Annotated in this window: 30 protein-coding genes and 2 pseudogenes; 20 read left to right on the top strand and 12 right to left on the bottom strand. The window is 70.0% G+C overall.

The window, feature by feature from the left end:
- Together ABB55_RS31305 and ABB55_RS30645 are read right to left on the bottom strand one after the other, a co-directional pair.
- A pseudogene (locus ABB55_RS31305) lies at nucleotides 1–103 on the bottom strand (nitrate ABC transporter permease); the annotation flags it as partial.
- Nucleotides 103–420, bottom strand: a pseudogene (locus ABB55_RS30645) (ABC transporter substrate-binding protein); the annotation flags it as partial. The pseudogenes ABB55_RS30645 and ABB55_RS31305, both read right to left, overlap by 1 nt.
- A 1,067-nt stretch (nucleotides 421–1,487) precedes the next feature.
- Here ABB55_RS30645 and ABB55_RS17775 point away from each other — a divergent pair.
- The 10 genes from ABB55_RS17775 to ABB55_RS17730 all read left to right on the top strand — a co-directional run bounded on the left by ABB55_RS17775 (nucleotide 1,488) and on the right by ABB55_RS17730 (nucleotide 17,904).
- Nucleotides 1,488–2,696 (top strand): NAD(P)/FAD-dependent oxidoreductase, encoded by a 1,209-nt coding sequence (locus ABB55_RS17775; RefSeq protein ID WP_054359991.1) that lies wholly within the window; start codon nucleotides 1,488–1,490, stop codon nucleotides 2,694–2,696.
- Complete coding sequence (locus ABB55_RS17770; RefSeq protein ID WP_244472069.1) at nucleotides 2,693–4,525, top strand: NirA family protein; 1,833 nt, start codon at nucleotides 2,693–2,695, stop codon at nucleotides 4,523–4,525. The genes ABB55_RS17775 and ABB55_RS17770 overlap by 4 nt, the downstream gene beginning before the upstream one ends.
- Nucleotides 4,522–6,153 (top strand): sulfite reductase subunit alpha, encoded by a 1,632-nt coding sequence (locus ABB55_RS17765; RefSeq protein ID WP_054359990.1) that lies wholly within the window; start codon nucleotides 4,522–4,524, stop codon nucleotides 6,151–6,153. The genes ABB55_RS17770 and ABB55_RS17765 overlap by 4 nt, the downstream gene beginning before the upstream one ends.
- 11 nt (nucleotides 6,154–6,164) lie before the next feature.
- Nucleotides 6,165–8,873, top strand: coding sequence for a nitrate reductase (locus ABB55_RS17760; RefSeq protein WP_054359989.1), 2,709 nt, complete (start codon nucleotides 6,165–6,167; stop codon nucleotides 8,871–8,873).
- Nucleotides 8,874–10,635: 1,762 nt separating this feature from the next.
- Nucleotides 10,636–11,556 (top strand): sugar kinase, encoded by a 921-nt coding sequence (locus ABB55_RS17755; protein WP_054359988.1) that lies wholly within the window; start codon nucleotides 10,636–10,638, stop codon nucleotides 11,554–11,556.
- A gap of 87 nt (nucleotides 11,557–11,643) precedes the next feature.
- Nucleotides 11,644–12,879, top strand: a complete 1,236-nt coding sequence (locus ABB55_RS17750) for an NAD(P)/FAD-dependent oxidoreductase (RefSeq protein ID WP_054359987.1) — start codon at nucleotides 11,644–11,646, stop codon at nucleotides 12,877–12,879.
- Nucleotides 12,880–13,132: 253 nt separating this feature from the next.
- Nucleotides 13,133–13,585 carry a c-type cytochrome gene (locus tag ABB55_RS17745; protein ID WP_054359986.1) on the top strand — a complete coding sequence of 151 codons (453 nt, stop codon included), beginning with the start codon at nucleotides 13,133–13,135 and terminating at the stop codon, nucleotides 13,583–13,585.
- Between the two features lie 130 nt (nucleotides 13,586–13,715).
- Nucleotides 13,716–15,071 carry a cbb3-type cytochrome c oxidase subunit I gene (locus ABB55_RS17740; protein ID WP_054359985.1) on the top strand — a complete coding sequence of 452 codons (1,356 nt, stop codon included), beginning with the start codon at nucleotides 13,716–13,718 and terminating at the stop codon, nucleotides 15,069–15,071.
- Between the two features lie 13 nt (nucleotides 15,072–15,084).
- A complete protein-coding gene (locus ABB55_RS17735) occupies nucleotides 15,085–15,939 on the top strand; it encodes a CbbQ/NirQ/NorQ/GpvN family protein (protein ID WP_083463712.1) in 855 nt (284 codons plus the stop codon).
- 24 nt (nucleotides 15,940–15,963) lie between these two features.
- Complete coding sequence (locus ABB55_RS17730) at nucleotides 15,964–17,904, top strand: nitric oxide reductase activation protein NorD (protein ID WP_054359984.1); 1,941 nt, start codon at nucleotides 15,964–15,966, stop codon at nucleotides 17,902–17,904.
- Nucleotides 17,905–17,994: 90 nt separating this feature from the next.
- Here ABB55_RS17730 and ABB55_RS17725 read toward each other — a convergent pair whose 3' ends face one another.
- The 3 genes from ABB55_RS17725 to ABB55_RS17715 all read right to left on the bottom strand — a co-directional run bounded on the left by ABB55_RS17725 (nucleotide 17,995) and on the right by ABB55_RS17715 (nucleotide 24,077).
- A complete protein-coding gene (locus tag ABB55_RS17725; RefSeq protein WP_054359983.1) occupies nucleotides 17,995–19,029 on the bottom strand; it encodes a hypothetical protein in 1,035 nt (344 codons plus the stop codon).
- Nucleotides 19,030–19,226: 197 nt separating this feature from the next.
- The gene (locus ABB55_RS17720; RefSeq protein ID WP_152982087.1) at nucleotides 19,227–23,177 is read right to left on the bottom strand and encodes a YncE family protein; all 3,951 of its coding nucleotides are present in this window, start codon (nucleotides 23,175–23,177) and stop codon (nucleotides 19,227–19,229) included.
- 333 nt (nucleotides 23,178–23,510) lie between these two features.
- Complete coding sequence (locus ABB55_RS17715; protein WP_244472068.1) at nucleotides 23,511–24,077, bottom strand: MarR family winged helix-turn-helix transcriptional regulator; 567 nt, start codon at nucleotides 24,075–24,077, stop codon at nucleotides 23,511–23,513.
- Nucleotides 24,078–24,287: 210 nt separating this feature from the next.
- Here ABB55_RS17715 and hmgA point away from each other — a divergent pair, with 210 nt between their 5' ends.
- From hmgA to ABB55_RS17680, 7 genes are all read left to right on the top strand, one after another.
- On the top strand, nucleotides 24,288–25,622 hold the full coding sequence (hmgA, locus tag ABB55_RS17710; RefSeq protein WP_054359981.1) for a homogentisate 1,2-dioxygenase: 1,335 nt from the start codon (nucleotides 24,288–24,290) through the stop codon (nucleotides 25,620–25,622).
- A gap of 4 nt (nucleotides 25,623–25,626) precedes the next feature.
- The gene (locus ABB55_RS17705) at nucleotides 25,627–26,670 is read left to right on the top strand and encodes a fumarylacetoacetate hydrolase family protein (protein ID WP_054359980.1); all 1,044 of its coding nucleotides are present in this window, start codon (nucleotides 25,627–25,629) and stop codon (nucleotides 26,668–26,670) included.
- Nucleotides 26,663–27,307: a maleylacetoacetate isomerase gene (maiA, locus tag ABB55_RS17700; RefSeq protein ID WP_054359979.1), complete on the top strand. Its 645-nt coding sequence runs from the start codon at nucleotides 26,663–26,665 to the stop codon at nucleotides 27,305–27,307. The genes ABB55_RS17705 and maiA overlap by 8 nt, the downstream gene beginning before the upstream one ends.
- Before the next feature lie 6 nt (nucleotides 27,308–27,313).
- Complete coding sequence (locus tag ABB55_RS17695) at nucleotides 27,314–28,267, top strand: MBL fold metallo-hydrolase (RefSeq protein ID WP_054359978.1); 954 nt, start codon at nucleotides 27,314–27,316, stop codon at nucleotides 28,265–28,267.
- A 131-nt stretch (nucleotides 28,268–28,398) separates the two neighbouring features.
- Nucleotides 28,399–30,012 carry an FAD-dependent oxidoreductase gene (locus ABB55_RS17690; protein ID WP_054359977.1) on the top strand — a complete coding sequence of 538 codons (1,614 nt, stop codon included), beginning with the start codon at nucleotides 28,399–28,401 and terminating at the stop codon, nucleotides 30,010–30,012.
- Nucleotides 30,012–30,212, top strand: coding sequence for a DUF2783 domain-containing protein (locus ABB55_RS17685; RefSeq protein WP_054359976.1), 201 nt, complete (start codon nucleotides 30,012–30,014; stop codon nucleotides 30,210–30,212). Before ABB55_RS17690 ends, ABB55_RS17685 begins: the two co-directional genes overlap by 1 nt.
- Before the next feature lie 20 nt (nucleotides 30,213–30,232).
- Nucleotides 30,233–30,775 carry a VOC family protein gene (locus ABB55_RS17680; RefSeq protein ID WP_054359975.1) on the top strand — a complete coding sequence of 181 codons (543 nt, stop codon included), beginning with the start codon at nucleotides 30,233–30,235 and terminating at the stop codon, nucleotides 30,773–30,775.
- Between the two features lie 78 nt (nucleotides 30,776–30,853).
- On the opposite strand, the gene ahbB (ABB55_RS17675) is transcribed toward ABB55_RS17680, so the two are convergent.
- The 7 genes from ahbB (ABB55_RS17675) to ABB55_RS17645 all read right to left on the bottom strand — a co-directional run bounded on the left by ahbB (ABB55_RS17675) (nucleotide 30,854) and on the right by ABB55_RS17645 (nucleotide 37,077).
- Complete coding sequence (gene ahbB / locus ABB55_RS17675; protein ID WP_244472067.1) at nucleotides 30,854–31,333, bottom strand: siroheme decarboxylase subunit beta; 480 nt, start codon at nucleotides 31,331–31,333, stop codon at nucleotides 30,854–30,856.
- A complete protein-coding gene (locus ABB55_RS17670; RefSeq protein WP_054359974.1) occupies nucleotides 31,330–31,785 on the bottom strand; it encodes an Lrp/AsnC family transcriptional regulator in 456 nt (151 codons plus the stop codon). The genes ahbB (ABB55_RS17675) and ABB55_RS17670 overlap by 4 nt, the downstream gene beginning before the upstream one ends.
- Nucleotides 31,782–32,804, bottom strand: a complete 1,023-nt coding sequence (ahbB, locus tag ABB55_RS17665; protein ID WP_054359973.1) for a siroheme decarboxylase subunit beta — start codon at nucleotides 32,802–32,804, stop codon at nucleotides 31,782–31,784. The genes ABB55_RS17670 and ahbB (ABB55_RS17665) overlap by 4 nt, the downstream gene beginning before the upstream one ends.
- Before the next feature lies 1 nt (nucleotide 32,805).
- Complete coding sequence (locus tag ABB55_RS17660) at nucleotides 32,806–34,020, bottom strand: cytochrome D1 domain-containing protein (protein ID WP_054359972.1); 1,215 nt, start codon at nucleotides 34,018–34,020, stop codon at nucleotides 32,806–32,808.
- Nucleotides 34,017–34,397 carry a c-type cytochrome gene (locus ABB55_RS17655; protein ID WP_083463711.1) on the bottom strand — a complete coding sequence of 127 codons (381 nt, stop codon included), beginning with the start codon at nucleotides 34,395–34,397 and terminating at the stop codon, nucleotides 34,017–34,019. Before ABB55_RS17655 ends, ABB55_RS17660 begins: the two co-directional genes overlap by 4 nt.
- Complete coding sequence (cobA, locus tag ABB55_RS17650; protein WP_054359971.1) at nucleotides 34,363–35,142, bottom strand: uroporphyrinogen-III C-methyltransferase; 780 nt, start codon at nucleotides 35,140–35,142, stop codon at nucleotides 34,363–34,365. The genes ABB55_RS17655 and cobA overlap by 35 nt, the downstream gene beginning before the upstream one ends.
- Before the next feature lie 168 nt (nucleotides 35,143–35,310).
- Nucleotides 35,311–37,077, bottom strand: coding sequence for a nitrite reductase (locus ABB55_RS17645; protein ID WP_083463710.1), 1,767 nt, complete (start codon nucleotides 37,075–37,077; stop codon nucleotides 35,311–35,313).
- A 185-nt stretch (nucleotides 37,078–37,262) separates the two neighbouring features.
- Between ABB55_RS17645 and nirJ the strand changes: the two genes are divergently transcribed.
- From nirJ to ABB55_RS17630, 3 genes are read left to right on the top strand one after another with little or no spacing between them, the layout of a single operon-like run.
- Entirely contained in the window at nucleotides 37,263–38,474 is a 1,212-nt protein-coding gene (gene nirJ, locus ABB55_RS17640; protein WP_054359970.1) for a heme d1 biosynthesis radical SAM protein NirJ, read from the top strand.
- Entirely contained in the window at nucleotides 38,449–40,053 is a 1,605-nt protein-coding gene (locus ABB55_RS17635; protein ID WP_054359969.1) for a nitrite reductase, read from the top strand. Before nirJ ends, ABB55_RS17635 begins: the two co-directional genes overlap by 26 nt.
- A 32-nt stretch (nucleotides 40,054–40,085) precedes the next feature.
- On the top strand, nucleotides 40,086–40,436 hold the full coding sequence (locus tag ABB55_RS17630) for a hypothetical protein (protein ID WP_054359968.1): 351 nt from the start codon (nucleotides 40,086–40,088) through the stop codon (nucleotides 40,434–40,436).
- The last annotated feature ends 85 nt before the right edge of the window (nucleotides 40,437–40,521 follow it).

Below are 40,521 nucleotides of genomic sequence, written 5' to 3'. Positions count from 1 at the left end.
TGCGGATGCCGACCGCCGTGTTGGGCATCACCGGCCAGACCGCCGTCACGGCGATGACGAAGATCGCCGCCGGCTGGCTCTCCCGGAAGGCGGCCAGAGCGATTCGAGATTGTCGCGCGTCGTGCCCCAGGAGGCCTGCTTGACCACCTCGACATCCGGCATGCCGTATTTGGCGAAGAAGCCCTTCTCCTTGGCGACGATCAGCGGGGCGGTGTCGGTCAGCGCGATATAGCCGAGGATCGCCTTGGTCACCTCGGGGCCGCCGGCCGCAGCATGCGCGCCGCCCGGAAAGCCCGCGCGGACCGCAGAAATCAGCCCCGCCCCGGCCAGGCTCGCGGCGGCGCTCTTCAGGAAGTGGCGGCGCGAGGAGCCGGCGGCATGCGGATTGCTGATTTCGGACTTCCGGGAAACGTCGCTCATGGCGTGTCGCCTTTCCGTTCAGGCAATAAAAAAAGCGCCCAGGGTCGGAGGATGAACTCCGTCAGACCCGTGGACGCCGTTGTGCGGGTATCGATGCAGCCGCCGTTGGCCGCGTGGGTGGGGCCTTCAACGGCCACCACGTTGGAACCCATCAAGCAAATCGGGTGCCAGTTTCGCCGATTCTCGCGTTTTCGAACGATTCCAATGATTTACGGAATCGGCGACCCGATCCCCTGCGCTGCATCGCTGCACGGATCGAGGCAGACCCTTGCATCAGATCGCGCATTCTGGTGATTTTTGCATCATACACGGTGATGGCTATGAATTGTGCAGCCCCATCGACCGGCTGCCGGAGCGGCCCCGCGGCGCGATCCGTCGCGCGGCTCGGTTACGGCGCCGCAGGATGCCGCGCCGTGGCCCGGCGCCCATCCGCATTGGCAGATTGCTGAAAACGCGTCGGACCGCGATCAGACGCGACCAGCTTCAACTCTGTCCTCCCCGGGCTTGTCCCGGGGATCCAGACTTTCCAAGGACTTGGCCATCGCAAGGGATCCCCGGGACAAGCCCGGGGATGACAGAATGGCGGGTTCGGAGCGATTTTCAGCAGCCTGTGAGGCCGTCGACGCCCTGGCCGACTGCCCCGGAAGCGGCCGTTGGCGCCGAAATTCGCGATTCTGGAACATTTCTTTAGCCGACTTATTTTCGCGTCACGACCAATAGACGGCACTGCGGTTCGATCGACGGAATCCGCTGCCCGACAGGATAGCATGTCGCGATTTTAGGCAGCCCGCCGGCATTGCCTGCGGAGATATCAGGCAAGCCCGCCGCGGTGGCGGCCGAGGAGCGGGGCGGGACCGTTGATTTCATGGCGGAATCGGATGATGCCGATTCTGGCATGCGGTTTGCGAACCCCATCTCGGTTCCTGCCGACGCAGGCGGGGCCATTGGCATAACGTCATTGCCCGAACCCAGCGACGCCGCTGATCAGCCTCCTCTTCCCAAGAGGACACTGATCAGCGGCGTTTTTCGTTTTGGGCCGGGTTTCGACCAGACGGGGAACCGACCCGATGCGCGACCGCATCGTCATCATCGGCAACGGCATGGCCGGCCTCAAGCTCGTCGAGGAGCTCGAGGCGATCGCGCCCGGCCGCCATGCGCTGACCGTGATCGGAGCCGAGCCTGTGCCGGCCTATAACCGTGTCCTGCTCTCCAGCGTTCTGGCCGGCGAGACGACGCGCGATGCAATCGCGCTCCGGCCGGCGGACTGGTACCGCGACCTCAACTGCGCTCTGCGCCTCGGCGATCCGGCCGTCGCGCTCGATCCGGCGACGCGGACCGTCAGCCTCGCCTCCGGCGCGACGCTCACCTTTGACCGGCTGGTCCTCGCCACCGGTTCGCTGCCGATCCGGCTGCCGCTCGCCGGCGCGGATCTGCCCGGCGTCGTCACCTTCCGCGACTTCGCCGATCTCGACGCGATCGAGGCCGCCGCGGCGACCGGCCGGGGCGCCGTGGTCATCGGCGGCGGCCTGCTCGGCATCGAGGCGGCCGTCGGGCTTGCCGGCCGCGGCGTGCCGGTGACGCTCGTCCATCTGATGGACCGGCTGATGGAACGCCAGCTCGACGCCCGCGGCGCCGCCCTGCTCGCCCGGGCTCTCGAAGCGCGCGGCATCACTCTGCGGCTCGGCGCGCAATCGGCCGGAATCGAAGGCGACAGGCACGTCACCGGCCTCCGTCTCGCCGGCGGCGAGGTGCTGCCCGCCGGCCTTCTGTGCATGGCGGTCGGCATCCGACCGGAGACGCGCCTCGCGGCCGCGGCCGGCCTCGCCGTCGGCCGCGGCATCCTGGTCGACGACCGGATGCAGACCTCGGTGCCGGGCATCCTGGCGATCGGCGAATGCGCCGAGCATCGCGGCACCGTCTACGGCCTGGTCGAGCCGGCCTATGCGCAGGCCCGCACGGCGGCCGCAACGCTGGCCGGCCGCGATGCCGCCTATCAGGGCAGCATCCTCGCCACCAACCTCAAGGTCTCCGGCCTGCCGGTCTTCTCGGCCGGCGACTTCCTCGGCGAGCCGGGCACCGAGGCGATCGTGTTCGAGGATCGCCCGCTCGGCCACTACCGCAAGCTCGTCATCCGCGACGGGCGCCTCGTCGGTGCGGTTCTGGTCGGCGATGCCGGCGACGGCCTCTGGTATCTCGACCTGATCCGCGACGGCCGGCCGATTTCCTCCATCCGCCGGGACATGGTCTTCGGCCGATCCTTCTGCGAGGCGGCATGATGTCGGACACCGGTTTCACCGAAGACCAGAAACGCTGGCTGCAGGGCTTCGTCTCCGGCGCCAACGCCGCCCGCACCGCGCGCGGCCTGCCGGGCATCGGCGGCCCCGCGCCCGGGGCCGCGGCCTCGTCCGCCCCGGCCGCCACCGGACCCGCACGCGGGCCGGACGCGCTCCATCACGCCGCCATGGCGCGTTTCGAGGCGGCCGGGCGCAAGCTCTCGCCGCAGGAGATCGCCAAGCGCGACGAGCATCCCCACGACGCCTATGCGCGGCTCAAGGCGGAGGCCCGCACGGGGCGCTTCCCGAAGCCGATGGACGATTTCCGCTGGCGCTTCCACGGCCTCTATTTCGTCGGCCCGGCGCAGAACGCCTTCATGTGCCGGCTGCGCATCCCGAACGGCATCCTGTCGCACTGGCAGTTCCGTGCCGTGGCGGCGATCGCCGACCGCTGGGGCGGCGGCTACGCCCACGCGACGACCCGCTCCAATCTCCAGATCCGCGAGATCGCCGCGGAGCACGGGCCGGCGCTGATCGAGGCGCTGGCGATGGCCGGCCTGACGCCGAAGGGCTCCGGCGCCGACAACATCCGCAACGTGACCGGCTCGCCGACCGCCGGCATCGACCCGGACGAGCTGATCGACACCCGCCCGCACGCGCTCGACTGGCACATGCATGTCCTGGAGAGCCGCACGCTGCACGGCCTGCCGCGCAAGTTCAACGTCGCCTTCGACGGCGGCGGCCGGGTCGCGGTGCTGGAGGAGACCAACGACATCGCCTTCCAGGCGGTCGCGGTCCGCGACGGCTTCGGGGTCGAACCCGGCATCTGGTACCGGCTCGCGCTCGGCGGCATCACCGGCCACAAGGATTTCGCGCGCGATACCGGCGTGGTGGTCCGCCCCGAGGACGCCACCGCGGTCGCCGACGCGATCGTGCGCGTGTTCATCGAGCATGGCGACCGCACCGACCGGACGAAGGCGCGGTTCAAATATGTCCTCGACGCCTTCGGCTTCGACCGCACGCTGCAGCTGGTCGAGGCGGCGCTCGGCCGTCCGCTGACCCGCGTGCCCGCCGAGGCGATCGGGCCACGCCGGCCGATCGACCGCTTCGCCCATGTCGGCGTGCACCGGCAGGCGCAGCCGGGCCTGAACTGGCTCGGCGTGGTGCTGCCGGTCGGGCGCATGACGACCGCCCAGATGCACGGCCTCGCCGACATCGCCGCCACCTTCGGCGACGGCGACATCCGGCTGACGGTCTGGCAGAACCTGCTCGTCTCCGGCATTCCGGACGCCATGGTGGCGGCCGCCACCGCCCGCCTCGCCGCCCTCGGCCTGACCCACGAGGCCTCCTCGATCCGCGCCGGCCTCGTCGCCTGCACGGGCAGCCGCGGCTGCAAGTTCGCAGCCGCCGACACCAAGGGCGACGCCCTGGCGATCGCCGAGGCGCTCGACGGCCGCATCGCGCTCGACCAGCCGGTCAACATCCACCTGACCGGCTGCCACCATTCCTGCGCCCAACATTTCATCGGCGATATCGGCCTGATCGCCACCCGCGTCGCGCTGGATGCGACCGGCGAGGACACCGTCGACGGCTACCACATCCATGTCGGCGGCGGCTTCGCCGAGCGGGCCGCGATCGCCCGCGAGATCTTCCCGGCGACGCCCTCCTCCGAGGCCCCGGCCCGGATCGAAAGCCTGCTCATCGCCTGGCTCGGCCACCGCACGAGTGCCGACGAGAGCTTCCAGGCCTTCGTGCAGCGCCACACCATCGAGATCCTGCGCGGCCTCTGCGACGCCGCCACGCCCCAGCCGACCCGCGAGGCCGCCGAATGACCGCCCCGACCCGTCCGCCCGTCGCCTATCCGCTGATCCCCGAGACCGCACCCTTCGATGCGGCGCAGCGCGCCTGGCTGAACGGCTTCTTCGCCGGCCTGATCGGCTTCGATGCCGGCACCGCGCCGGTCGATCCCCGCGCAGCCGCAGCGGATGCTTCCGCGCCACCCGCAACGGCGGACGACGGCGCCCCCTGGCACGATCCGGCGATGCCGATGGACGAACGGATGGGCCTCGCCGAAGGCCGCCCGCTGCCGCGCCGGCTGATGGCCGCGATGGCGCAGCAGGATTGCGGCCAGTGCGGCTATCTGTGCGAGAGCTACGCCGAAGCCCTGGCCGCCGGCACCGAGACCAAGCCCAATCTGTGCCAGCCGGGCGGCAAGGACACGCTGCGCATGGTCAAGCGGCTGATGGAGGAGGCCGCGAGCGCCCCGCCTTCCGCCGGCGCGTCGCCAGCCCCTGCGCCGTCGCCAGCCGCGTCCGCCCTCCCGTCCGGCGCCGACACGCCGGCCGCCCGGCCCGGCTATGCCCGCGACTGCCCGGTCGAGGCGACCTTCGTCTCGGCGACGCGCCTGAACGGCCGCGGCTCAGCCAAGGAGACGCTGCATGTCGTCTGGCGCCTGCCCGAAGGCCTCGACTACCGGCCCGGCGACAGCTTCGGCGTCTTCCCGCGGAACGATCCGGCGCTGGCCGACGCGATCCTCGACCGGCTCGGCCTGCCGGCCGATTTCCCCGTCGCCGGCAAGAGCCTGCGGGCGGCGCTGATCGAGGACTACGCGCTCGCCCCGGCGCCCGACATGCTGTTCCAGCTGATCTCCTACATCACCGGCGGCGACAAGCGCGCCAACGCCAAGGCGCTCGCCGCCGGCGGCGATCCCTTCGGCGACGCCGAAAGCCTCGACGTGCTCGCCGCGCTCGACCATTTCCCCGGCATCCGGCCGGACCCGGAAGCCCTGCTCGAATGCCTGGAGCCCTTGCAGCCGCGGCTCTACTCGATCTCGTCGAGCCCCAACGCGGCGCCGGGCGAACTGACCCTGACGGTCGACGTGGTCCGCTACGCCATCGGCGAGCGCACCCGGCTCGGCGTCGCCTCGACCGGCATCGCCGACCGGCTCGCCCCCGGCGACACCGTCAAGGTCTTCGTCTCGCGCGCCCACGGCTTCGCCCTCCCGGCGGACGGCGCCACGCCGATCGTCATGATCGGCCCGGGCACCGGCATCGCGCCGTTCCGCGCCTTCCTGCAGGAACGGCTCGCTACCCGCGCGACCGGCCCGGCCTGGCTGTTCTACGGCCACCAGAAGGAGACTTGCGACTTCTTCTATCGCGAGGAATTCGAGGGGCTGCTGGCGCAAGGCACCCTGACCCGGCTCTCGACCGCCTGGTCGCGCGACGCGGGACCCAAGACCTACGTCCAGGACCGCATGCGCGAGGCCGGCGCCGAGCTGTGGTCGTGGCTGGAGCGCGGCGCGCATGTCTATGTCTGCGGCGACGCCAAGCGCATGGCGGCCGATGTCGACAAGGCGCTGGTCGAGATCGCCGCCACCCATGGCGGGCTCGATCCGGCCGCCGCCAAGGCCCGGGTGGCGGCGCTCGCCGCGGCCGGCCGCTACCAGCGCGACGTCTATTGAGGGGATTGACCATGGCGGACGGATCGACCCCGGACATGCAGGTCAGGACGACCTGCCCTTATTGCGGCGTCGGCTGCGGCGTCGTCATGAAGCCCGATCCGGCCGCCCCGCACGGCTGGCGCGCCCAGGGCGACCCCGCCCATCCGGCCAATTTCGGCCGGCTCTGCTCCAAGGGCTCGGCGCTCGGCGAGACGATCGGGCCGGACGGCCGCCTGTTGCATCCGACGATCGACGGCCGGCGCGCGACCTGGGACGCCGCACTCGATCGCATCGCCGCCGGCTTCCGCGACACCATCGCCCAATACGGGCCTGATGCGGTCGCCTTCTATCTCTCCGGCCAGATCCTGACCGAGGACTATTACGTCGCCAACAAGCTCGCCAAGGGCTTCCTCGGCACCGCCAATGTCGACACCAATTCGCGCCTGTGCATGGCCTCTTCGGTCGCCGGCCACAAGCGCGCCTTCGGCAGCGACACGGTGCCGGGAGCCTACGAGGATCTCGACGAGGCCGATCTCCTGGTCCTGGTCGGCTCCAACGCCGCCTGGTGCCACCCGATCCTGTGGCAGCGCATGCAGGCCAACCGCCAGCGGCGCGGGGCCAGGATCGTGGTGATCGATCCGCGCGCCACCGCCACCACCGACGGCATCGACCTGCATCTCGCCATCGCGCCGGGCACCGACGCGCTCCTGTTCGAGGGGCTGCTGGTCCATCTGGCCGAGGCCGGCCGGCACGACCGCGCCTTCGTCGAGGCTCACACGACCGGCCTCGCCGATGCCTTCGCGGCGGCTTTCGCGCGCGCCGGCACGATCGAGACCGTCGCCGCCGGAACCGGCCTCCGGGCCGCCGACGTCGCCGCCTTCTTCCATCTCGTCGCCGAGACCGAGCGCACCGTCACGCTCTACAGCCAGGGCGTCAACCAGAGCCACCAGGGCGTCGACAAGGTCGCGGCGATCCTCAACGTCCACCTCGCCACCGGCCGGATCGGCCGGCCCGGCATGGGTCCCTTCTCGCTCACCGGCCAGCCCAACGCCATGGGCGGGCGCGAGGTCGGCGGCCTTGCCAACCAGCTCGCCGCCCATATGGATTTCACCCCCGAGGCGATCGACCGGGTCGGCCGCTTCTGGGGGGCGGCCGCGATGGCCGGCAAGCCGGGCCTCAAGGCGGTCGACCTGTTCCAGGCGGTCGAGGCCGGCGCGGTCCGGGCGCTCTGGATCATGGGCACCAATCCGGCGGTCAGCCTGCCGGAGGCCGACCGCGTGCGCGCCGCCCTCGGCCGGCTCGATCTGCTGATCGTCTCCGAGGTGATCGGCTCCAACGATACCCTGGGCGCCAGCCTCGCAGGCCCGGTCCATGTCCGCCTGCCGGCCGCCGCCTGGGGCGAGAAGAACGGCACGGTGACCAATTCGGAGCGGCGCATCTCGCGCCAGCGCCCGTTCCGACCGCTGCCCGGCGAGGCGCGACCGGACTGGTGGGCGCTGGCCGAGGTCGGCCGCCGGCTCGGCCACCACCAGGCCTTCGCCTTCGCCGACGCGGCCGCGGTCTACCGCGAACATGCCGCGCTGTCGGCCTTCGAGAATGGCGGCGCGCGCGATTTCGACCTCGGCGCCCACGCGCATCTGGACCGCGCCGGCTACGACGCGCTCGAACCGGTACAATGGCCGCTGCCGGCCGGCGCCCGGCGCGGTCGCACCCGCCTGTTCGACGACGGCCGCTTCTTCACCCCGGACGGCCGCGCCCGCTTCCATGTGCCGGGCGAGGCCGCCCTCGCCGCCCGCCCGGACGCCGACACGCCGCTCCTCCTCAACACCGGCCGCATCCGCGACCAGTGGCACACCATGACCCGCACCGGCCTCAGCCCGACGCTCGGCCGGCACCTGCCGGAGCCCTTCGTCGAGGTCCACCCGGCCGATGCGGCCTGGTTCGGCCTGACCGACGGCGGGCTGGCCCGGCTCTCCAACCGCCACGGCGCCGCGGTCCTCAGGGTCGTGGTCGCACCCGGCCAGCGGCGCGGCTCGGTCTTCGCGCCGATCCACTGGTCGGACGAGAATGCCGGACAGGCGCGCGTCGGCGCGCTGGTCGCCGCCGTCACCGACCCGATCTCCGGCCAGCCGGAATCCAAGGCCACCCCGGTCGCCATCGCAGCCGTCGCGGTCGCCTTCGAGGCCGTCATCGTCGGCCGCGCCCTGCCGGACCGGCGTGCCCTGGAGACGGCCGGCGCGCTCGCCTGGGCGCGAACGACCATCGAGGACGGCCACGCCGTCCTGGCCGCCTTTCCGGCGCTCGACCCCGCTGGCTGGCCGGCCTTCGCGTCCGGCCTGATCGGCTGTGGAGCCGACGACCTCACCGACGCCGGCGACCCGGCCGAGGGCCTCTACCGCGCCGCGCATGTCCGCGACGGCCGCCTGATCGCCGCCATCGCGATGACGGCCGCACCGGAGCGGCCCGGCTGGGCGCATCTGAACCCCCTGCTCGGCGCCGCGCCGCTCGAAGGCCGCGCCCGCCGCGCACCGCTCGCCAGCCGCGCCGCCGGCGGCGGCCCCGATCCCGGCCCGACCGTCTGCGCCTGCTTCGGCGTCGGCCGCACCCCGATCGAAGCCGCCATCCGCGCCGGCTGCCGCACGACCGACGCCCTCGGCGCCACCCTCAAAGCCGGCACCAATTGCGGCTCCTGCCTGCCCGAGATCCGCAAATTGCTGGCAGCGGAGACGGCACCGGCTTGAAGGGGAGAGGGCGGAAGGGCGGCGGGCGGTGTGAGGTGGAGATGGGCGGCGGGCGACGAACAGCGCACCGGATGTCGTCATAGCTCCGGTTCCCCCGCCCGATCTCTCCACGCATCCATCGAGTGACCGGCCCCGCTCACACCGTACCTTCGCCCCGATTCCCCCCCAAACCGCAATCCCGGACAAGGCGCGTCAGCGCCGCCGATCCGGGACCCACTATGATCGAAGCAGCTATGGATTTTCGTTTTTATTCAATACTTTGACGCCGCAGCCATGCGAGTAGGCCCCGGATCGGCGGCCCTGACGGGCCTTGTCCGGGGATGCAGCCGCGGGGTCGGCACCAAGTGGGACGTCCGCTGGCCTGAAATCCGCAAAACGCTGGCCGCGGAACGGCGCCGGCTTGAAGGAGAGAGGGCGGAAGGGCGGAAGGGGTACCGGGGAGGCTGCGCGGGGCGCACGACGCGCGGCGGTCTGCGGGCGGCAGGCGGCAGGCCGCAGGCTGCGCACGGCGGGCTGCGGGCTGCGAGCGGCGAGCGGCGAGCGGCGAGCGGTAGATTGCCGCCGTTTCGGTTCCTCCACCCGATCTCTCCACGTAAGCCTCGAGCGATCGGATTCCGATCACGATATCCCGCCGCCCCGCTTCCCCCCAAACCGCAATCCCGGACAAGGCGCGCCAGCGCCGCCGATCCGGGACCCACTATGATCGAAGCAGCTATGGGTTTTTGTTTTAATTCAATATCTTAATGCCGCAGCCACGCGAGTAGGCCCCGGATCGGCGGCCCTGACGGGCCTTGTCCGGGGATGCGACCGCGGGTTCGGCACCAAATCGGACGTCCGCTGGCCTGAAATCCGCAAAACGCTGGCGGCAGTGGCGGTGCGGGCTTTAAGGGGAGAGAGCAGGCGTAATGGTGCCACCGCTTCGGTTCCTCCACCCGATCACGATATTCCACCACCCCGCCTCCCCCAAACCGCAATCCCGGACAAGGCGCGCCAGCGCCGCCGATCCGGGACCCACTATGATCGAAGCAGTTATGGATTTTCGTTTCTATTCAATATCTTGATGCCGCTACCACGCGAGTATGCCCCGGATCGGCGGCCCTGACGGGCCTTGTCCGGGGATGCGACCGCGGGTTCGGCACCAAATCGGACGTCCGCTGGCCTGAAATCCGCAAAACGCTGGCGGCGGAGACGGTGCCGGCTTGAAGGGGAGAGGGCGGAAGTGGTACCGGGGAGGCTTCGCGGGACGCACGACGCTCGGCGCGCGGCGGTCTGCGGGCAGCGAGCGGTAGATTGCCACCGCTTCGGTTCCTCCACCCGATCTCTCCACGCAAGCGTCGAGCGATCGGGTGCCGATCGCAATATCCCGTCGCCCCGCTTCCCCCAAACCGCAATCCCGGACAAGGCGCGCCAGCGCCGCCGATCCGGGACCCACTATGATCGAAGCAGCTATGGGTTTTTGTTTTAATTCAATATCTTGACGTCGCAGAGGGGCGAGTAGGCCCCGGATCGGCGGCCCTGACGGGCCTTGTCCGGGGATGCGACCGCGGGGTGGTGCCGCTGAGGCCTTCCGCTCCTCAAGCGTGATGTCGTTCCCCGCCTCGGGGCAGGCGCGGCGTGTCGCGATGGGGACGTCGGAACCCATCCGGGTCCCCTCCTGCCGGGCCGGCAGCGCCCTGCACGGCTCCGTCCCGCATCGAGCGGCTTGACCCGGTCGGCGGCGCGCTGCATGGCTCTCGCCGGCCCGATCTCCGGAGACAGCACGATGAGCGCCACGTCCCTCGACATTCTCGCCTTCGGCGAGCCCATGTTCGAGTTCAACCATACCGGCGAGGGCCGTCAATGGCTCGGCGGTTTCGGCGGGGACACCTCCAATGCGGCGATCGCGGCGGCGCGGCTCGGGGCGCGGGTCGGCTATTTCACCGGGCTCGGCGACGATGCCTTCGGCAAGGATTTCCTGGCCTTGTGGGCGCGCGAGGGGGTCGATGCGAGCCGGGTGAAGATCGACCCGGCCGCCCATACGGCGGTCTATTTCGTCACCCACGGGCCGGACGGGCACGCCTTCTCTTACTTGCGCGCCGGCTCGGCGGCGAGCCGGATCGGCCCGGCCGACGTGCCGGCGGACCTCGTCGGCGCCGCCCGGGTGCTGCATGTCTCGGCGATCAGCCAGGCCATCTCGGCCTCGGCCTGCGACGCCGTCTTCGCCGCGATCCGCACCGCGCGCGAGGCCGGCCGGCTGGTCTCCTACGACACCAACCTGCGCCTGAGGCTGTGGCCGCTCGACCGCGCCCGCGCGGTGATCGAGGCGACCGCGCGGCTCTCCGACATCCTGCTGCCCGGCCTCGACGACGCCAAACTCCTGACTGGGCTCGACGATGCCGACGCCATCTGCGACCACTACCTGGCGCTCGGCGTCAGAATCGTCGGCCTGACGCTCGGCGCCGAGGGCTCGCTGGTCGCCACGGCCGAGCGGCGCGAGCGCATCCCGTCGATCGCCTGCCGGCCGGTCGACGCCACCGGGGCGGGCGACGCCTATGACGGCGCCTTCCTGACCGAATATCTCGCCCATGGCGATCCGTTCCGCGCCGGCCGCTTCGCCAATGTCGCCGCCGGCATGTCGACAGAGGGCTACGGCGCGGTCGACCCGCTGCCGACCCGCGCCGCCGTCCTGGCCCGGCTCGGCTGAGCCCTCGCTCGGCTCGGCCAAGTCCTCGCTTGGCTCGGCCGAGCCCTCGCTCGAAACCAGATGTCTGCGTCCCGTCAGGAGCCTCCGATGAGCGCCGCCCCCTTCGTCATCGTCGGCGCCGGCCAGGCCGGCCTGCAACTGGCCGCCTCGCTGCGTCAGAACGGCTACGACGAGCCGATCCTGCTGGTCGGCGACGAGGGCCACCTGCCCTATCAGCGCCCGCCGCTGTCCAAGGCCTATCTGAGCGACGGCAAGACGCCCGACAGCCTGTTCCTGCGCCCGGAAGCCTTCCTGGTCCAGAACCGGATCGACTTCCTCGGCGATCGCCCGGTCGCCGGGCTGGATCTCGCCGGCGGCCGGGTGACCTTCGCGGATGGCGGCAGCCTGGCCTTCTCGCGGCTGGCGCTGGCGACCGGCACGCGCAACCGGCCGCTGCCGGTGCCCGGCGCCGATCTCGACGGCGTCACGGGGCTCCGGACCATCGCCGACGCCCATGCGCTGCGCGACGCGCTCGCCGCGGCCGAGGATGTCGTCGTGATCGGGGCCGGCTTCATCGGCCTGGAGGTCGCCGCCACCGCCGCCAAGCGCGGCCACCGGGTGACCGTGATCGAGGCCGCCGGCCGGGTCATGCAGCGCGCCGTGTCGCCGGAGGTCTCCGCCTTCTTCCAGGCGAGCCATGAGGCCGCCGGGGTCCGCTTTCTTATGCCGGCCGGGGTGGCGCGGATCGTCGGCGAGGCCGGGCGGGTCGTGGCGGTCGAGACGGTCGCCGGCGAGCGCATCCCGGCCAGCCTCGTGGTGGTCGGCATCGGGGTCATCCCGAATGCCGAACTGGCCGCGGCGGCGGGGCTGGCGGTCGGCAACGGCATCGTGGTCGACCGGCATCTCGCCACCGCCGACCCGCGCGTCTTTGCGCTTGGCGACGCCGCATTGCATCCAAGTCGCTGGGCAATGGCACCGGTTCGCATTGAATCCGTACAAAATGCCACCGACCAGGCCAAGAGCCTCGCCGCCTGGGTCGCCGGCGGCGATCCGGTGCCCTACGAGGCCGTGCCGTGGTTCTGGAGCGACCAGGGTCCGCTCAAGCTGCAGATCGCCGGGCTCGGTCTCGGCATCGACCGGACCGTGGTCCGCGGCACGCCCGAGGCCGGCGCCTTCTCGGTGTTCGGCTTCCGCGACGGTCGCCTCGTGGCCGTGGAATCGGTGTCGAAGCCGGCCGACCACATGATCGGCCGCCGCCTGCTCGATGCCGGCGCCGCGCTCAGCCCCGAGGAGGCGGCGGACCCGGAATTCGACCTCAAGGCCCGTGCGGCCGCCGCACGATGAACCCTCCGGGACCTGCCGCTTGATCCCGATCAAGGGCCGGTCCGGCGAATCGTGGGATCAGAAAGCGCTTGGTCTTCCTCCCCGAGCCGCCTTGAAAAGGCCTGCCGCAGTTCCCCAGCGGAACTGATTCCGGCGGGCCTTTTTGTTTTCGGCCCTGACGTCCGGCCGTTCGCACTGTCTTACCAAAAATCAAGGTGGCCGAACCGCCCCGGGTCGATACCCGTCGGAGCCGATTGCTCATGACGGGGGTCCCATGTTCGACGCCTTCACCAAATCGGCCGCACGCAATATCTTCTATGGGGGATCGCTGGTCTTCCTGGTGATATTCGGCGGCCTGACCGCCCACAGTCACTACTACATGGTGACCAAATCGACGGCCTCGGCGCCGCTGACCGAAGCGGTCGCCCGCGGCAAGCGGGTGTGGGAAAGGAACGCCTGCATCGACTGCCACACGATCCTCGGCGAGGGCGCCTATTTCGCGCCCGAACTCGGCAACGTCTTCATCCGCTACGGCGGCGACAAGGACCCTGCCGGCGCCCGGGAGACGATCAAATCGTGGATGCAGGCGCAGCCGACCGGCGTGCCCGGCCGGCGCCAGATGCCGCAATTCAACCTGACCGACCGGGAGCTGGACGATCTGGCCGCCTTCCTGGAATGGACCGCCAAGATCGACACCCAAGGCTGGCCGCCGAACGTCTCCGGCTGACAGGCCCCGCCCGCCGGCCGGGCGCCGTCCGGCCGTTCCGTTCCCGACCTCTCGGTCAATGACGCCGTGGTTCCGACATCCGGGACGGATGCCGGCCTTCCCGTGTCGACCGAACCACCAGGAGGGTCCCATGAAGTATCAAACCCAGCGGGTGGCCCTGGCCTATTTCGCCGTTGCCCTCGCGCTCTTCGCCATCCAGGTCACAGCCGGTCTTCTGGCCGGCTGGATCTATGTCGTGCCGGATACACTGTCCGTGCTGCTGCCGTTCAACATCGTGCGCATGCTGCACACCAATGCGCTGATCGTCTGGCTGCTGCTCGGCTTCTTCGGAGCCGCCTACTATCTCATCCCGGAGGAGAGCGAGACCGAGATCTACTCGACCCGACTCGCCTATTTGCAGCTGGTCATCCTGGTGGTCGGCACGCTCGGCGCCGTCGTCGGCTATCTGTTCCGCATCCACGAGGGCCGCGAGTTCCTCGAGCAGCCGCTCTGGGTCAAGCTCGGCATCGTCGTCGCGGCGCTGATCTTCCTGTTCAACGTCACCGTCACGGTGCTGAAGGGCCGCAAGACCGCCATCACCAACGTGCTTCTGCTCGGTCTTTGGGGCATCGCGGTCTTCTTCCTGTTCGCCCTCTACAATCCCGACAACCTCGGCGTCGACAAGCTCTATTGGTGGTATGTCGTCCACATCTGGGTCGAGGGCGTCTGGGAACTGGTCATGGCGGCCATCCTGGCCTTCCTGATGCTCAAGATGACCGGCGTCGACCGCGAGGTGATCGAGAAGTGGCTCTACGCCATCGTCGCGCTGTCCCTGTTCACCGGCCTGCTCGGCACCGGGCACCACTATTACTGGATCGGCGCGCCCGGCTACTGGCAGTGGGTCGGCTCGATCTTCTCCAGCCTGGAGATCCTGCCCTTCTTCGCCATGGTCCTGTTCACCTTCGCGATGGTCTGGAAGCGCCGGCGCGAGCATCCCAACAACGCCGCGCTTCTGTGGAGCCTCGGCTGTGCGGTGCTGGCCTTCTTCGGCGGCGGCATCTGGGGCTTCATGCACACCCTGCATGGCGTCAACTACTATACCCACGGCACCCAGGTCACCGCCGCGCATGGTCATCTCGCCTTCTTCGGTGCCTATGTCTGCCTGAACCTGGCGATCATCACCTATGCGATGCCGCATCTGCTCGGCCGGGCGCCCTACAATCAGGTGCTCAACATGATCTCCTTCTGGATCATGGCCGGTGCCATGTCGTTCATGACCTTCACGCTGACCTTCGCGGGCGTGGTGCAGGTCCATCTGCAGCGCGTGCTCGGACAGGGCTTCATGGAGGTGCAGGACCAGTTGGCGCTGTTCTACCAGATGCGCTTCGGCTCGGGCGTCGCGGTGGTGATCGGCGCCATCCTGTTCCTCTACTCCGTGCTCGTCCCGCGCCGGGCCGAGGTGATCGGCCGGGGTCCCGAGGCGCCTGCCGCCAGCCCGGCCGAATAAGGAGGCACCCGCCATGAACGCGCCCCTCCTGTTCCAGAACGCGAAGGCGGCCCCTGCGGGGGCCGCCACGGACCCCGCAGGGGGCGAGACCCCGACGATCCCCTACTACCGGCCGATCGGAACGGAATGCGCGCTGTTCGAACGCGCCTTCCGGCTGCGGCTGCCGCTCCTCATGAAGGGGCCGACCGGCTGCGGCAAGACCCGCTTCGTCGCCCATATGGCGGCCCGGCTGGGCCTGCCGCTCGACACCGTCGCCTGCCACGACGATCTGAGCGCCGCCGATCTGACCGGACGCTTCCTGCTCAAGGGTGGCGAGACGGTGTGGACCGACGGACCGCTGACCCGCGCGGTGCGCCGCGGCGGCATCGCCTATCTCGACGAGATCGTCGAGGTGCGCAAGGACGTGACCGTCGTGCTGCATCCGCTGACCGACGACCGCCGCCTCCTCCCGCTGGAGCGGACCGGCGAGACGCTGGCCGCGCCGGACGACTTCATGCTCGTCGTCTCGTACAATCCGGGCTACCAGAACCTCTTGAAATCGCTCAAGCCCTCGACCCGGCAGCGGTTCCTGTCGATCGCCTTCGACTATCCGCCACCCGCGGCGGAGGCCGAGATCGTGGCCGCGGAATCCGGCCTCGACCTCGACCGCTGCCGCCGCCTGGTCGCCCTCGGCGGTCGGCTCCGCGCCCTCAAGGGCCAGGATCTCGAGGAGGGCTGCTCGACGCGCCTGCTGGTCTATTGCGCCATGTTGGTGCGCGATGGCGCCCGCCTGGAGGATGCGATCGAGGCGGCGCTGATCGAGCCGCTCAGCGACGACGAGGATGTCAAGCAGGGCCTGCGCGACCTGGTCGTCGCGGTCTTCGGCTGACGGACGGATCGGAGAGGCACCGCGATGGACTGGCACGCACTGCTCGAGCCGGAAGAGACGGTCGGCAAGCTCTGGCATCGGTTCTTCGCGGGCCGCGCGACGCTGCCGGCCTTCGAGGCCGAAGCGGTGGCCTTCGAGGCCGTCAGGGGCGCGATCGGTCCGCTCTTTCGCGGGCTCGGCGGGCCGCATGCGGTCGAGATCAAGGCGGCCGAGGATCGCACCTCGCACCATCGGCTGACGCTCGCCCAGCGGCTCGGCCGCGACGACGAGCGTCTCGCCGGCGCGCGCCTGACCGGCGACGCGCTGCTGCTCCCGGCCCGCATCGCCCAGTTCCCAGACCGCGCGCTGAACCGGCAGACCTATCTGTGGCTCGCCGGCTATGCGGTCGCCGGGGCCGCGATCGAACGGGGTCGAGACCCCGATCCGCTGCGCGACGACATCCTGGCGCTGCGCCACGCCGTCGCGGTGACGGCCGCCGTCGAGGCGCGCTTTCCGGGCCTCGCCGCCATCGGCCGGCGCCTCGCCGCAGCGACCCTGGCGCTGCGTCCGGAGCGCCGCCTGCCACCCTGCGAGATGGCGATCGAAACCGCCATCAGCCACGCCCTCGGCCGAACCGCGCCGCCGCTCGACACCGCCATCGTCGGCTGCGTCTTCGCGCCCGACCGCGGGTTCGGGGATCTGAAAGCACCCGTCGGATACCGCCCCTTTCTCCCGATCATCCTCTGGGGCGAGATCATGCCGGATGCCCTTCGGCCTCCCGGACCCGCGGACCCTTCCGACCCTGAGGAGACGCCCGGAACCGGCCGGGCGCCCGAGGGCGCCGCCAAGCAGGCGAAGCGCCGTCGGCACGATCAGGTCGACCGGCCGGACCCGTTCGTCGCCCACCGCTTCGAGAAGATCCTGACCTGGGCGGAGTTCATGAACATCCACCGCGACGTGGAGGATGACGACGAGGACAGCGCCCGCAAGGCGGCCGAGGATCACGACCATCTCGCCCTCGCGCGCCTCAGCAAGAAGGCGTCGACCCGGCTCGCCTTCGACCTCGATCTGGCGCCGGAGGACATCGCCCATGGGCGGCTCGCCGGCACGCATCTCTATCCGGAATGGGATTGCCGGCGCGCCGTCTACCGGCCGGACCATGTCCGCGTCCTCGCCGGACCGGCCGCGGCGGCCGCCGACGGCAGCTGGGCGATCGATGCCGCGACCGCCCGGCGCATCCGGGCGGTGCGCCGCCGCTTCGAGGCCCTGGCCGGCGGACGCGAACGGCTGAGAGGCCGGCTCGACGGGCAGGAACTCGACATGGACGCGCTGGTGCGCTCGCTCGCCGACCTCAAGGCGACCGGTGCGGGTTCCGATCGCGTCTACGAATCCGTCCGCAACACCGCCCGGGATCTCGCCGTCACGGTGCTGGTCGACGTATCGCGCTCGACCGAGGCCTATGCGGACGGATTGCCGGTGATCGAGGTCGCCCGGCAGGCGCTGGTCGCCTTCACGGAGGGGCTGACGGCGGTCGGCGACGCGCACCAGCTGCTTGCCTTCTCGTCGCTGCGACGCGACCGGGTGCGGGTCGACCGGATCAAGGATTTCGACGAGACGCTGGGGGCCGCCGTTCGGGCGCGCATCGGCGGGCTGAAGCCGGGCCACTATACCCGCCTCGGCGCCGCGCTGCGCCATGCCACGGCGGGACTGTCCGCACGCGGCGAGCGCCGCCGGCTGCTGATCGTGCTGACCGACGGCAAGCCCAACGATCTCGACCGCTATGAGGGCCGCTACGGCATCGAGGATACCCGCAAGGCGGTCGACGAGGCGCGCGCCAAGGGCATTGCGGTGTTCGGCATCACCATCGACCGGGAGGCGAGGAGCTATTTCCCGCGCATCTTCGGCGCCAATGCCTTCGCGGTCGTCGGCCGGCCGGGCAAGCTGATCGATGCCCTGCCGCTCCTCTACCGGCACATGGCCGGGTGACGGCCGACCCGAAGGATCGACACCGATCCGAGGGATCGGCCCGAAGGATCGGCCCGTGCCCCCTCACACGCCCCCTCGCACGGCGGCGCGCTACTGCCGCTCGATCACGAAGCAGCCGTACCAGCGCTCGCCCTTGATCTTCGGATCGGCGGCGCAGCGCTTGACGACGGCGAGATCCTCCTCGGTCCGCCACTGCATGTAGGGGCCGATCAGAAAGCGCTCCTTGCCGCCCGGCGAATTGCCGAAGCGGTCGATCTTGCCCTTCAGGCCGGGCTCGAGCGCCAGGATGGCGTCATGCAACGTGTCATCCTTGATGAAGTTGTCCGGCAGCTGGTCGAACGGGCCGTCGTAGTAGTTGTTCACCGCGGCGTTGGAGGCGTAGATGCCGATCAGGATCTTGCGGTCGCGGTAGCGGTCCCGATAGAGCGCGAAGCCGGTCCGGTTGCCGATCAGGATGCGGGGCGAGACGCGGGAGGCCCGCCAGGCCTCGGCGGCGGGGGCCTGTTCGTTCAGGATATAGTGGAAGAGCTTCTGGTCCTTGTTCCAGACCAGATAGAAGGGCAGCCCGGAATCGTCGAGCACCGGCCCGACATAGACCTCGGTCGGGCGCAGGAAGCCTTCCGGCGGACGGGTCTCGGAGAGATCGTTGAGCGCGAATTCGACCGCGGTTCCCCGGAAGGTCACCCGATAGACGAGCGGCGCCAACTTCTCGACCGTGACGCCGTCATCGGCTCCGAGCAGGCGATGGTTGACTTTGCTCTCCGCCGCCCATTCCGTGTAGTCCTCGAAATAGGCGAAGTTGATCAGGCCGCGATCGCGCTCTTGAGGATCGAGCCGCAGGTTTCCGGCCCATTTGACGTGGTCGTGCCAGAACCAGAAGTAATAGTAGTTCTCGGTCGGATAGACCTTGACCCGCGCCGGCAGGCTCTTCAGCACGTAGCCGAGCACCGCGAGCGGGTCCTTGGTATCGATCGACGGCGCCCGCGAGGCATCCTCGATCATCTCCTGATTGGTGTGGAGCTTCGGCCAGTCGGAACGCGGCTCGGCGGCGGCGGTCGTACCGACGTGAAGCTGAAGCGCGAGCAGACCGGCGGTCCCGGTGCGGATCAGGCGGGAAAGCGACATGGGCTGGAACCATCGCGGGGGCGTCGGCGCCGTGCGGGCCGGACGCCGGATTGGAAACGGGGACCCGCACCCGGACGGTCCGGGGCCCCTTTGGTCAGGTGGGAGAAACGAAGCCCCGGGGCCGTGACCGGCTCCGGGGACGTTTCGAATGGCAGGAGGACGGCGCCGGATCGTGACCGGTCCGGCACCGGGATCGCTCAGAACAGCTTGCCCTTGCTGGCGGGCTTGCTGTGGCCGCCGCCTCCGCCGCCGAAGCCGCCGAAGCTACCGCCACCGGACTTCTGCGGCTTGGAATAGCCGCCGAAGCCGCCGAAGCTGCCGCCGCCGGACTTCTGCGGCTTGGAGAAGCCGCCGAAGCCGGAGGGCGCCGTGTGGCTGTGGCCGCCGCCGAACGAGCCCTTGCTCGCCTGCTTGGCATGCCCGCCGCCGCCGAACGGCACCGCACCGCCGCCGCTGCTGCCGCCGAAGGAGCCCTTGCTGGCCTTCTTGGCATGGCCGCCACCGCCGCCGAAGGGCGACGGACCGATGCTGCCCCCGCCGGACGAGCCCTTGCTGGCCTTCTTCGAATGGACCGGGCCGGCATCGTGGCTGTGACCACCGGGCTGCGGACCGATCACGCCGCGGCTGGCCGCCTTGGAATGACCGCCCGAGCCGCCCCGGCTCGCGGACTTCGAGTGCACGATGGTAGGGCCGTGGTCATGCCCCGGGTCGATCACCGGACCGCGGCTGGCGGCCTTGGTGTGGACGATCGGGCCGCGGCTCGCCGCCTTGGAGTGCACGATGACCGGGCCGGTCAGCGCGGCGCTTTCGGCCGTGCTGTGGCCGCCGCCCCGGCTCGCCGCCTTGGAATGGCCGGACGGCGTGCCGCGGCTGGCCGCGACGGTGTGGACGATGGTCGGTCCGGTGGTCGCCGCCGCGCTGGCCGCGGTCGAATGCTGCGATCCGCCGCGCGACTGGACCACCGTGTGACCCTTCGGCCCCTTGTCGTCGCCGGTCCGCTGGCTCTGGCTCAGGAGCCGGTTGTGGCGGATGTCGCCGCCCTGGCCGGATTGCCCCTGACCGCCCTGACCTGACTGATCGTCGTGGCCGTCCTTGTCCTTGCCTTTCCCCTTGTCCTTGTCCTTGCCGAGGAAGCCGAGGCTGGCGCGCTTGTCGTGGAACGGGTTGCCGGACGGATCGTGACCCGCAGACGCCGCCTTGAAATGCGACTGCGCGCGGGTGTGATGCTGATCGCCGAAGCCGCCCGCCGCCAGAGACTCGCGCCGTCCATGGGTCGATCCGGCCTTGGCATGGGACCGGTCGAGCGCATGCAGCGACTGCGCCTTGGTGTGGGACAGCGAACGGGCATGGATCGAGCCGTCGCGACGGTGCGTCTCGCGCCGATCGTGCAGCGAGCCCCAGCGGTCATGCGACTCCTTCTTGCCGTGGATCGAGCTGAACCGGTAGTGCGAGCGCTCGACCTTGTGGATCGAACTGCCGCGATAGTGCGACATGGCCAGCGAGTGGAACGAGTCGAACCGGTCGTGCGACAGACGCAGGTCGTGCTGGGGCGGGAAGGAACCGTCCCGGCGATGGGTCCGGACCCGGCTGTGCCAGACCGAGCCCCAGCGGGCATGGGTTTCGGCACGGTTGTGCAGGTCGATCGGCGGCAGGACCACCGACCCCCAGCGCAGATGGCTCTGCCAGGGATTGTGGGCCGGGCTGTCCCAGCGCCGATGCGTCTGCCACCGGCTGTGCTCGATCGATCCGAACCGGCGATGGGTATCGCGGCGCGAATGGCCGTCGAGGACCGGCGGCCGCGGCGGAACGCGGAACGGCACGCAGGCCAGATCGTTCTGCGGATCATTGTCGCCGATCATGCGGGCGAGGCCGCCGAACAGCGCGTCGGTCAGGCGCGGCCCGATCCGGCCGGTCTGCGGCAGCCGCATGTCGCGCTCGAAACGCTGGATGGCGGGTTCGATCGCGACCTCGGTGCGCTGCAGATAGCCCATCAGGATCAGCACGTTGCGGGTCGCGAGCTGGATCGCCGGGCCGTCGTCGGGATCGGCGAAGGGCCATTCCAGCGCGATGCAGTTCTGCAGGTCGAGCGGCGCCCTGACCAGGATCGCTTCCGGCATGCGGATGCGGATGCGCAGCACGATGTCCTCGCCGGGCTGCAGCGTCACGGTCGGACGGAAGCAGAAGAGCGCGTCGATCACGTCGCACATCCACGGATCCGCCGGGGTGAACGACACCAGTTCGGCGCCCTCGGGGATGAAGTCGCGGATGAAGATCGGCGCCACCCAGGTGCCCTCGCCGATCGCCGAGATGGTGACGGTGAAGCTGCAGATGCCGTCGAAATCGCACTCCTCGAAGCCGGACTTGCGGATCCAGAGATCGACCGGTCCGCGCACGATCTCGGCCGGCGGCGGAGGCGGCGGCACGGCGGCGGCCTGGCCCTCGCAGGGCTGCCAGATGGCGATGTCGCCGATCATGGTGGCGTCGTTGCGGGCGAGTTCGGACGGGTTGGGCTTGCCGTCGGCGTCGACATTCACGTCGGCGTCGATCATGTAGGACTGGGCCGGGCCGTCCGGATTGGAGACCCGCCCCTTGACCGGATAGACCCGGAAGGCCCCGTTCGGCGCCAGTTCGGCGAAGGCCGGTTCCGGCGTGCCCTGAATGCCGTGCACCTGGCTGTCGTCGTCGAAGGCGCCGCTGCCGGGATTGAAGCAGGGCCCCTCGGGCGAACAGAGATGATCGCCGGCCATCCACAGGCTCTGGTTCGGACGGGTCGGGTCGATCGCGCCCTTCTCGTCATAGCCATAGCCGAAGGCGGCGGCCCCGGACGCGCCGGCGCGCAGGAAGGGCTGCACCGCCGGCGGCCTGCGTTCGGAGAAGCCGACATCGTAGCGGCCGACGGCCTTCCAGGCGCCGTCCTCGCCCATCTCGTAGCGCAGCACGCGCGATTCCCGCGGCGTGGCGAAGGGCTCCTCGGCGTCGAGGCCGAGATTGCGCAGGCCGCCGCGCTCGGACAGGATCATGATGCCCTGGTCGATGCAGTCCGGAAAGGCGATATCGGCGACCGGCCAGCTCGGACCGGCGCGGCGGAAATCGTCCTGGCCGACGAAGAATTCCGGCACTTCCAGTTCGCGCCGCACGCTCGAGCGGTCGAAGCCGCCGTCCGGGCCGAGGCGGACCGACCAGACCGTGCCGGTCTTCTCGCTCTCAGGGATCTCGGCGAAGCCGGGCGTGCCGAGCGGAAGGCCGCTCCAGACCGCATAGTAGAGCCGGGTCTCGCGCTGCGTGCTGTCGGTGCGCACGGCGAGCCCCCAGATGCGGCGGCGCGGATCGGCGATGTTCCAGCAGGCGGGCGTCTCGGTGAAGCGGCCCTCGGCGCAATCGTCGATGCGGGCGCGGCTGTTGGGATCGAAGGCGACGGGCGGCAGGGCGGCATTGCGGCCTGCGGGCACGTCGAAATAGGCCGCGCGGCCCTCGACGCCATGATCGAAGCGGCCGAGGTCGCGCCCGTCGAGCGACAGACGGTGGATCATGCCGGTCTCCAGGTCGGAAACCAGCAATTGCCGATGCGCCTTGTCGAAGGTGATGTTGCCGAGCGCGGCGGCGCTGTTCGGCCGGCCGTCGAGCGTCACGGTCGCGAGCAACTGCGGCGCATAGTTGCGGCGGGCATCGAGCTTCCAGATCGCGCCAGGGCCGGCAGCGCCCGGTCCCCACTGGCCCGGCAGCCAGTCGCGGCCGTCCTCGGTCCGGTGCAGGCCGAAGGCGGCAGTCGCCGTCAGATAGACGTTGGGCGGCGACTGGTCGTCCAGGGCGACGCCATAGACCTGCCCGACATCGCGCGCGGTGACCGGCAGCCGCTGCGGCTCGTCGATCCAGTGCTGTCCCTGCGCCGGAAAGCCCGGATTGCGCAGATCGACGATGCTGCCGACGGTGCCGTCGAGATCGATGATGGCACGGCCGCCGGCACCGGCCGCCGTTCCGGAAAACCGGGTCAGGAAGGCTTCGCCGGGGCGCATCGGCGTGGTGTCGCCGCCCTGCGCCAGGGCCGGACCGGCAAGGACGGCAAGGCCGACGGCAAAGGCTAGCAATCTGAGGCGGGCGCGACGCGTCGGCCGCTCCGCTCGTGCCTGTTCGGCGCGGATCGTAGGCATGGCGGGTCATTTCCTCGGTTCGCCGCGTACCCGCAGGGTCGGGCAGGCGGCATGTCCTTGTCGGCCGCATTGTTGCGGCCGGGCTTCTTGTCATGCGTCCGACACCACGCGCGCCATTCTCGACCGGCCATAACGCGCGCCGTCCGTACTGACGTCCCGGACGGAATGCCGACCTCCGTGAATGTGATAATTTTTGAATATTATGTAATCTCGCAGAAGCCCCGATCGGGGACCTCCCATCCGCAGTTCCGCGGAGGGCCATCGCGTTGCGACCGGCCCGGGATCGCCATCGGAGGCCGGCCGGCCGGAGATCGATGGGGCCGGTCGGCCAGTTCAATCGCCGGCATCGCTCCCGCCGGGCGCCGGCACGACCGGCCCTTCGCCGAGCAGCTTGGTCATGACGCGTTCGAAGACGCGACGTTCCTCGGCGTCCAGGGCGGCGAACAGATCCGCCTCGAAGGCCAGGGCGAGCGGGGCGATCTCGGCGAACAGCGCTAGGCCGCGGGCGGTCAGCCGGAGATCGACCAGACGGCGGTCGCCGGCATGTTCCCGCTTCTCGATCAAGGCCAGGCTTTCGAGCCGCGCGGCGGCCCGGCTGACCTTGGACTTGTCCATGTCGACGCGCTCGTGGATCTCGCGCACCGAGACGTCCCGATTCTGCGCCAGATGGGCCAGCACCCGCCATTCGGGGATGGAGATGCCGAATTTCTGCTCGTACTGGCGCGCGAGATCGCGGCTGACCCGGCTGGCCAGGACATTCAGGCGATAGGGCAGGAACCGCTCCAGATCGAAGCCGGCGGAGCGGGCCGCCATCCCGGCGGACGCCTCCGTCGGCGCGGCGACCGGCCGGTCTGCGGGCGGGATGGTGGCGGGCAGGGTGGTGGCGGGCGGTTCGGCCATGGTTGACAGCCGTTTCATTTCACATGATATGATCTTCGCGCGAGTATGCTGTGCGTTTCCGCCGGTTGCAAGCATCGCCGGCGGTGCCGGCGATTCCGGATCGGGAGACGAACGGACCCGATCGGGCCGAAGCGCGGGGTCCGCCGATGACGGCGGCCGGATCCCTCAAAAAGCGCAGGCCGGAGGACGCGAGTGAGAGGAGGCACGACGATGACGCTTGGCTACATGCCCGGCTTCGGCAACGATTTCGAGACCGAAGCGGCTCCCGGCGCCCTGCCGCAGGGCCAGAATTCCCCGCAGCGCTGCGCCTACGGGCTCTATGCCGAACAATTGTCCGGCTCGCCCTTCACGGCCCCGCGCGGCACCAACGAGCGGTCCTGGCTCTACCGCATCCGCCCCTCGGTCCGGCACACCAGCCGCTTCCGCCGGGTCGAGGTGCCGTTCTGGAAGACCGCGCCGCATGTCGTCGATCACGGCCTGCCGCTCGGACCGCTGCGCTGGGATCCGGTGCCGATGCCGAACGAGGCGCTGACCTTCGTCACCGGCCTCAGGACCATGACCACGGCCGGCGACGTCTATACCCAGGTCGGCATGGCGGCCCATGTCATGCTGGTCACGGCCTCCATGGTCGACGACTATTTCTACAATGCCGACGGCGAACTGATGGTCGTGCCGCAGTCGGGCGAACTGCTCTTCTTCACCGAACTCGGCCGGATCAAGGTCGGTCCGGGCGAGATCGCCGTCATCCCGCGCGGCATGAAGTTCAAGGTCGAACTGGTCGACGGGCCGGTGCGCGGCTATGTCTGCGAAAACTACGGCGCCAAGTTCACGCTGCCCGAGCGCGGCCCGATCGGCGCCAACTGCCTCGCCAACCCGCGCGACTTCAAGACGCCCGTGGCCGCCTTCGAGGAGAAGGAGACGGCCTGTCGGCTGACGGTCAAATGGTGCGGCAGCTTCAACACCTGCGAGATCGGCCATTCGCCGCTGGACGTGGTCGCCTGGCACGGCAACTACACGCCGTACAAATACGACCTGCGGACCTTCTCGCCGGTCGGCGCGCTGCTGTTCGACCATCCCGATCCGTCGATCTTCACCGTCCTGACCGCGCCCTCCGGCGAGGCCGGCACGGCCAATATCGACTTCGTCATCTTCCCCGAGCGCTGGATGGTGGCGGAACATTCCTTCCGCCCGCCCTGGTACCACATGAACATCATGAGCGAGTTCATGGGGCTGATCTACGGCCAGTACGACGCCAAGGAGACCGGCTTCGTGCCCGGCGGCATGAGCCTGCACAATTGCATGCTGCCGCACGGCCCGGACAAGCCAGCCTTCGACAAGGCGAGTTTCTCCGAATTGAAGCCGGTCAAGCTCACGGGCACGATGGCCTTCATGTTCGAGACGCGCTTCCCGCAGCAGCTGACCGAGTTCGCCGCCCGGCTGCCCGGCCTCCAGGACGACTATCCGGAGTGCTGGAACGGGCTCGACCGCAATTTCGATCCGGCACGGCCGGAATGGCCGGCGCCGGGCGCCCGGGCCGGGGAGTGATCTCATGAAACTCGCAACCCTCAAGGACCGCACCCGCGACGGCATGCTGGTCGTCGTCTCGCGCGACCTGACCCGCTGCGTCTCGGCCCGGCCGATCGCCGCGACGCTGCAGGCCGCGCTCGACGACTGGACCCATGTCGGGCCCCGGCTCGCTGATCTCGCCCACGACCTGGAACTCGGCGCCCTGCCGAGCGAGCGTTTCCACGAGCACGACGCGCTCTCGCCGCTGCCGCGCGCCTACCAGTGGCTGGACGGCTCGGCCTATGTGAACCATGTCGAGCTGGTGCGGAAATCGCGCGGCGTCGCCATGCCGGAAAGCTTCTGGACCGACCCGCTGATGTACCAGGGCGGCTCCGACAGCTTCCTCGCCCCGCGTGCCCCGATCCGCATGCCGACCGAGGATTGGGGCATCGACCTGGAAGGCGAGATCGCCGTGATCGTCGACGACGTGCCGCTCGGCGCGACCCGGGACGAGGCCGCGGCTGCGATCCGGCTGATCATGCTGGTCAACGACGTGTCGCTGCGCAACTTGGTGATGCCGGAACTCGCCAAGGGCTTCGGCTTCCTGCACGCCAAGCCGTCGAGCGCCTTCTCGCCGGTCGCCGTGACGCCCGACGAACTCGGCCCGGCCTGGGACGGCGGCAAGGTCAGCCTGCCGCTGCTCGTCACCGTCAACGGCCAACCCTTCGGCAAGGCCGATGCCGGTGTCGACATGACCTTCGACTTCCCGGCCCTCGTCGCCCATGCGGCCAAGAGCCGGCCGCTCGCCGCCGGCACGATCGTTGGCTCCGGCACGGTCTCCAACCGCGATCCGGACGGCAGCCCCGGCCGGCCGGTCGCCGAGGGCGGCGTCGGCTATTCCTGCATCGCAGAGATCCGCACGGTGGAGACGATCCGCACCGGCAAGCCGTCGACCCCGTTCCTGCGCTACGGCGATACGGTCCGCATTTCGATGAAGGACGCCAAGGGTCATTCGATCTTCGGGGCGATCGAGCAGACCGTTTCGCCGATGACGGACGGCGGCGACTCCGGGGCCGGCAATGGCTGACGCGCCGCTGCTGGTCGGCTACTGGCGCTCCTCGGCGGCCTACCGGGTGCGCATCGCCGTCAACCTGAAGGGCCTGACCCCGCGCCACGCCGCCGTGCATCTGCGCAAGGGCGAACAGCGCGGGGCCGACCATCTCGGCCTCAACCCGTCCGGGCTGGTGCCGGTCTGGCAGGAGGAGGGCTTCTCGCTCGCCCAGTCGCTCGCCATCATCGAGTATCTGGACGAGACCTGGCCGGAGCCGCCGATCCTGCCGGCCGCCCCGCGCGACCGGGCGGTGGCGCGCGAGATCGCCCTGACGGTCGCCTGCGACATCCACCCGCTCGGCAATCTGCGCGTCCTCGACAAGCTGACCGCCGACTGGGGTGCGGGCGCGCCGGCGCGCGCCGCCTGGAACCGGCACTGGATCGGGATCGGCTTTGCGGCGATCGAGGCGCGTCTCGCGCATTCGGCCGGGCGCTACGCGGTCGGCGACGCGCCGAGCCTCGCCGACATCTGCCTCGTGCCGCAGGTCTATAACGCCCGCCGCTTCGAGCTCGACCTGACGCCCTATCCGCTGATCCGCGCCGTGGACGAAGCCGCCCGCGCGCATCCGGCCTTCGCGGCCGCCGCCCCCGAAGCCCAAGCCGACGCCGAGTAGGATCCCATGACAGCCAAGGCCTTCGCCTCCACGGGCGACATGAGCGAGAAGAAGACCTCCTTCACCGAGATCGGCCGGGATCTCTACGCCTTCACGGCCGAGGGCGATCCGAATACCGGCGTCATCATCGGCGACGACAGCGTCATGGTGGTCGACGCCCAGGCGACGCCCGCCATGGCCGGCAAGGTGATCGAGCAGATCCGCACGGTCACCGACAAGCCGATCAAATATGTCGTGCTGTCGCACTACCACGCCGTGCGCGTGCTCGGCGCCTCGGCCTACGGCGCCTCCGAGATCATCGCCTCTGAGACCTGCCGGGCGATGATCCAGGAGCGCGGCCAGGAGGACTGGGACTCCGAGTTCGGCCGCTTCCCGCGCCTGTTCCGGGGGCATGAGTCGATCCCCGGCCTGACCTGGCCGACCCTAACCTTCGAGCGCCGGATGACGCTGCATCTCGGCCGGCGCCGGGTCGATCTGGTCTGGCTCGGCCGCGCCCACACGGCCGGCGACATCGTCGCCTGGGTCCCCGACCAGGGCGTGATGTTCTCCGGCGACATCGTCGAATACCACTCCGCCTGCTATTGCGGCGACGGTCATTTCGGCGACTGGCCGGCGACCCTCGACGCCATCGCGGCCTATCGACCGCGCGCGCTCTCGCCCGGCCGCGGCGACGCGCTGATCGGCGAGGCCAAGGTGCAGGAGGCACTGGCGCTGACGCGCGATTTCGTCACCTCGACCTACCGGCCGGTCGCCGAGGTCGCGCTCGGCGGCGGCACGCTGAAGGAGGCGATGGCCGCCTGCCGGGCGGTGTGCGACCCGAAATTTTCAAGCTACGCCATCTACGAGCACTGCCTGCCCTTCAACGTCGCCCGCGCCTATGACGAGGCGCTCGGCCTCGACCATCCGCGCATCTGGACCGCCGACCGCGACCGCGCCATGTGGGCGGCCCTGCAGGGGTGAGACGATGGGAAGATCATAACTTCGAAGCGCTGGATCGGCTGCCGGCTTGAGTTGCGGAGGAGAGCCGCGCCAGGACGATCGGAACCGGCGCGACAAGCCGGAGCGACGCGAAACCCGGGAGGGTGACCAGGATGTCCAGGATCTTCGAGACGCCGCTCTATCCCTATGCCCGGTCGCCCGACCAGGACGCCAAGGGACCGGTCCGGCGGCCGGTGGCGGTGGTCGGGGCCGGACCGGTCGGGCTCGCGGCGGCAATCGACCTCGTCCAGCACGGCGTGCCCGTCGTGGTCCTCGACGAGAACGACAAGGTCAGCTGGGGCTCGCGCGCCATCTGCTTCGCCAAGCGGCCGCTCGAAATCCTCGACCGGCTCGGCTGCGGCGATCCGATGGTCGACAAGGGCGTGGTCTGGAACCAGGGCAAAGTCTTCTTCCGCGACCGGCAGGTCTATGCCTTCGACCTCCTGCCGGAGAGCGGGCACAAGCGGCCGGCCTTCATCAACCTGCAGCAATATCATTTCGAGAAATTTCTGGTCGACCGGGTCCGCGCCCTGCAGGCCGAGGGGCGGCCGATCGAACTGCGCGGCGGCAGCAAGGTGGTGGTGATCCGGCGGCAGGACGACGGCGTGCAACTGACCGTCGACACGCCCGACGGCCCCTACCGGCTCGACTGCGACTGGCTGATCGCCTGCGACGGCGCCGGCTCGCCGATCCGCACCATGCTGGGGCTCGACTTCGTCGGCCGCATCTTCGAGGACAATTTTCTGATCGCCGACGTGGTCATGGAGGACAGCCCGGATTTCCCCGTCGAGCGCCGCTTCTGGTTCGACCCGCCGTTCAATCCCGGCCAGTCGGCACTCCTGCACAAGCAGCCCGACCATGTCTGGCGCATCGACCTGCAGCTCGGCTGGGACATCGACAAGCGCGAGGAAGCCAAGCCCGAAAAGGTCATCCCGCGACTGAAGGCCTTCCTGGGCGAGGACGCGAAATTCGAGATCGAATGGATCTCGATCTACACCTTCCAGTGCCGGCGCATGCCGAAGTTCCGGCACGGCCGGGTGATCTTCGCCGGCGACGCGGCCCATCAGGTCTCGCCCTTCGGCGCGCGCGGCGCCAATTCGGGGCTGCAGGATACCGACAACCTGGCCTGGAAGCTCGCCCTGGTCCTATCCGGCCGGGCGCCCGACAGCCTGCTCGACAGCTACGACGCCGAGCGCATCCACGGCGCCGACGAGAACATCCTCAACTCGACCCGCTCGACCGATTTCATCACGCCGAAATCGGAGGCGAGCCGGCTGTTCCGCGACGCGGTGCTGGATCTCTCCGAACATTTCCCGGCCTTCCGGCCGATGGTCAATTCCGGCCGCCTGTCGGTGCCCTGCACCTATGACGGCTCGCCCCTGAACGGCCCCGACCATCCCGCCATGCCGGCGCGCACCCGGCCCGGCGCCCCGGCCGTCGATGCCCCGATCCCGGGCGGCTGGCTGATCGACCGGCTCGGCGGCGGGTTCCAGCTCCTGACCGTCGATGCCGACGCACCCGACAGGCTCGATGCCGACGGCATCCCGGTGACGCGGCTGGCGCTGTCGACGGCGGCAGACGACGGCCTGCTGGCCGAACGCTGGCTCGGCGCGGCCCGGTCCGCCGTCTATCTGATCCGGCCGGACCAGCATGTCGCCGCGCGCTGGGAGCGCTACGACGAAGGCGAAGTGCTGGCCGCCGTCGCCAAGGCCACCGGGAGGGCATGATGGCCGACCTCGTCACGACACCCAACATCGCCGGCGCGGACGATTTCTACGCCGACCTGATCGCCGCCCATCAGGGCCTGACCAAGGCGGAGAGCGACGCCCTCAACGCCCGCCTGATCCTGATCCTCGCCAACCATGTCGGCGACCGCACGGCGCTCGCGCAGGCGATCGTGGCGGCCAAGAACGCCGGTCGCAACTGAAGAACCAAGGGGAAACGGCCATGAAGATCGAACAGATCCACCACGTCGCCTATCGGTGCAAGGACGCCAAGGAGACGGTCAACTGGTATGTCGACAATCTCGGCATGGATTTCGTGCTCGCCATCGCGGAGGACCGGGTGCCCTCGACGCACGAGCCCGATCCCTACATGCATGTCTTCCTGGATGCCGGCAACGGTAACGTGCTCGCCTTCTTCGAACTGCCGACCAAGCCCGAGATGGGCCGCGATCCGAACACGCCGGTCTGGGTCCAGCACATCGCCTTCAAGGTCAAGGACCGCGAGACGCTGCTCGCCTACAAGGAGCGGCTGGAGAAGAACGGCATCCCGGTGCTCGGCGTCACCGACCACTCGATCTTCCACTCGATCTATTTCTTCGATCCGAACGGTCACAGGATCGAACTGGCCTGCCCGGATCCGGAAGAGGACGCCATGCTGGCGAAGCTCGACACGGTGAAATGGGACATGCTGGAGGAATGGTCGCGCACCAAGCGGGCGCCGAAGCATGCCGAGTGGCTGCACAAGCGCGAATTCGAAAAGGCGTGACCTCGCGCCCGGCCGGGTCCCGTCGCCAGGGGCCGGGCCGTCGCAGGCGAGGCCGTCGCCCGGGTGGGTCTCGCGCCGTCACGCGCCGATCCGCAGGCCGGTCTTCTTGAGGATGCGGGTCGACGGCAGCATGTCGGAGGCGCGGCATGCGTCGCCGATGAGGCGCGCGATGGCGGCACGCTTGTCGTCGATCTCGTCGGCCGTGCGGCCATGCACCATGGCGAAGAGATTGTAGGGCCAGAGCGGCAGGGCGCGCGGCCGGCGATAGCAGTGGGTGACGAAGTCGAGCGCCCCGACGGCGGCGCCGAGCCGATCGACCTCAGCATCGGCCACGTCCCAGACGGTCATGCCGTTGTGGATGAGGCCGAGCCGGTAGTGGTTCGGCACTGCGCCGATGCGGCGGACCGCCCCGGAGGCCAGCAGCCGTTCGAGCCGCGCCATCACGTCGGCCGCGTCGAGACCGAGACGCTCCGCCACCGCCCGATAGGGCTCGCGCACCAGCGGCAGGCCGGCCTGGACGGCTGCGAGCAGCCTGCGATCCGTGTCGTCCGGCATCATGCCTCGACCCTCATGCCGATGAAATATTCCCGTTCCTTCGGGAACCGCGCCACCGTCAGACCGGTCGCCGCCTCGACGGCGCGGGCAGCGGCTTCGATGCCAGCCGGCGTCTCGGTCGCCAGCACGAACCACATATTGAGCGCATGCCGGCGCTCGTAATTGTGGGCGACCGCCGGAAGGTCGGCGAGGATTGCGGCGACCGCTTCGAACCGCTCCGCCGGCACCGCGAGCGCGCAGAGGCAGACGGCGCCGCCGAGCCGCTCGGCATCCAGCATCGGCCCGAAGCGCGACAGGATGCCGACCTCGACCAGATGGGCGATGCGGCCGATCACCTCGTCCTCGTCCAGCCCGAGGGCGTCGGCCACCGCCGCGAAGGGTCGCGGGACGATCGGAAAGCCGCCCTGCAGGGCGTTGATCAGGCGCCGGTCTAAGGCGTCGGGCGTCGCGGTCACAATACGGGCTCCGGCAGGCGCGAGAAGCGGGCGCCGGTCTGCTTGAAGCAGCGGCTGGAGAACAGGATCTCGTGGCCGAGCGGACGGCCGGCGCGCGCCACCAAGCGCCCGATCACGCCCTCGACCGCGCCGCGATCGCGGCCGTGGATCATCGCATAGAGCCGGTAGGGCCAGAGCGGCGGCGCCGGCCGGCGCCGGTACAGCAGCGTCACGGCCGGCTCGTCGAGAAAGAGGCCGGCCAGATCGTCGATGGCGTCCGCGGGGGCATCGAACACCACCATCGCGTTGGCGCGCCAGCCGAGCGGGCGATGCCGCACGATGATGCCGAAGCGCTTGATCGCCCCGCCCGCCACCATCGCGGTGAGACGCGCGAGCACCGCCGTCTCGTCGAGGCCGAGCCGTTCGGCAACCGTCCGGTAGGGCCGTTCGACCAGCGGCAGCCCGTCTTCGATGGCGGCCAGAAGCGCGCGGTCGTCGGCCGAGACCGTGGCGGTCGCGACCGGTGCCGCGGGCGGTTGGGAGCCGGCGCGATGCGGGCCCGCCGCGGCGAGGCTGGCCGCGCCGAGCGCGAAGCCGAGATCGATGCGGTATTCCCGTTCCAGCGGCAGGGCCAGAACCGGACGCCCGGTTGTAGTCCCGATGCGCTCGAGCGTGGCGGCGACCGCCGGTTCGTCGGCGCCGGCGACCACGAACCACAGCGGCAGGCGCGCATGTTCGCGCTCGTAATTGTGGTTGACGCCCGGTTCGGCGGAGACCAGCGGGCCGAGGTCCGACACCTCGGCCGGCGCGCAGACCAGCGCCGCCAGGGTGCTGGCACCGGCCGTATTGGGGCGGACGACGGCGCCGAGCCGTGCGGCGAGGCCGGTCTCGATCAGATTGGCGACCGCCGCCCGGGCGGCCGCCGGACTGGTGCCCGCGGCGGCGGCGACCTCCGGCCAGGGTTCGGCGACCAGCGGGAAGTCGCGCTGCCAGCAGTCGATGAGGCGCGCCTCAACCGGCGTCAGCAGCGGCGCGTGCATGCTAGACCCCGATCCGATGCGCGCGCGGGGTGAAGAAGATGCCGGACGGCTTGCGTGCGGCCAGTTCGCCGATCTTGCCGAAGCTGCGCGTCTCATGGATGTCGACCCGGTCGGCATCGCGCACCGAGATCCAGACCTCGTGACCGCGCGGGGTGAATTCGAGATGCAGCACGGCGGGGCCGGGCGTGAAGCCGTGCACCACCTGGAGCGAGGGGATGTCGATCACCTGGACGGTATCGTTGAGCGGATGGGCGAAGTTGACCCAGGCCTGTCGGCCGTCGGGCCGCGCGACGATGAAGACCGGCTGGCCGTGCACCGGGATGGCGGCGACCGGCGCGAAGCGCTCGCGATCGACCACCAGGACCTCGTGGCGGCCGACCGCCGGCAGAAGCAGGCGGTCGCCGACCGCCGCCCAGCCCTCCAGATGCGGCATCTTGTAGACCGGCAGCGGCGCCTCGCCCTTGCCGTAGCCGGCCAGCACCCGCTCGGGCTTCAGGCTGTCGGCCCAAAGATCGACCCGGATCAGCGCATCCTCGCCGAACAGGCCGGCGACATAGTGCCGGCCGTCCGCGGTGACGACGCCGTCATAGGGCAGCCGGCCGATATCGAAGATGCGGGTGAGCTTGGGGCTGTTGCCGCGGTTCCAGAAATCCGCGACCCAGATCTCGCCGCCCTCATAGAGCGACCAGGCGAAGCCGCGGAACGGGATGTCAACCAGCCCGACCGTCTTGGAGCGGTTGCCGCGGCTGTCGACCGCGGGAATGTCGGCGACCGGCGCCAGCGTTGCGGCGTCGAAGACGCGCACGCCGCCCGGCTCGTAGTTGGAGACCGCCACCAGCGTGCCGTCGTCCGAGATCGCCCCGCCGATCGCATTGCCGGCCTGGACGATGCGCCGGTCGATGCGGGCGGCGAGCAGGTCGATCTTGGTCAGGCCGCCGTCGCGCCCGAACAGATAGGCGTAGCGTTCGTCGCGCGAGAAGCAGACCGAGGCATGGGACAGATCGCCGAGCCCGTCGATGCGGGCGATCCGGCTGCGGCCGGTGGTCTCGACCAGCAGCACGGCGCCGTCGGCCCGTTCGACGACGAGGCCGAGATCGCCGGTGCCACGCAGGACCGGCGCTTCGCCGGCCCGGACGATACCGGGGACGGCCGGGGCCGCGAGAGCACCGGCGAGGCCGGCGAGGAGGGCGCGGCGGGATGCGGCAGGAGCGGTCATGGGGCGAGGCCCTTCTTGAGCATGGCGGCGATGCGGCGCGCCTCCCCGTCGTCGAGGAGGCCGCGCCAGGGCGGCATGGGGGTTCCGGGAATGCCGTCGAGGATGACCTCGGCGAGGGCCTCGGCGGGCTTGCCGTCGAGCGCGGCCGGCAGCAGCGGCGGACCGAGCCCGCCCTTCAGCGTCAGGCCATGGCAGGAGCCGCAATCCTGGCGGACCAGATCCTCCAGCGGCCGGGCCATGCCGACGGCGGCGGCCCGCTGTTCGGCGGCGCGCGGCAGAACGGGTCCGAGGGCGAGGATGGCCAGGAAGACCGCCGACGCCGCAGCCGGGACCGTCGCCGCTCTACTGCGCCGCGACGGCGAAGGCGGCAGCGGCATCGCCGAGCCTCCCCTGCACCAGGGAGAGGCCCGCGACCCGTCCGATCACGAACAGGGTCGGACCCTCGAAACCGAGCGCCTGCGTCTCGGCGGCGACGCGGCCGAGCGCGCTCAGATGGTGGCGCTCGCCGGACGTGGTCGCCCGTTCGACCACCAGAACCGGCGTTTCGGCGTCGAGACCGTTGTCGATCAGGCGCGCGGCCATCTCGCCGATGGTGGCCAGGCCCATATATACGACGAGGGTGCCGTTCGGGTCGGCCAGCTTGGCGAAGTCGAAATCGAGCGGCGTGTCGGCACGGCAATGGCCGGTCAGATAGGTGACGTGCTCGGCGACGCCACGGTGGGTCAGCGGCACGCCCAGGCTCGCGGCCGCGCCCTGCGCCGCGGTGATGCCGGGCACCACCTCGCAGGCGATGCCGGCTGCGGCCAGATCCATGGCCTCCTCGCCGCCGCGGCCGAACACGAAGGGGTCGCCGCCCTTGAGGCGGACCACCATCCGCCCGGCGCGGGCCTGTTCGATCAGGAGCCGGTTGATCGCCTCCTGCGGCAGGGTGTGGCGCTTCGGCCGCTTGCCGACATCGATCAGCACGGCGCGCGGATTGGCGAGGCTCAGGACCGCGTCGGAGACCAGCCGGTCGTGCACGATCACGTCGGCATGGGCGATCAGGCGCAGGGCCTTCAGGGTCAGAAGGTCGGGATCGCCGGGTCCGGCGCCGACCAGATGGACTGTTCCGGTGGAGGGCATGAGGTCGTCTCCCGTTCGACCTTGCGGGGAATAGGGCCCGGCCGGCGCACAAGGCTCCGGCCGGGCAGGTCCGGCGCGACGGGGCGGCAGCGCCGGTCGGGTTCGGGGGACCGGCTCTCCCCCCGCGCGTTCCGCCACGCGGGAGGAGACCGATCGCAAGCCGGCGGGTCAGTAGATGTCGTCGCGGGTGTTGAGGACGTTGAACTTGCCCGTCGGGGTGATCATGTTCTTGTCCTTGATCACCTTCTTGAGGGTCAGCGTCTTGTCGTCGACCACCACGATGGCCGATTCCTGCGCCTTGCCGTTCCAGACCGAGAACCAGACCTCGGTGCCGTCCTTGTTGAACTCGCCCTGCACGACGCGGCGCTGCCCTTCCTTGATGCCGGACCATTCGCCGATCGGCAGGACCTTGTATTTGGGCTTGTCCTGCCCGAGCTGGTCGATGTCGAACACCGCCACCGAGGAGGAGATCTCGGGCTCGGGATTGAGCGTCGTGTCGACATAGAGATAGTGCGATTTCGGGTGGGTCTTGATGAACAGCGACCCGCCGCCCTGCCCGGCCAGCGTCTGGACCACCGTCCAGGCCTCCTTCGGGTGCTTCTCCGGATCGGTGCCGATCAGCGACACGGTCTCGTCGCCGAGATGGCTGGTCGCCCAGACCGGGCCGAATTTCGGGTGGACGAAATTGGCGCCGCGGCCCGGATGCGGCTTGTCGCCCTTGGTCTCGATCACCTTGACCAGCTTGGATTCCTTCATGTCGACGACCGCGACCTTGTTGCGGGCATTGGCGGCGACGATGAAGTAGCGCTTGGTCGAATCGAAGCCGCCGTCATGCAGGAAGCGTTCGGCTTCGATCTCGGTCTCGCGCAGGTTCTTGATGTCGGAATAGTCGACCAGCCTGATCTTGCCGGTCTCCTTGATGTTGACCAGGAATTCCGGCTTGAAATGCGAAGCCACGATCGAGGCGACGCGCGGCTCGGGATGATAGGTCTGCTCGTCGTAGACCATGCCGCGGGTCGAGACGATCTTCAGCGGCTCGAGCGTGGCGCCGTCCATGATCACGTATTGCGGCGGCCAATAGGACCCCGCGATCGCATACTTGTCTTCGAAACCCTTGTATTTCGAGGTTTCCACCGACCGTGCCTCGTTGCCGACCTTGAGTTCGGCAACCGTGGCGGGGGTCTCCAGCCAGAGGTCGATCAGGTTGATCTTGGCGTCGCGGCCGATCACGAACAGGTAGCGCCCGGAGGCGGAAATGCGCGAGATGTGGACCGCGTAGCCGGTCTTGATCCGGGTCACGATCTGCTTCGACGCGCCGTCGATCAGGGCGACCTCGCCGGTATCGCGCAGCGTGACCGAGAAGATGTTGTCGAGGTCGAGCTTGTTCATCTGCCTGGTCGGCCGCTTGTCGACCGGGAGGACGACCTTCCAGGTCGCCTTCATCTCGGTCATGCCGAATTCCGGCGGCTGGGCCGGCTCGTTCAGCAGGTAGCGGGCCATCAGATCGATGTCGGCCTTGGACAGCTCGTTCGACGTGCCCCAGTTGGGCATGCCGGCCGGCGAGCCGTAGGTAATGAAGTCGCGCAGATAGTCGTAGCCGTTCTGGCGCGTGATGTCGGTCGTCAGCGGCTTGCCGGTCGCGCCCTTGCGCAGCACGCCGTGGCAGCCGGCGCAGCGCTCGAAGTAGATCTGGTTGGCGCGGGTGAATTCCTCCTTGGTCAGGACCGGATCGCCGGGGCGGGTGCCGGGCTGGGCGAGCGAGGCGGCATCGATGCCCTGCAGGCTCGGCTGGTATTGGCCGGCCGGCGAGGAATCGTGCTTCTTGGCATCGGGCGCGGCTTCCGCGGCGATGGCCGTTTGGGCGAAGGCAAGTCCGATCAGCATGGCGGCACTGCCGATGAGGCGGGCCCTGGACCGGTCGATATGGCGTGGCATGTCGCGACCCTCTTGTCGTCGAGAACGGGCGGAAGGTCCGCTCGGCACCGGCCGGTCGCCTTGACGTTTGATAAGGGTCCGGAAAGCCACGGGGGTACGGCGCCGGGCGCCCGGCGCTTCTCATTCGTCAAGTCGCGCGTCGTCGCCGGCCGCTAGTCTCCGTCGCGATGATCGGAGACTTCGCGATGTTTCGCCTGACCCATTTCCTGCGCGACCTGCACCGGCCCGGCCCCCTCGGTCCGCCGCGACCCGCCACCGGCCCGGTCGTGATCTGGAACCTGATCCGCCGCTGCAACCTGCTCTGCCGGCACTGCTATTCGGTCTCGGGCGACGTCCATTTCCCCGGCGAGATGACCACCGCCGAGGTCAAGGCCGTGATGGCCGACCTGAAGGCCGCCGGCGTGCCGGCGATCATCCTGTCCGGCGGCGAGCCGCTGATGCGGCCGGACCTGTTCGAGATCGCCCGGCACGGCAAGGACATGGGCTTCGCCATGTCGCTCTCCTCCAACGGCGCTCTGATCGATGCCGCCGCGGCCGGACGGATCGCCGCCGCCGGCTTCGACTATGTCGGCGTCAGCCTGGACGGGATCGGCGCGGTGCACGACCGCTTCCGCGGACAGGAAGGCGCCTTCGCGGCCTCCCTCGCCGGCATCCGGCACCTCTCCGACCATGGCGTCCGCGTCGGGCTGCGCTACACCATGACGGCCGACAATGCGGCCAGCTTCCCGGACCTGCTCGACCTGATGAAGGCGGAAGCCTGCACCAAGTTCTATCTGTCGCATCTCGTCTATGCCGGGCGCGGCAACAAGAACCGTGCCGAGGACGCCGCCCACCGCGCCACCCGCGCCGCCGTGACGACACTGATCGAGACCGCCTGGGCGGATGTCCAGGCCGGTGCCGACCGCGAATATGTCACCGGCAACAACGATGCCGACGGCGTGCTGCTGCTGATGTGGGCGCGCGAGCGGATGCCCGAGCGGGCCGACCGTCTGGAAGCGCGGCTGGCCGCCTGGGGCGGCAATGCGTCGGGCGTCGGCGTCGCCAATATCGACAATCTCGGCCAGGTCCACCCGGACACCTTCTGGTGGGACTACAGCCTCGGCAACGTCAAGGACCGTCCCTTCGGGGCGATCTGGGCGGACATCTCCGATCCGCTGATGCGCGGCCTGAAGCAGCGCCCGCGCCGGATTTCCGGGCGCTGCGGCCAATGCCGCCACTTCCATCTCTGCGGCGGCAATACCCGGGTGCGCGCCTGGCGGCTGACCGGCGACCCCTTCGCCGAGGATCCGGCCTGCTATCTGGACGACCGCGAGATCGGCCTCGACGCCGCCCACGACCGCGTCACCGTCACGCCCTATCGGGGACAGCGCCATGAAGCGCCTTCGCTCATCGCCTGAGCGGGCGGCCGCCGCCACCCTCTGGCTCGCGCTCGCCACGGCCGTGGCCGGCGCCGCCGAACCGGCCACCGGGGCATCGGACGGCCCCATGCCGGACGCCGCCGCGCTCTACGCCACCCACTGCGCCGCCTGCCATGGCGAAACGCGCCTCGGCGGCCAGGGTCCGGCGCTGCTGCCGGTCTCGCTCGGCCGCCTCAAGCCCGCCGACATCGCCCGCACCATAGCCAACGGGCGCGCCGCGACCCAGATGCCGGCCTTCGCCGACAGCCTGGACAAGGGCGAGATCGCCGCACTCGCGGCCTTCGTCGGCAAGCCGCCGGCCGTGACGCCGGCCTGGACGGAAGCCGACATCCGGGCCAGCCGGATCCTCCATCCGGCGCCGGCGGCGACGGAGCCGGTCTTCGACGCCGATCCGCTCAATCTCTTCGTCGTCGTCGAGGCCGGCGACCACCACGTCTCGATCCTGGACGGCGACCGCTTCACGACGCTTGCCCGCTTCCCGTCGCGCTACGCGCTGCACGGCGGCCCGAAATTCACCCCGGACGGCCGCTTCGTCTTCTTCGGTTCGCGCGACGGCTGGATCAGCAAATACGATCTGTGGACCCTGACCACGGTCGCCGAGGTGCGCGCCGGCATCAACATGCGCAACATCGCGCTATCGGCCGATGGCCGCTGGATCGCCGCCGCCAACTACCTGCCCGGCACGCTGGTCCTGCTGTCGGCGGAGACGCTGGAGCCGGTCCGCATCTTCGAGGCCGGCGACGCCCGCAAGGCGCCGTCGCGGGTCTCGGCCGTCTATCAGGCGCCCGACCGCAACAGCTTCATCGCCGCCCTGAAGGACGTGCCCGAGATCTGGGAGATCGCCACCGATCCGGCCGCCGCACCGGTCTTCACCGGGCTGGTGCACAATTACGAGAAGGGCATGGCCGAGGCCCTGCCCGCCTCGGCGGGCCTGTTCGCATTGCGCCGGATCGCCGTCGAGGAGCCGGTCGACGACTTCTTCTTCGACCGTGGCTATCGCCACCTGCTCGGCGCGGCGCGCGACGGCGGCCGCGCCCTGGTCGTCAACCTGAATGTCGGCCGGACCGTCGCGACCGTGCCGATGCCCGGCATGCCGCATCTCGGCGCCGGCATCGGCTTCACCTGGCAGGAGCGCCGGGTGATCGCGGCGCCGCATCTGAGCGAGGGGCGGATCTCGATCATCGATACCGCCGACTGGTCGGTCGTCAAGACGATCGAGACGGCGGGTCCCGGCTTCTTCCTGCGCAGCCATGAGGACACGCCCTATATCTGGGCCGACGCCATGATGAGCAAGGCCTCGGACGGCATGCAGATCATCGACAAGCGCACGCTGGAGGTGGTTCGCGTCCTGAAACCCGCGCCCGGCAAGATCGCCGCCCATACCGAATTCGATCGAAGCGGCCGTCACGCCCTGGTTTCGGTCTGGGACGCCGACGGCGCGCTGGTCGTCTACGATGCGGCGACGCTCGAGGAACGCACCAGGCTGCCGATGCGCAAGCCGGTCGGGAAGTACAACGTCTTCAACAAGATCCGCTTCTCCGAGGGAACCAGCCATTGAGTTCCCGCCATGGGTCCAGGAGCCCGCGTCGCATGCCCGTCGCCCCCGCACTGCCCGAATCCGCCGCGCCGCTGGCTCACGATCCCGCAGCCCTCGCCCGTCATCTGGTCGAGCACTACCACACGCCGATCCGCGCCCTGTTCCCGGAACTGCTGGCCCTGGCGGAACGGGTCGAGACCCATCACGGCGACCTGCCGGAATGCCCGCTCGGCCTGTCCCTGGTGGTCGGCGACCTCTTCAACGAGGTGATCGAGCAGTTCGACCGCACCGAGCAGGTGATCCTGCCCCTGATCGTGGCGGGACAGCGGGCCGCGCCCGCGAGCCCGCCCGGGCCCTGGCCGACGCGCTGGGCCGCCGTCTTCAGCTTCATCTGCTCGACCTGATCGACCAGCAGTTCGAGATTGCGTTGCTGCAGCCGCAACAGCACGAGCGCAAAGCCCGGATCGCGCGCGACGCAATCGGCGATGG

It is taken from the genome of Prosthecodimorpha hirschii (genome assembly GCF_001305515.1).
Taxonomy (GTDB): Bacteria; Pseudomonadota; Alphaproteobacteria; order Rhizobiales; family Ancalomicrobiaceae; genus Prosthecodimorpha; species Prosthecodimorpha hirschii.
Note: the sequence above shows the minus strand (reverse complement) of the source record. Positions and strands in the feature narration are given on the sequence as shown.

Excerpts from the sequence above, each read along its gene's own strand:
- ABB55_RS17760 (WP_054359989.1), top strand. The coding sequence starts at position 6,165 with ATGGCGGACGGATCGACCCCGGACATGCAGGTCAGGACGACCTGCCCT.
- ABB55_RS17705 (WP_054359980.1), top strand. The coding sequence starts at position 25,627 with ATGAAACTCGCAACCCTCAAGGACCGCACCCGCGACGGCATGCTGGTC.
- ABB55_RS17750 (WP_054359987.1), top strand. The coding sequence starts at position 11,644 with ATGAGCGCCGCCCCCTTCGTCATCGTCGGCGCCGGCCAGGCCGGCCTG.
- ABB55_RS17740 (WP_054359985.1), top strand. The coding sequence starts at position 13,716 with ATGAAGTATCAAACCCAGCGGGTGGCCCTGGCCTATTTCGCCGTTGCC.
- ahbB (WP_244472067.1), bottom strand. The coding sequence starts at position 31,333 with ATGATGCCGGACGACACGGATCGCAGGCTGCTCGCAGCCGTCCAGGCC.
- ABB55_RS17685 (WP_054359976.1), top strand. The coding sequence starts at position 30,012 with ATGGCCGACCTCGTCACGACACCCAACATCGCCGGCGCGGACGATTTC.
- ABB55_RS17735 (WP_083463712.1), top strand. The coding sequence starts at position 15,085 with ATGAACGCGCCCCTCCTGTTCCAGAACGCGAAGGCGGCCCCTGCGGGG.
- ABB55_RS17765 (WP_054359990.1), top strand. The coding sequence starts at position 4,522 with ATGACCGCCCCGACCCGTCCGCCCGTCGCCTATCCGCTGATCCCCGAG.
- cobA (WP_054359971.1), bottom strand. The coding sequence starts at position 35,142 with ATGCCCTCCACCGGAACAGTCCATCTGGTCGGCGCCGGACCCGGCGAT.
- ABB55_RS17730 (WP_054359984.1), top strand. The coding sequence starts at position 15,964 with ATGGACTGGCACGCACTGCTCGAGCCGGAAGAGACGGTCGGCAAGCTC.
- ABB55_RS17720 (WP_152982087.1), bottom strand. The coding sequence starts at position 23,177 with ATGCCTACGATCCGCGCCGAACAGGCACGAGCGGAGCGGCCGACGCGT.
- ABB55_RS17660 (WP_054359972.1), bottom strand. The coding sequence starts at position 34,020 with ATGACCGCTCCTGCCGCATCCCGCCGCGCCCTCCTCGCCGGCCTCGCC.
- ABB55_RS17770 (WP_244472069.1), top strand. The coding sequence starts at position 2,693 with ATGATGTCGGACACCGGTTTCACCGAAGACCAGAAACGCTGGCTGCAG.
- ABB55_RS17775 (WP_054359991.1), top strand. The coding sequence starts at position 1,488 with ATGCGCGACCGCATCGTCATCATCGGCAACGGCATGGCCGGCCTCAAG.
- ABB55_RS17745 (WP_054359986.1), top strand. The coding sequence starts at position 13,133 with ATGTTCGACGCCTTCACCAAATCGGCCGCACGCAATATCTTCTATGGG.
- ABB55_RS17725 (WP_054359983.1), bottom strand. The coding sequence starts at position 19,029 with ATGTCGCTTTCCCGCCTGATCCGCACCGGGACCGCCGGTCTGCTCGCG.
- ABB55_RS17755 (WP_054359988.1), top strand. The coding sequence starts at position 10,636 with ATGAGCGCCACGTCCCTCGACATTCTCGCCTTCGGCGAGCCCATGTTC.
- ABB55_RS17645 (WP_083463710.1), bottom strand. The coding sequence starts at position 37,077 with ATGCCACGCCATATCGACCGGTCCAGGGCCCGCCTCATCGGCAGTGCC.
- ABB55_RS17690 (WP_054359977.1), top strand. The coding sequence starts at position 28,399 with ATGTCCAGGATCTTCGAGACGCCGCTCTATCCCTATGCCCGGTCGCCC.
- ABB55_RS17635 (WP_054359969.1), top strand. The coding sequence starts at position 38,449 with ATGAAGCGCCTTCGCTCATCGCCTGAGCGGGCGGCCGCCGCCACCCTC.
- hmgA (WP_054359981.1), top strand. The coding sequence starts at position 24,288 with ATGACGCTTGGCTACATGCCCGGCTTCGGCAACGATTTCGAGACCGAA.
- ABB55_RS17695 (WP_054359978.1), top strand. The coding sequence starts at position 27,314 with ATGACAGCCAAGGCCTTCGCCTCCACGGGCGACATGAGCGAGAAGAAG.
- ahbB (WP_054359973.1), bottom strand. The coding sequence starts at position 32,804 with ATGCACGCGCCGCTGCTGACGCCGGTTGAGGCGCGCCTCATCGACTGC.
- ABB55_RS17715 (WP_244472068.1), bottom strand. The coding sequence starts at position 24,077 with ATGGCCGAACCGCCCGCCACCACCCTGCCCGCCACCATCCCGCCCGCA.
- ABB55_RS17655 (WP_083463711.1), bottom strand. The coding sequence starts at position 34,397 with ATGCCGCTGCCGCCTTCGCCGTCGCGGCGCAGTAGAGCGGCGACGGTC.
- ABB55_RS17680 (WP_054359975.1), top strand. The coding sequence starts at position 30,233 with ATGAAGATCGAACAGATCCACCACGTCGCCTATCGGTGCAAGGACGCC.
- nirJ (WP_054359970.1), top strand. The coding sequence starts at position 37,263 with ATGTTTCGCCTGACCCATTTCCTGCGCGACCTGCACCGGCCCGGCCCC.
- maiA (WP_054359979.1), top strand. The coding sequence starts at position 26,663 with ATGGCTGACGCGCCGCTGCTGGTCGGCTACTGGCGCTCCTCGGCGGCC.
- ABB55_RS17630 (WP_054359968.1), top strand. The coding sequence starts at position 40,086 with ATGCCCGTCGCCCCCGCACTGCCCGAATCCGCCGCGCCGCTGGCTCAC.